The following is a 54,938-nucleotide window of genomic DNA, read 5'->3' as shown; positions in this document are numbered from 1 at the left end:
ACGAGATAAAAAAAGCCTACCGAAAGTTGGCAAAGCAATACCATCCCGATCTCAACCCCGGCGACAAGGACGCCGAGGCGAAGTTTAAGGAAGTCAACGAAGCCTATGAAATCCTCTCTGATAAGGAGAAGAAAGCCCGCTACGACCAGTTCGGCTTTGCTGGGGTGGACCCCAGCTATGGCGGAGGGCAGGGCGCTTACGGCGCCGGCGGCTTCGGGTTTGACGACCTGGGGGATATTTTCGAATCCTTCTTTGGGGGAGCCGGCGGCTTTGGCGGCTTCGGCGGGTCTACGCGGGCCCGCAACCCCAATGCCCCGTTGCGGGGGAACGATGTCAACATCAGCCTGCCCCTCTCCTTTATGGAGGCGGCTTTGGGCTGTAAAAAAGAAATCAGTGTCACCCGGTTGGAGGGCTGTGCCACCTGCGGCGGCACCGGGGCCAAACCCGGCACCTCCCCGGAGACCTGCCCGGACTGCCGGGGCACCGGCCAAGTGCGGGTACAGCAGCGCACCCCCTTTGGGGTGATTCAGACCAGCAAGACCTGTCCCAAATGCGGCGGCACAGGCAAGGTGATCAAAGACCCTTGCCCGGACTGCAAAGGCCAGGGGCGGATCCGCCGGACCAAAAAGCTGGAGGTCAGCGTGCCAGCCGGCATCGACGACGGCCAGACCTTTGTCCTGCGGGGCCAAGGCGACCAGGGGATCAACGGCGGCCCGGCCGGCGATGTGAACATCACCGTATCGGTGCGGCCCGACCCGCTGTTTGAACGGGATGGCTACGATGTGTGGTGCGACATCCCCATCACCTTCACCCAAGCGGCGCTGGGGGATGAGATCGTCGTCCCCACCATCGACGGCAAGGTGAAGTACAACATCCCCGAGGGCACACAGCCCGGCACGGTGTTCCGCCTGAGGAACAAAGGCATCAGCTATGTCAACGGCCGGGGCCGGGGCGACCAGTATGTCCGGGTCAACTTGGAGGTGCCACGCAACCTGAGCGGCAAACAGAAGGATGCCCTCAAAGAGTTTGAAAAACTCTCGGGGGATAAAAACTATGAGAAGCGCAAAAGCTTCTTCGAGCGGCTCAAAGACGCGGTAAAAGGCGACGAGTAAACGGTATAAAGCAATATAGCAGCGGGGGTTCTGTTTAGAGCCCCCGCTGTTTTTTAGCCCCCAAATGAAAGAGGAGACCAAGGGCGGCCCCCTTGTTTCCCGCGGGCTTTTCCCGTATAATAGCGATAGAGCCTGCATGGGCTGGGGAGGACAGTATGGAACAGATCAAAGTTTGGACCAAACAGCATAAAAACGTGTTGGAAGAGCTGAAGAAGACCGGGCGCTACACCGCCAAACGGCAGTACATCGCCATGGATATGCAGGAGCATGCGGATCTGGTTCTGGAGGCTTACGACTGGCTGGTCAAGCATGGGCCGGACGCGGGCAACCGCCCGCCAGATGCGGATTACCCAGTGTGGGTCTCTTTTCAAAGCGAGGCGACCATGCTCCCCAGTGAAGGGACGGTCATCCTGGAGCTGGAGCTGGATCCTGCCATCATCACCCCTGTCAACATCGAAAAATGGGGGACCATCCTCAATTATTCGTATATCCCCAAGGACCCCCAGGACGCCAAGCGCCATCGGGCGCTCCTGGAGGAGTACGGGGTCAGCGACGCCAAAGCTTACATGTCCCAGTTTTACCCGGAGATCAAGCGGGAGATTGTGGACAGTTGGGACCGGCTGTTTGACGACAGCATCATTTTGGGGAATAAAGCAAAATATGGGACTATCTGGGAGGTGAAATGGGAATGGGTGACCAGCGTGGCACAATACGGCTCTACACCTGTCAAACCGACGCGGTGCTAGAGGCCATCCGGCGGGATGGCGTCTGCTTCTCCAAAGAGGAGTATGTCCGCCGCAAATACGAGGAAAGCGCCCCCATTTTTTTAACCGCCTACCGTTGGTTTGTAGGGGAGGCCCAGCGGTTTGTCCCCAAACCCCCAGGGGCCCAGTTCCCCTATTGGGCGTTTCAGGATTTGTACAGCATGGATCAAAGCGGCGGCCATGTCCTAGCCTTGGATGTCCCCCGGGAAGAGGCGGTCCTCTTTGACTTATATGACTGGAATAAGATCGTCTGCCTCAAGTACCTGGGGGAGACAGAGAAGGAAGAAAAGGCATTCCACCAGATGTTGGCCCAGTGCGGCGCCAATGAAAACCAGGTGATGCTCACCGCCTTTTACCCCCAGTGGAAGCAGGAGATCTTAGAGAGTTGGGGGCGGCTTTTCCGCCACCACGAAAGGATCAAGGCTGGGGACAACACCGGTGTGGGAAGCGTCCAGGCCGGGCTGTGGCAGATCAAAGCGGAGTGGATCGCCCAGCGGTGATCCTATTTGCAAAACAAGGACCGGCGGCTGCAGCCGCCGCAAGATAGAGGAGGCATCCCTATGGATTGGACCGAAGTAAAAATCAACATCCCCACCCGTTGGGTGGATGGGGCGTCTGCCATCGCTCAGATGGTGGTCCCCTACGGCATTTACATCGAGGATTATTCCGATTTGGTCACCGAGGCGCCCAAAATCGCCCACATCGACCTGATCGATGAAGAGCTGCTCCAAAAGGATCGGGAGCATGCGGTGATCCACATCTATATCAGCCCGGAGGAGAACCCCGCGGAAGCGGTCTCCTTCCTCCACGAGCGGCTGCAAAGCGAGGGAATCCCCCACGAGATCGACACCGAGAGCGTCCAAGAGGAAGCCTGGGCCACCGCCTGGAAAAAGTATTACCACCCCATCAAGCTGGGCCAGCACCTGGTCATCTGCCCTTCTTGGGAGGAGGTGGACTGCGCCCCCGACGAGGTGAAGATCACCCTGGACCCGGGCATGGCCTTCGGCACCGGCACCCACCATACCACCCAGCTCTGTTTGGAACAGCTGGAGGAAAACATCAAGCCTGGCTGCTCCATCCTGGACATGGGGTGCGGCAGCGGCATCCTCTCCATCGGGGGGATTCTGCTGGGCGCAGCCAATGCCACAGCCGTGGACATCGACCCGGTGGCAGTGCGCACCTGCCAGGAGAATGCGGCGGTAAATGGGGTCCATGCTGACCGGTACCGGGCCCTTTCCGGCGACCTGGTGCGGGACAAAAAGCTGCGGGAGGAGATCGGCTCTGGCTACGACATTATCACCGCCAACATTGTGGCGGATATCATCATCGCCCTGGCCCCCACCTTTGACGGCTTTTTAAAGGACGACGGGGTGCTGATCACCTCCGGCATCATCGCCGAGCGCCACCAGGATGTGGTGGAAGCCCTGGCAAAGGAGGGGTTCTACCCAGTGGAGACGGTGGAGCGCAAAGGCTGGGTGGCCATCACCTTAAAAAAAGCCGGGAAGGAGTAGGCCTATGCCCCGTTTTTTCAGCGAGGAAATTGAGGGGGATCGGGTGTTCCTCCGGGGGGAGGACGCCCGCCACATCCAAAAATCCCTGCGGATGCAGCTGGGAGACCCCCTCACCGTCTGCGATCTGGGGGGGACTGACCTCTCCTGCCGCATCGAGGAGTTTTCCCCTGACCTGGTGACGGCCGCCATTTTGGAGCGCCGCCCCAGCGAGGCAGAGCCCACCGTCCAGGTCCGGCTGTACCAGGCCCTCCCCAAGGGGGATAAGCTGGACTTGATTGTCCAGAAGGCGGTGGAGCTGGGGGTCCATGAGATCATCCCGGTGCTGACCAGCCGCTGTATCTCCCGCCCCGACGGCAAGAGCATGGAGAAAAAAATCCAGCGCCTTTCCCGCATCGCCCTGGAGGCCGCCAAACAATGCGGCCGGGGCATCGTCCCAAAGGTGGGGGCGCTGCGCAGCTGGGAAGCGGCTTTGTCCGAGATGGGGGAGGCTCCCCTTGCTATTCTCTTTTATGAGGAAGCCACCGCTCCCCTGCGGGAGATGCTGCAGGGGGCGCCGGAGCAGGTTTCCATCCTCATCGGGGCGGAAGGGGGCTTTTCCCGGGAGGAGGTGGAGGAGGCCAAAGCCAAGGGCCTGCTGGCCGCCAGTTTGGGCAAGCGGATTCTCCGGTGTGAGACCGCGCCTTTGGCCGCCCTTTCGGTGCTGATGTATGAAACAGGAAATCTATAGCCCCCCCAACGAGGGGGAACGGTACCAAAACCCCTGGTGGCTCCCCATTCTGGCGGTGTTTTTAGCGGCCAGCGCCCTGCTGCTGGGGCGGTTTCTGGCCGACCATTATGGAAAACCGGCCCTCCCCAAGGAGAGTGTCTTGGCGGCTCAGCTCCAATCGGAGGAGGGGCAAGACCTGTTGCAGCTGGCCTCCGATCGAAACACTTATACCTTGCTCCTCCACTTTGTCAGCGGGGAGATCCAGGCCGCCTTTGACAAGGGTTATATCCCCGGCCCGGAAGATCTGCGGGTCTTCGTCGCCTCCGCAGGCCTCGCCCACCAAAATGGGGTTTCCATAGAGGCGGTAGAAGTGGGGGAGGAGGGGATTGCCCTCACGGGGACGGCGCCCGGCTCAGAAGAGGCTGACGCCTTTCTGCTGGGGCTGCAAAGCCAGGGCTTTTTGGCCTCCTATCAGTCCACCGATCCGGGGGAGGCGTTCCGGTTCACCGTTTTTCTCTCCCTGCCCCAGCTGGAGGAAGCCCATCTTTTTGTCCGGTGAGGGAGAAGGGGGCTTTTTTGGATAGGACCCTATGGAATACGGCCGCGCGGGCGGCGGAATCGAGGCGCTAGCAATGGCAAAACTCATCTACATCACAGAGGACGACGACAATATCCGGGAGCTGCTGCGCTGCACCCTGGAATCCTATGGGTACCGGGTCCAGTGCTTTGACGGCGCCGCCGGGATGTTTGACGCCATCCGCGGGGAGCTTCCTGACCTGATCCTCTTGGACATCATGATGCCTGGCATGGACGGAATGGAGGCGCTGCGCATCCTCAAAAACGACCAGAGGACTGGGCCGGTGCCGGTGATCATGCTCACCGCCAAATCCGGGGAGGTAGACAAGGTCACCGGCCTGGACCTGGGGGCGGATGACTACATCACCAAGCCCTTTGGCCTGCTGGAGCTGACTGCCAGGGTGCGGGCCGCCCTGCGCCGCAATCCTTCGGGGGGCGGAAAGGGGGAAAACATTCTCACTGCGGCGGATATCACCTTAAATGTGGACAGCCATGAGGTGTTCCGGGATGGCACTCCCCTGGAGCTGACCCTCAAAGAATTTGAACTGCTTAAGCTCCTCATCCTCAACAGCAACCGGGTGGTCCCCCGGGAGAACCTGCTGGGGGAGATTTGGGGCTACGACTACATGGGGGAGACCCGTACCCTAGACATGCACATCAAAACCTTGCGGGCCAAGTTGGGGGACGATGCGGACAACCCCCGGTACATCAAAACGGTGCGGTCGGTGGGGTATAAATTCATCGCCAAACCCTAGCGGGACAAGGGGAGCCGCTGTGGAAAGCCGCCCTCTTGCCCCACAAGAATGGCCGGAAGCCCGGGAATTTCCTTTGCCAGGGGAGTTCACGCTGTTTTCCAATATTAAAAAGCATCCCTACCAAGGGATGCTTTTTCCGTTCTATGGCTGTTCCTCGCTTTGGGCGGCGGAGAGTTTGGCCCCGGTGAAGTAATGGGTCAAAATCTCGTCAAAGGTGGCCCCTTGGCGGGCCATATAATCTGCCCCGTATTGGGAGAGGCCCACCCCGTGGCCGTACCCTTCCACCTGGAAGGCAAAGGTCCCGTTTTGGAAAGACACGGTGAAATCGGAGGATTTGAGGCCCAGCACCTGGCGGACTTCCTTGCCGTGGAGGATTTGGTCCCCCACCTGGATTTGTGTCACATAGCCGGAGTCGGAGCGTTCCTTCACCACAAACCAATCCTCCTGGCTGGTGGGGAAAGTGAGGCTGGGGTAAGCGGTGGAAAACAGCGCCCGCACCTCCTTGGGGGTAAAGGTTTCGGTGGTGGCAAAATCCGGGGCCAACAGGTCCCCTTCGCTCTCCACCGGAACGAGATAGGGCACTGAGGCGGACCAGACGTTGACGGCGTCCTCTGTCTCCCCGTTGGAGGTGGAGTGGTATGCCGCCAGAATGGGCTGGCCGTCGTAGGTGAGGACATACCCCAGGGTGGAATCCGCCGCTTCACAGATCTTGGACCAATAGAGCTCAAATTGATCGCCGTACCGTTCCCGGGCCATCTCCTCGGTCATATAGCCCTTGCCGTGGTCAGGGTCGGCGGAGAAGTCCGCATTTTGAATCACCGGATCGGGGGAGAGGCGGGAGAGGTTCTGCCGGTAGAGGGCATAGGTGTGGGCGGCCACCGCCTGGGCTTTGAGGGCCTCCAGGTGAAAGGAAGGGGGCATCTCCGCCGCAACTGCCCCCCGGACATAATCCTGCACCGACACCGTCTCCACCTTGCTGGTGGCGGTGTTGTAGATGGCAAAGCTCTCGGCGTCGGCCACTGGGCGGGTGGTGGTAACCGGGGCGCTGGAGGCCTCCCCCTGTACTTCCTGGGTGATATGGGAGGGGGACTCCACCGGTCGGCTAACCGGTGGAGAGCGCAGCACCGAAAGGGGGATGAGCACCACAAGCAGGATAAAGGCCAGAAGAAAGGCGAGTCCGATGCGCATCGGCAAAACCTCCTTATCTCAAAATTGACTTTTTACATAATTTGGAGTAAAATTGCGTTACTAATTGGGGTTTTATGTCCGCTTTGTCGTGGGAAAGGGGGAAAAAAGATGCTGTTTTATGGGGTTATCACCTTTTTATGTGCGGTGCTCTGCATCCCTTTGCGGATTTACATGGAGCTCCAGTGCATCGACCCCTTTACCGGGTTTTATGAAGGGGGCACGGCCCTGCGGTGGTTGTATGTCCTCCTGGTGGGGGCGGCCATCCTCTGTCTGCTGCTTCCCAAAAGGGAGAGCCGCCGAAATGTAAAGCCTGTATCGGGCCGTATCTGCCTGCTGCCCGCTGGAATATTGTTGGCCCTCTCGGCTGCGGCCAGCGCCTGGAGTACTTTGGGCCAGCTTCTGGTTCAGGTATGGAACAAAACAGGGGCCAGCCTGTTGATAGGTACCGTGGTGTGCCTGGTGGCTGCGGCAGTGAGTTCCTTGGTTTTTGGAGGCTTGTTTTTCTTCGGCAGAAGTCGGCAGAACGGATTCCAGCCGCTGCTTCTCCTGGCCCCTGTGCTGTGGATTCTTCAGCTGCTGATCCAGAGGTTTTCCCAGTTTACAGCGCTCTCCTCCATCTCGGATCAAAAGATTTTTGTGGCCTTTTTAGTGTTTTCCTGCCTATTCCTGTTGTTCCACGCCCGGGCTGTGGGCGGGGTGGACCCGGATCGGGGACGGCGCTGGTCGGTCCCCCTGGGCTATGGGGTGTTCCTGCTGGGCGCTCCTCTGGCGGCGGGGATTGCCGCAGTCCGGTTTGCGGGCATTGGGGCATACCCCACCTTGAGCGATGTTGATCTCCTGTTGGTTGCCAGTATGGCCTTGTACGCCCTTGTCTATAGTTATACCGTAAGCCGGGAGCAGTATTTAGTCGAACAGTCGGGGCGGATGCTCCACAGGGAGTAAAAGGGCGCCTTTTTCGCCCTGTAGCTGACGGGCGGCACAACTGTATAAAAAAGGACGGCCCCATAGGGAGCCGTCCTTCTTGATTATTTCGATCAGACTTTGGTTTAGGTTCTGCTGGCCCAGTCCACCATGTCGCCATAAACCGGAGTAGGCAGGCCGAAGCCACCGCTGACCGCCATGATCTGGCCGGTGGTAAAGGCGGATTCGTCCGAGGCAAAGTAAACCACAGCTGCGGCAATCTCCTCTGGTTTGCCCATCCGGGGGATAGGGGTGTGCTTCATAAACATGGCGTTGAACTCGGGGCTCATATTGCCAGAAACCGCTTCGGTGGCAGTCATGCCGGGGAGCACGGCGTTGCAGCGGATACCACTGCGGGCCCCCTGGACGGCCAAGTTCTCGGTGATATAGTTGATGGCGTTTTTGCTGATACCGTAGGCAATGCGGGCCAAATCCGGGTACAGGCCGCCAATGGAGGAGATATTGACGATGCTGCCGCCCCCGTTTTTCTTCATCACTGGGATGACCCTTTGGGTGCTGAGGTAGACACTGGCCAGGTTAGTCCGCAGGATACCCATAAACACTTCAAAGTCGGTGTGTTCCACATCGAAGTCGTGTTTGGGGTCTCCGGTGCCGAAGTTGTTGACCAACACATCCACCCGGCCTTCTTTTTCCACCACTTCATCCACCATGGTGGCATAGCTCTCCTCCCGGTAGGCGTCGTTGAAGACCGCCCGCACCCGGTGGCCTTCCAGGCACAGTTCTTTGGCCTGGGCCTCGGCCTTTTCCAAGTTGCGGGCCGCCATGTAGACGACGGCGCCCTCTTTGGCGCAGGCTTTGACAATCTCCCAGCCGATGCCGCGGGTGGAGGCGGTGACCAATACCACTTTATTTTGCAATCTCATTCGGTTACACTCCTTGTTGATCATTTCGTTACTAAGATGTCCCAAATCCCACCGTTTAGTAGGGCAAAGGGATAAAAATAAGCGGGGCCCTTTGGGGGCAGCGGTATAAAAATTGGCGGGGAGGAACGCGTTCCTTCCCGCCGGTGGGTTGACATTAGAATACAAGCATCATGGGAACATTGTGCTCCATGCAGAAATTGCTCAAGGCATAGTAGACAGAGTAGGCTTGTTTGGCCCGCTCCTCCAGGATGCTGGCATCTTTGTAGGTCTCTTTCCAGGAGAGGATCTCCTCAGGTGTGGCCTTCCAGCGAGCTTCGTTGAGCTCCAGGAGCTGCTCGTGCTGCCGCAGGCTGGATGCCATGGGGATCACCTTGCCGCTGGGGCACTGGGCGGTGAAGGTAAAGGGCACATCCACCGGCAAAGAAAGCTGGGGCCCGGTGATGATGGCCGAATAATGGGGTTTGTAATCTTTTTCGTCCACATACTTGCGGTACACCGGCTCCTTTGTCCAGTCCCAGTCCTCGCCCAGGCGATGCAGGGGGGCTTTGCGGCCCATCTCCACATGGAGGGCCCAGATGATGAGGGCGCCGAAATTCTCCCAGGAGAGGCGGTCGGTGGCGTAGTCGCCATTCAGGTCCTCGGCCCAATCAACCGGGCAGTTGTGGTGGGCCTGGATCTGGCCGGTGATGTACTCTTTCCACTGGAGCACCACTTCGCCAGTCTCCTCGGCGCTGATGGGCAGGTTGCACAGTTCGGTCATCCGCTCGCCCTCGATGCCGGGTTCTTTGCCTTTGGTTTTCTGCTCCTCAATATTGCACCAGTTATGGGCATAATAACGGCCCAAAGAGCCGCAGTAAATATCAAGTGCCATAATAATCCTCCGCTATCTTTTAAAATCATTGACTTTTTTCAAAATTGAGCCATACTAACAGTATAAAGTTTCTCGGGGAAAAAAGCAATCTTTCTGCTACATTTTACAAACCAGACACGAAAATCCGTTTTTCTATAGTTTCGCGCTTTACAATGTTAAATTCATTTGATACAATGGTCGCGGAACAAAATCGCTGGGGAAAAGCCACCCATCGTTAGAAAGAGGTGTTTTGCATGAACCTAACCTTCTCCGACCGGATATCCGGCGTCAAACCATCGGCCATCCGGGAAATCCTAAAGCTTTCCACCGACCCGGGCATCATCGCTTTCTCCGCCGGGAACCCGTCCCCCGACGCCTTCCCAGTGGAGGCCATCGCCCAAATCACCGCCAAGGTGCTGCGGGAGAACCCGGTGGGGGTTCTGCAGTACTCCCTCACCGAAGGGTACCCTCCCCTGCGGGAGGCCCTCAAAACCTGGATGGACACCCGCTGCCACGCCCTGCGGGAGTTTGACGACCTGGTGGTGGTGGCCGGCGCCCAGCAGGGAATCGACCTGATCTGTAAAACCTTCTGCAACGAAGGGGATGTGATTCTCTGTGAGGATCCCTCTTTCATCGGCTCCCTCAACTGCTTCCGCTCCTATGGCGCCAAGCTGAAGGGGATCCCCATGGATGGGGACGGCATCGACCTGGCCCTTTTGGAGGGGGCCCTGAAGACCACCCCAAATGTCAAGCTTTTGTACCTGATCCCCAACTTCCAGAACCCCACCGGCATCACCATGAGTTTGGAGAAGCGAAAGGCGGTCTACGCCCTGGCCAAACAATATGGGGCGCTGATTCTCGAAGACAACCCCTACGGCGACCTGCGGTATGAGGGGGAAGACGTCCCGACCCTTAAATCAATGGATGAGGACGGCATCGTCCTGTACTGCGGCAGCTTTTCCAAGGTGCTGTCCCCCGGCCTGCGGGTGGGGTATGTGCTGGCCCACAAGGATATCATCCCCAAAATCACAGTGGGTAAACAGTGCACCGATGTCCACACCAACATTTTGGCCCAGCACATCTGCGAGCGGTATATGGCTGAATACGACCTGCCCGCCCACATTGAGGACCTGCGGGTGTTATACCGCAAAAAACGGGATTTGATGCTGGATTCCCTAGCCAAATACCTGCACCCCGCAGTGACTTTCACCCATCCCCAAGGCGGCCTGTTTATTTGGTGCACCCTGCCCGACGGGGTGGATATGATGGCCTACGCCGCCGAAGCGATCAAACGGGGGGTGGCGGTGGTGCCGGGAACTGCCTTTTTGGCAGATGAATCCGCTTCCAGCCAGTCCTTCCGGGTCAATTTCTCCACCCCTTCCGAGGAAGCCATCGTCAAGGGCTGCAAAATCCTGGGCGATCTGAGCCGGGAGTGGATTGGCTAATTTTTGATTCCCCTGCCAATGGATGGCGGCAATGAACAATCAACAGGAGGCAACTGCTATGGAACAACAACTCACAGCTCCCCAGCCGGAGCGCAAGAAACGGATTTTTTCTGGAATCCAGCCCACCGGCGTCATGACCTTGGGCAATTATTTGGGGGCGGTGCGCAACTGGGCCCAGCTGCAGGAGGATTACGACTGCACCTACTGCATTGTGAACATGCATGCCATCACCGTCCGGCAAGAGCCGGCAAAGCTGCGCAAAAACACTCTGGACGCCTACGCCTTGATGCTGGCCTGCGGCATTGACCCAGAGAAGAGCATCGCCTTTATCCAAAGCCATGTGCGCACCCATGCGGAACTGGCCTGGGTGCTGAACTGCTACACCCAGTTTGGCGAACTGAGCCGGATGACCCAATTTAAGGATAAATCCGCCAAGCACGCCGACAACATCAACGCCGGCTTGTTTGACTACCCGGTGCTGATGGCCGCCGACATCCTGGCCTACCAGGCCGACCTGGTCCCGGTGGGCATCGACCAGAAACAGCATTTGGAGCTGGCCCGGGATATTGCCATCCGGTTCAACAACCTCCACGGCAATGTGTTCACCGTGCCGGAGCCTTACATCCCCGAGGCGGGGGCCAAGATCATGAGCTTGCAGGAACCCACCAAGAAGATGAGCAAATCGGATGAGAATGTCAACGCCTTCATCACCATCCTGGATGATGAGGACACCATTATCCGCAAGTTTAAACGGGCTATCACCGACTCGGAGGCGGAGGTGGTCTACCGGGAGGGGAAGGATGGCATCAACAACCTGATGAATATCTACTCGGTGATCACCGGCAAGAGCTACGATGATATCGCCAAAGAGTTTGAAGGCAAAGGCTACGGCGACTTCAAGCTGGCCGTTGGGGAGACGGTGGCTGACGCCCTCAAGCCGGTACGGGAGCGGTTTGCCGCCCTTCAGGCGGATAAATCCTACCTGGAATCCTGTTACCGCCACGGCGCGGAGCAGGCCCTTGCCATCAGCGCCCGCACCTTGGACAAAGTGTATAAGAAGATTGGATTTTTGCAGTAGTCTATAGAAGAAAGAATTCCGCCGGGACAGGGTTCCGGCGGAATTCTTTCATCCTAAGGGAATCTGCGTTTTTTGCTTCCCATCCTGTAAAGAGTTGCCTTTTCTGGCGATTTCCATTAGAATGAGGAAAAAGGCAGGAAATTGGAAAGGGTGTGAAAAGATGAAGAAAGCATTGGCGGTTTGTCTGGCACTGTTCCTGTTGGCGGGGTGCAGCGGCACAGGAAGATCCTCCTCCCAGGAGAGCAGCGCTTCCGCCGGATCCCAGGGGGAAATCCTTTCCCGGGAGGAGCCCCGCGAAGAGCTGCCTTCCATGGATGAGCGGCAGCAGGAGTACGCGGAGAAGTACCTCTCCCCCCTCGCCTATTCCGGTTTCTTCTGGCGGGAATATACCGGCGACCCCGCCCAGCTGGGGAAGAAGCTGGACGAGGAGGGGAATGTGGCGGGAAGCGACCTCCTCTTTATGCTGTTTGAGGACTCCTTCTCCCAGGAGGAGCGGGAGGAGTTGTATGCCCAGTATCCCGATGGCATTTATCCCCAAGAGGTGGTGGAGGAACCGCTGATTTCCCACTTCGGCTGGACGGCGGAACAGATCCGCTCCCAATTGTCGGAGAGCTACGACCCCCAGGCCGGGACTTATCGTTACCTGGGCGGCCGGGGCGGAGGGCCAATCTACTATATTGTCACCGGCAGTTCGGCCCAAGGGGATATCCTCACCCTGGACTACGAGGTATATGGGCTGGGCGGCAGTGAGGAGCTGGAGGATTATCTTCTTGACCTCCAGGCCCAGCTGACCATCCAGGTGGATGGAGAGGATTTTACCTACCAGGCCAACCATATCCAATGGGCGAGGCCTACCCCCACTGCCAGGGATAACTAGCACGATAAAAAAGGCCCCGAAAGCAAGATGCTTTCGGGGCCTTTTTGTGTCTTTTTTACTTGGTGAGCTGTTCAATGCCCTTGTGGATGCGGGCCAGGGATTCCTCTTTGCCCAGCATGGCGCAGATTTCAATGCCGCCGCCGGGGGTGAACTGTTTGCCGCTGACGGCGACCCGCACCGGCCATAGCATGTAGCCGTTCTTCACGCCCAATTTAGCGATCAGGTCGAAGAGGGCGGCGTGAATGTGCTCTACGTCAAATTCCGCTTCGGGGATGGCTTCCAGCACAGGGAGGGCAGCTTTGAGGGCCTCCAGAGAGGTCTCCTCATTGGTCTTCATCTTTTTGCTGATGTACAGCTCGTTGGAGTACACAGGCAGGGTGTCGATGAAGTCCAGCTGCTCGGGAATGTCCTCCAACACCTCGCACCGGGCTTGCAGCACCTGGGCGATGAGATGGGTGTCCACATCCGCCTTGGAAACCCCTTTGCGGATCCAGGGAAGGGCCTTTTCATGGAACTCCTCGGGGGTGAGCTTGCGGATGTACTCGCCGTTGATGTACCGCAGCTTCTGGGGGTCGAAGATGGCGGGGGATTTGCTGATCCCCTCGATGTGGAAGTTCTCGATCATCTCCTGGAGGGTGAAGATCTCCTGGTCGCCCTTGGGGCTCCAGCCCAGAAGGAGGATGTAGTTGAGGATGGCCTCTTTCAGGTAACCCTTTTCAATCAGATCTTGGTAGGAGGCGTCGCCGTTGCGCTTGGAGAGCTTGTGGGTGGCGTCCTTCATGACCGGAGGGGTGTGGATGTATTTGGGGATCTCCCAGCCAAAGGCCTCATACAGCAGGTTGTACTTGGGGGCGCTGGAGAGGTACTCGTTGCCGCGGATGACATGGGTGATCTCCATCAGGTGGTCATCCACCACATTGGCAAAGTTGTAGGTGGGCATGCCGTCAGTCTTGATGAGCACCTGGTCATCAAGGGTGTTGTTCTCCACCGTGATGTCCCCGAAGATCTCATCGTGGAAGGTGGTGGTGCCGGTGGTGGGAATGTTCTGCCGGATGACATAGGGGATGCCGGCGTCCAGCTTAGCCTGGATCTCCTCTTTGGAGAGGTGCAGGCAGTGCTTGTCATATTTGGGGGCTTGTCCCGACGCCTTCTGCAGCACCCGCAGTTCCTCCAGCCGGTCCTTGTCGCAGAAGCAGTAGTAGGCGTGGCCGGATTCGATCAGCTTCAGGGCATACTCCTTGTAAATGCTCATCCGCTCGCTCTGGACATAGGGGCCGTAAGGGCCGCCGATGTCGGGGCCTTCGTCCCAGGTGAGGCCGGTGTCTTTTAAGGTGTTGTATATAATATCAAGAGCGCCTTCGACAAAGCGTTCCTGGTCGGTATCCTCAATTCTCAGGATCATTTTTCCGCCAGTGCTTCTCGCAGTCAGATAGCCGTACAGTGCGGTGCGCAGGTTGCCCACATGCATGTAACCAGTGGGGCTGGGCGCAAATCTGGTGCGTACGCAGTCATAGTTCATTCTTGTTGCCGCCTTTCTTTCATAGAGTCGGCGGATGGCAGACATCCACCGCAGTACCTATTATAGTACCGCTTTGGCTGCGGCCTTGTCAAGAAAAACCCGGGATTTTGGGGGAATTTCCTCCCCGTGGGGAAAACGGGGGGAAAACGGTTGGCGCCAGGGGTCAAATGCGGGGGAGTTCTCCGAAAAAATCCCCAAAACCAATGGGGAAAAGTGGAAAAACCGACAGATTCCGCATTTGGGAGTGACTATAATGGATTATACAAATTGTAATAAATACAACTGATTATTCTATGCCAGCAATTTTGGATGTATGCGGCGGTGCCCGCTGCATGGAAAAAAGGAGGAAGCAGCGTGAACAACAGAACCGATGTGGTGGGTATTTCCCTTTGGGATCGCCTGCGCCAGGAGCTGAAAACCTACCGTTTCGCGGTGGAGATGCTGGTGACGGCGGCCGTGGCCTTTTTAATGGCCAACGCCTTTCTATTTGGGGATATCGCCCCCTTTGGGGTAGCGGTCACCGCCAGCAGCAAACAGAAGAATGTGCCGGCGGCTGCCTTGGGGGCTATTTTGGGCTACTGCTTCTCCAGCAACCCGGCGGGGAATATGAAATACGTCGGCGCAGTGGTGCTGGCCTTTGCCATCCGGTGGCTGGTGGCCACCACGCCGGCCCTGCGGTGGAACGCCATGCTGGCGCCGGTTGCCGCCCTAGTTGCCATGGGAATCCCCTCGGTGGCGGTGACGGCGGTCAGCGGGTTCTACCTCTCCGATGCGCTGGTCACCCTGTCGGAAAGTGTGATCGCTGCAGGAGCCGCCTATTTTTTCACCCGCAGCCAAGGGGCGTTGGACCTGGGCCTCGCCAATGCGGACAAGAATGACATCACCTGCTTGGTAATTACATTTGGGATATTGGTGATCGCTTTATCTGGATTGGAAATATTTGACGTGTCGGTGGGCCGGATGCTGGCCTTGGTGGTGCTGCTGGTGGCTGCCTACACCGGCGGTGAGACGGCGGGCTCCATCGCGGGGATCACCGCGGGCATAGCCGTGGGGATGATGGGTGGCTCCTACGGTTACCTGATGGGGGCGTATTGCCTCAGCGGTTTGGTGGCCGGGCTCTTTTCCCCTACTGGGCGGCTGGGGACAGCGGCTTCGGTGACCATCGTCTGCGCCATTGCCACAGCGGTCTCTCAAGGGGGGAGCCCCAGCGCCGTGGTGGAAGCCGCAGCTGCTTCGGTGGTATTTGTACTGCTCCCCGCCCGGTGGCTGGCCCGGGTGAGCCCGGAGGCACGCAAAGGCCCTGGGGTGGATGAAGCGCTGTTCCAAGCCCTGCTGGAGCAAAGACTCCAATCGGCCAGCCAGGCCCTGCGGGAGATCGCTGAGACCACCCACCAGGTCTCCGACCGGCTGGAGTCAATGCAGGCCAGCGACATCTCCACCGTCTATTCCAAGGTGGCAGACCGGGTCTGCAAGCGGTGCGGCATGAAAAACAAGTGCTGGCAGATCGCCTACAACGACACCATGAACTGCCTCAACGACGGCCTTGCCATCCTCAAGAAAAACGGGGTGATCCTGCGGGAGGAGCTGGCGGAGCCCCTGGCTCAGCGATGCTGCAAGCCGGATGAGTTCCTCGCCTCCCTCAACTACGAATACGGGGAGTATATCAAGAAAATCGGCACCCAGCGCAAGGTCTCCCAGGTGCGCTCGGTGGTCACCGATCAGTTTGAGGGGATGGCCTTATTGATGGAGTCGGTCTCCCGGGAATTGGGGGAGATCGCCGGCCAGGACCGCAAACTGGGGGCAAAGGTGCTGGAGTATTTTACAGGGAAAGGGGTGGAGCCTACTATGGCCTCCTGTTACCTGGACCGCTCCGACCGGATGACTGTTCAGGTGCTTCTCTCCCCTTATAAATTGGCCCGGATTGACAACCAGACCACCGCCTTGGACCTCTCTGACCTGTGCAACCGGGAATTTGACCTGCCTCAATTGGAATCCGCTGGCAAGCAGGTGGCCCTCACCTTTACCGAGAAGGCAGCCTATACCCTGGCTTGGGGCGGGGCACAGCGGTCTTGCGGCCAAAGCCGCCTGTGCGGCGATTGTTATGAGCAGTTGACCGACGGCCGGGGCAATGGGTACATCGTCCTCTCCGATGGGATGGGGAGCGGAGGCGCGGCCGCGGTGGATTCCGCTATGACAACCGGACTCCTCTGCCGGTTGATCCAGGCGGGGGTGGGGTTTGACGCCGCCCTCAAGATGGTGAACTCCGCGCTGCTGGTCAAATCCGGGGAGGAATCTTTGGCCACCATCGACGTGACTCAAATCGACCTATACACCGGCCGGGCCGACTTCTACAAGGCGGGGGCAGCCCCCACCTTTGTGGTCAAATCCGGCAGGACTGGGTATGTGGAGTCCACCTCCCTGCCCGCGGGCATCCTGCGGGGGGTCAGCTTCGAGAAAAGCACCATCGGCCTTAGGGAAGGGGATATGGTGGTGATGGTCTCTGACGGGGTGACCGCCACCGGGGTAGACTGGATTCCCTCGGTCATCGACCAGTACCGGGCTGCCGGGGTGGAGGAAGTTTGCCGGCAGCTGGTGCAGACTGCCTTCGACCGCCGGATGGACGGGCGGGAAGACGACATATCCGCTGCCGGCTTCCTGTTGGAGAAGGGGGTTTGAAGATGCTGTATGCCATCTATTATTGGGTTGCCCATAGCATCCTGCTGGAAGGGGGATCGATTTCCATTCTTGTTATAGGGCCGGTGAAATTCACCGGCTGGGCAGGGAAAAGGATAAGACCCATAGAAAAAGAGCCGCAATCGCGGCTCTTTTTGAAAAAACATCCAGAAATTCTACATATAGTTATAGATTTTTCCGCCGGCGCACAGGTTTGTACCGCCGTTTCCCCTTCTGCTGCAAAAACATCAGCCCCACATAGCAGAGGGTGGAAAGGACTGCAAAGACCACCACAAACTTAAACCAATAGGCCCGCAGCATGGTGGAGAGAAGGTCTACATAAAAGAGGAAGATGTTCCGGTCTACATTTTCCATCGAGACCAATTCCACCTGGCCCAGCTCTTCCCCAGCCAGTGAGAAGTGGAGGTACCCCACAAAATCCCCCTTTTTAATAGGGGCTTTGATGTAGTTGGGCAGTTCATATTCGGTGGTTAAGCTGGCCACGTCGATGTCGTCGGGGATCAGCGCCTGGAACCGTTCGCCGCTCATCAGTTTGAGATGGTCCTTGTTCCAGGAGAGCTTGAGGGGGACTTCCACCAGGCTTTCCCCCTGCTCGGTGATGGTTTTGACCCGAAAGGTCGAGAACACCCAGTCGTAGAGCTTCTGGGTCTCCTCCATAGCGATGTTGGTGTCCCCCTCCATGGGGGCGCCCATCACCACCATCAGATACGAGTATCCATCTCGGGAGGCGGTGGTGACAATGCACCGGCCCGCTTCTTCGGTGGTGCCGGTTTTGACCCCGGTGATATAAGGATAGTAATAGCCGCTGCCTTTCACCATCATCTTGTTGGTGGTGTTCCAGTACAGGTTCTGGCCTTTGATGTTGAGGCCGCCATCGTAGAAGGTGGTGGAGACAATCTCCGCAAAGTCCGGGTTCTGCATGGCGTAGCGGGTGATTAAGTACATGTCTTTGGCGGTGGTGTAGTTGTCCGCCTCATGAAGGCCATTGGCGCTGGAAAAATGAGTGCCGGTGCAGCCCAGCTCCTGGGCTTTCTGGTTCATCAGGTCATAAAAGTAATCCAGGGAGCCATCCCCTACATAATCGGCCAAAATCACCGCCGCCTCGTTGGCGGAGGGGAGCATCATCGCATAGAGGAGTTCCCGGGCGGTGAGGGTGTCCCCCCGATACAGGCCACCCAAAGAGATGCCGCCGTACTGGGCGTTTTTCTCGCTCATCATCACTTCCAGATAGGGCTTGAAGGTGATTTCGGTGCCATCCAGGTCGTCGATGTTTTCCAGCACCACGATGGCCGTCATGATCTTGGTCAGCGAAGCGGGATACATCTTCGCATCGGCGTTTTTTTCATAGATCACGTTGCCGGTGTCCAGGTTGACCAAATAGACCGCCTTGGATTGGACGTCGAACAGGGGCTCATACTGGGCATAGGCGGGGATGGAGGAAAAGAGCAGGCAGATGATCAAAAGCAAGGGGAGAAAACGAAATTTTTTCATGGTATGGGAACCTCACTTCCATAAAAGCCGTTTATCGGAAATGGCAGAAAACCAGCTGACGAAAATTCAAATCCAGGCTGGAAACCGTCGCAAATACATGGTACAATAGCCACAGCAAAGCCGTGGCATTCGAAGAATTGTTTGCAGGGCGAAGCACTTTGCGGCAACAGCCGCACCGCAATTCTTAAAGTTTGTGCAGACTTTGTGGTACAATAATCGGGACCCCCGCAGGGGGCGGGTACGATCCTATACCCTTTAGTATACCAGAAAAACCCGGATGGGTAAAGACAAAGGAGCGGTTAGCAGATGATCTATCTGACGGGGGATACCCACGGCGGGATGGAGCGTTTTCAATCCAAAGAGGCAAAACAGCTGAAAAAGGGGGATACCCTCATCATCTGCGGGGATTTCGGCTTTATCTGGGACGGCTCCAAGGGGGAAGAGAAACACCTCAAATGGCTGGGCAAGCGCCGGTATACCATCGCCTTTGTGGAGGGAACCCACGACAACCTGGACCGGCTGGCCGCCTACCCGGAAGAGGAGTGGAACGGCGGAAAAATCCACCGGATTTCCGGCAACCTCATCCATCTGATGCGGGGAGAATGCTACCGGGTGGAGGGTAAAACCATCTTTGCCTTCGGCGGCGGGGAGAGCCCGGACATTGAGCTGCGCCGGGAAGGGGAGAGCTGGTGGCCCCAGGAGATGCCCACCCAGGAGGAGATCGCCCATGGGGAGGAGTCCCTCGCCCAGTTGGGCAACCGGGTGGATTTGATCGTCACCCACGAGTGTTCGGGGCGGCTGTACCGGTTTTTGAATCCCCAAGGGGAGCGGAGCAACCTGCTGGGGGCCTTCTTCGACCGGGTCAGCGAGAGCTGCGAGTACCGGCTTTGGGCCTTTGGAAGCTGCCATCTGGACAAGAGGATCCCGCCCAAAACCCGGGCCCTTTTTCAGGAGATCGTCCCCTTTGAAGGGTAACGGACTATCCCGTTTAGTCTACCCAATTTCCACCAAAAACTCTAGGGGGAAGTTGTAGCCGCAATCGAAATATTTTCTTTCAAAAAACCGCCGGGGGCTAACAGCCCCCGGCGGTTTTGGGTTTATTGGTTATTTGGTGTAGTAGTCCACAGCGCCCTCAAACAGCTTCATATCGTAGTTGCCGGGCACATTGCAGAAGGTGCCGCCGCTGAACCGCTCGGAGTGGGCCATCTTGCCCAGAACGCGGCCGTCGGGGGAGAGAATGCCCTCGATGGCGTCCACCGAACCGTTGGGGTTGTAGCGGGTATCCAGGGTGGGATTGCCGCAGAGATCCACATACTGGGTGGCGATCTGGCCGTTTTGGGCCATCTTCTCCAGCAGCTGGGGGCTGGCGACAAACCGGCCCTCGCCGTGGGAGATCGGGATGGTGTAGACATCCCCCACCTGGGAATGCATCAGCCAGGGGGAATTGTTTGAGGCGATGCGGGTGCGGACCAGCTTGGCCTGGTGGCGGCCGATCCGGTTAAAGGTCAGTGTGGGGCAGGTCTCGTCCATGTCCACGATCTCACCGAAGGGGACAAGGCCCAGTTTAACGAGGGCCTGGAAGCCGTTGCAGATGCCCAGCATCAGGCCGTCCCGGTTTTTGAGCAGGTCGTGGACCGCGTCTTTGATCCGCGGGTTGCGGAAGAAGGCGGTGATGAACTTGCCGGAGCCGTCGGGTTCGTCGCCGCCGGAGAAGCCGCCGGGGATGGCGATGATCTGGGACTGGTGGATCAACTCCTCAAAGGCGGCAACCGATTCCTCGATATCCTGGGAGGAGAGGTTTTTGATCACAAAGGTGGTGGCGCTGCCGCCGGCCCGTTCAAAGGCTTTGGCGGTGTCGTACTCGCTGTTGGTGCCGGGGAATACAGGGATCAGCACCCGGGGTTTGGCGATCTTTGATGCGGCGTGGAATTCCTTATTAGCCGCAAAGGAGTGGGTGGGCACCAGGATCTTGGGGGTGGGGAGCTGGGCGGGGAAGATGGGGGCCAGCTTGTTCTCCCAAACCTCCTGGGCCTTGCAGAGGTCCACGGTGGCGCCGTTGACCTTTACGGTGAAGTCCTCGGTGGTATGGCCCAGGAGAGGCAGGCCGTCGATCTCCTCTGCAGTTTCCAGCACAAAGCCGCCATAGGAGGTCTTAAAGAGGGTGTTTTCGTCCTGCTTCTCTGCGAAGGCAAAGCCGATGGAGTTGCCGAAGGCCATCTTGCTGACGGCGGCCGCCACGCCGCCGATGCCCAGGGTGTAGGCGGAGAGGACCTTCTTCTCAGAGATCAGCTTTTCGACGGTGTCAAACACCTTTTTAACCGAGTCGAAGCAGGGCAGGCCGTTTTTGTCAAACTCCGGCTGGAGCAGGTAGACCGGGCTACCGGATTTTTTGAATTCGCCGGAGACCACCTTGTCTACCTGGGCGGTGGAAACGGCGAAGGAGATCAGGGTGGAGGGGACGTCGATGTCCTCAAAGGTGCCGGACATGGAATCCTTACCGCCGATGGCCCCAATGCCCAGCTCCAGCTGTGCCTTCAAAGCGCCCAACAAGGCGGCGAAGGGCTTGCCCCAGCGGGCGGGGTCATCCTTGACCTTGCCAAAGTACTCTTGGAAGCTCATCCAGCAGTGGCGGTAGCTGCCGCCGGCGGCTACAATTTTAGCCACCGACTCCACCACGGCCAGCATGGCGGAATGATAGGGGGACACCTCGCCGATGTAGGGGTTGAAGCCCCAGGCCATCAGGGAGGCGGTGTTGGTCTCGCCGGTGAGGACGGGGATCTTGGCTGCCATGGCCTGGGCGGGGGTCAGCTGGTGCTTGCCGCCAAAGGGAGCCAGCACAGTGGCCGCGCCCACCGAGGAGTCAAACCGCTCCACCAGGCCCTTCTGGGAGCAGACGTTCAGGTGACCCAAAACCTTGGGCCATTTTTCCTCCATAGGCAGGGAAGCGCCGTGGGCTTTCTCGGAGAACTGAGGGGCAGGAACCGCAACGGTGGTGTGTTTCACCGCGCCGTTGGAGTTGAGGAACTCCCGGGAGAGGTCCACGATGGTGTTGCCGTTCCAGGTCATGGAGAGGCGGCCCGTGTCAGTGACCACCGCAACAGGGGTGGCCATCAGGTTTTCCTTGGAAGCCTCGGCGATGAACTTGTCCACATCGCCGGCGGCGACCACGACGGCCATCCGCTCCTGGCTTTCGCTGATGGCAAGCTCGGTGCCGTCCAGGCCGTCGTATTTCTTGGGGACGGCGTCCAGGTTGATGGAGAGGCCGTCGGCCAGCTCGCCTACGGCCACCGACACGCCGCCTGCGCCGAAGTCGTTGCAGCGCTTGATCATCCGGGTGACCTCACCATTGCGGAACAGCCGCTGGATCTTGCGCTCCTCGGGGGCATTGCCCTTCTGGACTTCGGCTCCGCAGCTCTCCAGGGATTCTACCGTGTGGCTCTTGGAGGAGCCGGTTGCGCCGCCGCAGCCGTCCCGGCCGGTCTTGCCGCCCAGCAGGATGACCACATCCCCGGCTTCGGGGACCATGCGGACTACATTTTCCGCAGGGGCCGCGCCGATGACTGCGCCCACCTCCATCCGCTTGGCCACATAGCCGGGATGGTACAGTTCGGTCACGTGGCCGGTGGCCAGGCCGATCTGGTTGCCGTAGGAGCTGTAGCCCGCCGCGGCAGTGGTGACAATTTTGCGCTGGGAGAGTTTGCCCTGGATGGTATCCTCCACCGGGGCGAGGGGGTCGGCCGCACCGGTGAGGCGCATGGCCTGGTAGACATAGCTCCGGCCGGAGAGGGGGTCGCGGATGGCGCCGCCCAGGCAGGTGGCCGCACCGCCGAAGGGCTCGATCTCAGTGGGGTGGTTGTGGGTCTCGTTCTTAAACATCAGGAGCCAGTCCTCCAAAACCCCGTCGTGGTCCACCTTGATCTTTACCGAGCAGGCGTTGATCTCCTCCGACTGGTCCAGGTCGGTGAGAAGCCCCTGTTTTTTCAGGGCTTTTGCGCCGATGGTGGCCAGGTCCATCAGGGTGATGGGGCGGTCTTTGCCGGCGTACAGGGTCTCCCGCAGGGAGAGATATTCCCGATAGGTGTCCTTGATGTAATCGCAGTCGATGGAAACGTCGTCGATATGGGTGGAGAAGGTGGTGTGGCGGCAGTGGTCGGACCAGTAGGTGTCGATCATCCGAACCTCGGTGATGGTGGGGTCCCGCTTCTCCTCATTTTTGAAATAGTTCTGGCAGCATTTGATGTCGTCCAGATCCATGGCCAGGCCGTACTGGCGGATGAACTGGGAGAGCTCCTCCTCCGAAAGGGCGGTGAATCCGCAGAGGGTTTCCACCGTCTCGGGGATGGCGTAGTTGGTGTCCAAGGTCTCCGGTTTTTCCAGGGAGGCCTCCCGGCTCTCCACCGGGTTGATCAGATAGGCCTTGATGCGGGCAAAGTCGGCGTCGGAGATCTCCCCTTCCAGCAGGTAGACCTTGGCGGAACGGACCACCGGGCGGTCCTTCTGGGTGGAAATCTGGATGCACTGGGCACAGGAATCGGCCCGCTGGTCAAACTGGCCGGGGAGGTATTCCACCGCGAACACCCGGCCATTGCAGGCGGGCAGCTCATCATAGGTGTCATCCACCTGGGGCTCGGAAAAAATGGTGCCCCGGGCGGCGTCAAAATCCTCCTGGGAGATTCCCTGCACGTCGTACCGGTTGACAAGGCGCAGGGAGGTGATGGAGTCGATGGACAGGGCGGAGGTGATGTCGGAAAGGGCACCGGCGGCCTCCACGGCAAATTCGGGGCGCTTTTCCACATAGATTCTGGTAACAGACATTCCAAACTCTCCTTACTACTCATTTATGGTCGGTTGAGGGGATGGGGAACACAGATAAATTCGGCGGATGCCGAAGGGATAACATAGGGTTACAGGATGCGGCCGATGCAGTGGTCAGCCTCGGCCCCGGTGATCTCCACCCGGAGGATGGCGCCGGTGACATCTTCATCCGTCTTTACAAAGACCGGGGTATAGTTTTTGCTGTACCCGTGGGTCAGGCCGCCAGTTTGGGTTTCAAACAGCACCTCCTGGACGGTGCCCACCTGGTTTTGGAGGAACTCCTGCCGGGTCTTGCCGGTGGCGGCGATGAGCCGGGCGCTGCGTTCCTCCTTGACCTGCGGGTCCACCTGGCCGGACATCCGGGCGGCGGCGGTGCCCTCCCGGATGGAGTAGGAGAAGACATGGGCCTTGGCCAGGCCGATCTCCTCTACGAACTGGAGGGTGGAGGCAAATTCCTCCTCGGTCTCGCCGGGGAAGCCCACCATGATGTCGGTGGTGATGGAGGGGTTCTCAAACAGCTCCCGGATTTTGCCCACCATCCGGCGGTATTCGGCGGTGTCGTATTTGCGGTTCATCCGCTTGAGGGTGGCGTCGCACCCGCTTTGCAGCGCCAGGTGGAACTGGGGGCAGAGGCGGGGATAGCGGGCCATCTCCTCCAGGTCTTTGTCGGTGATCATCTCCGGCTCGATGGAGCCCAGGCGGACCCGCTCGATGCCGTCGGTGGTGCAGGCCAGGGCGATGGCGTCGGTCAGATGGCCGCCGAAGTCCTTGCCATAGGCCGACAGGTTGATGCCCACCAGGACGACTTCTTTATAGCCGGCGGCGGCCAGCTCGGTCAGCTCCAGCTTCAGATCCATCAAAGGTTTGGAGCGGACCGGCCCCCGGGCATAGGGGATGATGCAGTAGGCGCAGTAGCGCTCGCACCCGTCCTCAATTTTGATGGAAGCCCGGGTCTTTTCAAAGAACTTTCCGGCCTTCATGTCCTCAAAGGCTTCCCCTTTTTGGTGGGCGGTGATGTTGACCACCCGGCTGCCGGTTGCCAGGCACTCCCGGATGGCGGGCAGCAAGGAGGCCCGGTTGTAGGAACCGGTGATGACGTCCGCCTCAGTAAAAGCCTCTGCCGCGTCGGGGAAGGCCTGGGGGAAACAGCCGGTCAGCGCCACCTTAGCGGCGGGGTTCTGCCGCTTTAGCCGGCGCAGGATCTGGCGGGTTTTTTTGTCCCCGCTGGAGGTAACGGTGCAGGAGTTGACCACGTAGACGTCGGCGATATCGGTGGGCTCCACCAAATCAAAACCGGCGGCGGCAAACTGCTGGCTGAGGACCTGGGTCTCATACTGGTTGACCTTGCAGCCCAGGGTATAAAAAGCGATGCGCATAGCAATCATCCATTCTGCCGCTTCGCGTCGGCGCTCATAATAAAAGGGTTCCTCCCGCCACGCGAAGCAGAGGGCTGGCGAGAGGTTTTTTCCCGCCCCGGCAGGGCTGTAGAGGCCGCAAAACCCCGGGTTTCGCGGTTTTTCACAGCTTGTCCCCGATATAATCAGGTGAGCGGGAGCAAAACAAGCGGCCCCGATGCCGAGACCGCGAATTTCTTACCTTTAAATTATACAAAATCCCCCGTGCAATTACAAGACGCAGCCAGCCGAAATAATCCCCCTGAACGGGGGCGGTTTCTAGGTAAAACGATCAATCCGGCGGGGGAAAAAACGTCGCTTTTGCAAAATTTTCCCCACAATCTGCCGCGGAAGGGAAAGCCGTTCTCGCGGCGGCGGGGCGAGCATACACTGTACCGAGTTTTGAATCGACGAGGTGAGCGTATGAAACGAGCGATCCGGCAATGCACAGCGGCCTTTGTCGCCGCGGCCCTCTTGCTGGCGCAGGCCCTGCCCGTGTGGGCACAGCCGGGCGCGGTGGGGGATATCCCGGCAAAATCGGGCATTTTGGTGGAACAGAACACCGGCAGGGTGCTCTACGAACTGAACGCGGACGAAAAGATGCACCCGGCGTCCATCACCAAGGTGATGACCCTCCTTCTGGTGATGGAGGCCTTGGATGGCGGCAAAATCAGCTTGGAGGACAAAGTGACCTGTTCCCCCAACGCCAACAGCATGGGGGGCTCCCAAATCTGGCTGGAGGTGGGGGAGGAGATGACCGTCCACGAGCTGCTCAAGGCGACGGCCATCTCCAGCGCCAACGACGCGGCCTGCGCTCTGGGGGAACACCTAGCCGGCAGCGAAGACGCCTTTGTGGACCTGATGAACCGCCGGGCCCAGGAACTGGGGATGACAAACACCCATTTTGAAAACACCAATGGCCTGGACGCCGACGGCCACCTGAGCACCGCACGGGATATCTCCATCATGTCCCGGGAGCTCCTAAAACACGAAAAAATTAAAGAGTACACCACCGTCTGGATGGATTCCCTGCGGGACGGCAAAACCCAACTGGTCAACACCAACCGGCTGATCCGCTTTTACAAAGGGGCCACTGGCCTGAAGACCGGAACCACCGACGGCGCGGGAAGCTGCCTTTCCGCCTCCGCCACCCGCGGGAACCTGAGCCTGGTGGCGGTCACCATGGGCTCCAGCACCAGCGACGAGCGGTTTAACGCCGCCCGCACCCTGTTGGATTACGGCTTTGCCAACTATGAAGCGGTACAGCCGCCATCCATCCAAGAACAGCTGACCCCAGTGAAAGTTTTGGGCGGTGTAGAGCGCCAGGTGGAGGTCCAGTTTGTGCCTCCTATGCCAGTTGTGGTGGAGAAGGGCGGCGGCAGTTCCATCACCCAGGAGATCCAGCTGGCCGAGGATGTCCACGCCCCGGTGGAGCAGGGGGAGGTCCTGGGTTCGGTCACCGTTTTGGTGGAGGGCACCCCGGTGAGCCGCTACGACTTGACCGCGGCCAGCGGCGTGGAGCGGATGACTTTCCTCAAGGGCCTAGAAACCCTGTGGGAGGCCGCCAGTCGGATGAATTCTTAAAAATCTGTGAATGATCAACAAAAACAGGAGAATTATCACTTTTAAACTTGAAAAATTTGCTGGAATACGCTAAACTATGGATAAGGCAAAACGAGGAGGAAGTTCTATGGCGACTAAGCTGAAAGAACAGTATCTGAAAGGCTTCCTGAGCCCCGAAGATTTTGACGCAATCGCCGCCCAAGCGGTGGCGGCCCACCAGACGCTCTGCAAGCGCACCGGCCGGGGGAATGATTTTCTCGGGTGGCTGGATCTGCCGGCGGAGTATGACCGGGATGAGTTTTGCCGCATCCAGATGGCTGCCCAAAAAATCCGGCGGGACAGCGACCTGCTTGTCGTCATCGGCATTGGCGGCTCCTACCTGGGGGCGCGGGCGGTGATTGAGCTTTTGGGCTCCCCGCTGTACAACAGCCTTGCCAAGGATTCCCCCCAGATCTATTTTGCCGGCAACAATATGAGTTCCAGCCAGCTGTGCCAGCTCCTCTCCCTCTGCGAGGGGAAACGGGTGTCGGTCAATGTGATCTCCAAATCCGGGACCACTACCGAGCCTGCCATCGCTTTCCGGGTATTCCGGGAGTACCTGGAGCACCGGTACGGCAAACAGGAAGCCCAGAAGCGTATCTACTGCACCACCGACCGCAGCCGGGGCACCCTTCACGACTTAGCGGTTCGGGAGGGGTATGAGCGGTTTGTCATCCCCGACGATGTGGGGGGCCGGTACTCGGTTCTCACCCCGGTGGGGCTTCTGCCCATCGCCGTCAGCGGCGGGGATATTCAGGCGCTGATGGACGGCGCCGCCACTGCCCGGGAGGAGTTGTCCGCCCCGGATTTTGGCGGCAACAGCTGCATCCGTTACGCGGCTATCCGCAACCTTTTCTACCGCAAAGGGCGAAAGGCGGAAATGCTGGTCAGCTACGACCCCAGCTTTTCCATGATGGCGGAGTGGTACAAACAGCTCTTTGGGGAGAGCGAGGGCAAGGAGCACAAGGGACTTCTCCCCACAGCGGCCACCTTCTCCACCGACCTCCATTCCCTGGGCCAGTTCATCCAGGAGGGGAGCCCCATCCTCTTTGAAACCATTGTGGATTTGGGGGAGCCGGCTGAGGAATTCATCCTCCCCAAAGAAGAGGAGAATTTCGACGGTCTCAACTTCCTGGCCGGCTGGAAGCTCTCAGAGGTCAACCGCAAAGCCATGGAGGGCACGGCCTTGGCCCACTGCTCCGGCGGGGTGCCCAGCGCAGTGCTGGAACTGCCCCAGGTCAACGCCTTTGAGACGGGATATTTCATCTACTTTATGGAAATGGCCTGTGCCGTCAGCGGCTATCTTTTGGGGATCAACCCCTTTGACCAGCCGGGTGTGGAGGCATACAAGAAAAACATGTTCGCCCTGCTCGGCAAACCCGGTTACGAGGAACTGCGGCAGCAGCTGGAAGCACAGCTGTAATGCCCACAACAAAACAGGAAGGTACCCGCGCCAGCGGTTACATAATACCACCAAAAAGGGAGGAAAACACCATGATTAAATTGATTGTAGGGAATAAGGGCTCCGGGAAAACAAAAAAACTGGTAGACGGCGTCAACGCAGCGGTCGCAAAGGATCACGGTGCGGTTGTTTGTGTGGAGAAAGGCTTGCAGCTGACCTATGACCTGAGTCATAAGGCCCGCCTTGTGGACATTGAGACCTATGACATCAGTGGATTTGATGCGTTCTATGGCTTCCTGGCCGGCATTTTGGCGGGGAATTATGACATCACTGACATGTATGTGGATGCAACCCTGAAAATCGGCGGAAAAGACCTGGAAGGCCTGGCCAAGATGATCGACAAGCTGAACAAGCTGACCAAAGACAGCGAAGTGGAATTGGTGTTTACCGTATCCTGCGATCCCTCTGAGCTCCCTGAGAGCCTGAAAGGTTATATCGCATAATCTCCCGGTTGAATAAGAAACAAAAAGGACGGTGCAAAAGGGGAATCCCCTGTGCCCCGTCTTTTTTTGCGCCCAAATGGGGCGAGCAAAAAGGAGTTGTTTTTCATGATTAAGACAGCGGTGATCGGCTATGGAAATGTGGGCAAGGCCGCCGTGGAAGCGGTGCTCGCCTCCCCAGATCTCTCGTTGGTCGGGGTAGTACGCCACAGCGGCGGAGGGCTCTCCGGCCTGCCGGGGGTGGCGGTGGCGGATTCGGTGGAGAACCTGCCTCAAAAGCCCCAGGCGGCGATTTTGGCCCTGCCTTCCCGGATGGTGCCGGAGGCGGCGGTGAAGCTGCTGCGCAAGGGCATCGCCACAGCTGACAGTTTTGACATCCACGGGGATATCCCTCAGGTGCGGGCCAGGCTGGATCGGGTGGCTAAGGAGAACGGGGTGGCAGCCATCCTCTCCGCCGGATGGGACCCGGGCCTGGATTCGGCAGTGAGGGCCTTGCTGGAAGCATCCGCCCCCCGGGGCATCACTTACACCGACTTCGGGCCGGGGATGAGCATGGGCCACACGGTTGCGGTCAAAGCGATCACCGGGGTGAAGGATGCCCTCTCCCTGACCGTCCCTTTGGGAACCGGACTTCACCGGAGGATGGTCTATGTGGAGCTGCTGCCGGGCGCGGAACTGGGCCGGGTGGAGGAGGCCATCCGTGCCGACCCCTATTTTATCCACGACGAGACCCACGTCATTCCGGTGGAACGGGTTGCTGACCTGATGGACCGGGGACATGGAGTCCACCTGAGCCGCAAAGGGGTCAGCGGCCAGCGGGACAGCCAGAGGTTCTCCTTTGATATGGCCATCGACAACCCCGCCCTCACTGGCCAGCTGATGGCTTCGGCGGCCCGTGGGGCAGTGCGGCAGCAGCCGGGGTGTTACACGATGATTGAAATTCCGCCTATCGACCTTCTGCCCGGCGGCCGGGAAGACCTGGTGCGGCGGCTGGTTTAAATCCAAAAGGGCTGGAACTGCTCCCCGGCAGGGGCGGTTCCGGCTTTTTTAACGGTGAGACATTGGAATTTGGGGCCGGCTGTACGTGAGTTCAAACGGTTTGGGATTCTGCTGTTCTGACCGGCGGCTCCCCCTACCGGTCTCAAGGAATCCAAACCGGGGATGCACAGGCCCACAGAAAAATTTTGGGCGGTAAGGGAGGTTTTTCCTTGACAAGGAGAGGAGGACATGGTATAGTGAATATGAGGTTAGCAAATGCTAACCCATTGCGGCGGCAAGCAGCCGTTTTCTTTTTCCCATATAGTTAGCTTTAACTAACCACGAGAAAGGAGTCCCCACCATGGCACAATCCTTTGATCAATTGTTGGCGCGCCACTGTGCCCCGGCCTTAGCGGGAATTAAGCCGGCTAATCTGGTCTCCTGTTCCAAAGCGGACTACCCCCATCTGCCGGACCTGCTGGAAGAACAGGGCCCGAAGCTGGAGGAGCGGGGCATCCGCCTGGATGTCCTATGCCAGTGCGACCGGCGGTTCCTGGTGCTTGTCTACCGCCCGGAGGCACTGAAGCGGCACCTGACGAAGAGGGCTGTCGCAAAGCTATTGATTAAAGCGGGCTATGATCCTGGGGCTGGGGTGGACGCCTGTTTGCACCGGCTCCGGCACCGGATGGAGGGCCGGGAATTCCCGCATGAGGTGGGGCTGTTCCTCGGGTATCCGCCGGAGGATGTGGCTGGGTTCTGCCGGTACTGCGGCCAGAAATACAAATACTGTGGCCACTGGAAGGTCTACGGTGACGTAGACCAGGCCAAGGCGTTGTTTGAACAGTATGACCGCTGCCGGGATTCCCTGTGCCGCCGGGTGGGGATGGGGCTTTCCATTGTGCAGATTTTTCCCGTGGTATAAAACGAACATTGAGACAACAGGAGGCTGTATATGAACAAAATAGCAATTGTATATTGGTCCGGTACCGGCAACACCCAGGCCATGGCCAGCGCCATCGAAGAAGGGGCCAAAGGTGCCGGTGCGGAGGTGTCCCTTCTTCCGGTAGGCCAGGCGGACGCCGGCATCCTTCAAGGGTTTAACGTGTTGGCTTTCGGCTGTCCCGCCATGGGCGGCGAAGTCTTGGAGGAAGGGGAGTTCGACCCCTTTTTTACCTCCATTGAAGGCGGCCTCTCCGGCAAAAAGGTGGCCCTCTTCGGCAGCTATGGCTGGGGGGATGGCCAGTGGATGCGGGATTGGCAGGATCGCGTCGTTGCGGCTGGGGCAGTCCTCTACCGCGGGGAAGGGCTGATTGTCAACGAGACCCCCGATGCCTCCGCCTTGGAAAACTGCAGCGCATTCGGGGCTGGTTTGGCAAGCTTTTAATTGTTTTTGTTTCCCCCTATGGATGTTTACCCCTTTGTCTTTTGTGGCTTTTGCAACAAAAGCACTGTCTGCCGGGGCTGAAATTCCCCTGGACAGGATGCAGCGGTTCCGGGAAGCGGCCGATGCGTGAAAATAGCCGGGAACAGATCCCGCCGCCTGGCAGGATTTTCCCGGCTATTTTCCATTTCTTTGCCAATACTAGATACTGCCCTGGCAGAAAGGCCGAGGCGGTTTTTTCTCGGGGAAAGTGCCCCCTTTGGCACTGTTTGGGAAAAAGGGGGCGGATTCATACGAAATTACCAAAACAAACCCGCAAAAAATGCCGGTATTCTCCCAAAAAACGGGGCAATCTCTCTTGACAAACCACGTCTGGCTTACTATAATATTTGAGTAGCATTTGGCTGCAAAGGGTGATTTCTGCCCTTTTTGGCCAGCAGAAAAGTCCGTGGTTCTTGCGATATGGGTATGGCATCCGTCGCTTGGGGTACCAGCCGAAGGGAGCGTCGTATCAAAATGATTGATTTGGGCCGTATTTTTGATATCGAAGGGGAGTCGCTGGCATTTGAACGCCAGCTGGACCTCTCCCAGGTGAGTCAGTGGGGTCAAAGGCCGTTTCAGTCGCCGGTTAAGGTCACGGGCAGTGTGGAAAACAGGGCGGGTATTGTCACCTTGCGGTGCGAAGCCAGCTTTGTGCTCACCACCATCTGCGACCGCTGCCTCACCCAGTCCGATCGGCCCACCGTCTATCGTTTTGAGCATGTACTGGCGCGTGAACTCAACGACGAGGACAACGACGATTTTATCGTGGTAAAAGACGGTTTGCTGGATTTGGACCAGCTTGTCACCTCCGACATCCTCCTTGAGCTACCAATCAAGGCGCTGTGCCGCGAGGATTGCAAGGGTCTGTGCCCCATTTGCGGCGCCAACCTTAACGAGACAACCTGCGGGTGCGGCAAACAGTCCATCGACCCCAGATTGCAGGTCTTGCAAGACCTTTTGAACAACCAAAACTAGAAATAAAATAAAGGAGTGCTGAACATGGCAGTACCGAAGAGAAAAGTATCCAGAACCCGCAGAGACAAAAGACGTTCCAACGTTTGGAAGCTGGAAGCCCCTGCACTGTGCAGATGCACTCAGTGCGGCGAGCTGAAGCTCCCCCATAGAGTTTGTGGAAACTGCGGTTTCTACAAAGGCAGAGAAGTTATCAAAATCGAGGGCTAGTTGCATAGCTTCAAAGGATAGAGGGGGGACGTGTTTCCGCCTCTATTTTTTTGCTTTTGGGCGGGCATAACCTTTTCCACTGCGGCAAAAGCTAAGGAATAGTACGCTTCTTTTTAAACAAGGGGGGATTTCCACTGGCGGTCACCATCCGTGAAATCGACAAACATTCCCACGCCCAACGGGCGGGGATTCAGACAGGGGATACTTTGGTATCCATCAACGGCAACCCCATCGACGACGTGCTGGATTACCGGTTCTATATGACCGACCGCCAGCTGCAAATCGAACTGCTGCGGCAGAACGTCCCCTACATCGTCAAGGTCCACAAAGGGGAGTACGACGACCTGGGGCTGGAGTTTGACACCTATTTGATGGACAAGCAACAGAACTGCAAAAACAAATGCATCTTCTGCTTTGTGGACCAGACCCCCAAAGGCATGCGGGAGAGCTTGTATTTTAAGGACGATGATGCCCGGCTCTCCTTTTTGTTCGGCAACTACATCACCCTGACCAATTTGGAGGACCGGGACATCCAGCGGATCATCCGGATGCGGATCAGCCCCATCAACATCTCGGTCCACACCACCAACCCCCAGCTGCGGGTGGAGATGATGAAAAATCCCCGGGCGGCCAGCAGCTTGCGGTATATTCAAATGTTGACCGAGGGGGGGATTAAGGTCAACACCCAGCTGGTCCTCTGCCCCGGCATCAACGACGGGGAGGAGCTCTCCCGCAGCCTGCGGGATTTGGGCGCTCTGGGGGAAAACCTCCAGAGCATCGCCTGCGTGCCGGTGGGGCTCACCGATTACCGGGAGGGCCTTTACCCCCTGCGGACCTACACGGCGCCGGAGGCCGCAGCGGTGATCGACACCATCGACGCCTTTGCCGATGAAGTCCAAAAAGAGCGGGGCGTCCGGGTGGCCTACCCCTCTGACGAATTCTTTCTGCTGGCCGGGCGGCCCATCCCCCCGGTGGAGTACTACGGGGAGTTCGACCAGTTGGACAACGGCGTGGGCCTGATGGCCCAGTTGGAACAGGAGTTTACGAGCGCCTGTTCCCTGTGCGATCCGTGTCCTCTCACCCGGAAGGTGTCCATTGCCACCGGTGTGCTGGCCTACCCCCTTCTCTGCAAGCTGGCGGGGAAGGCCCAGGAGCTGTTTCCCGGCCTGACCGTGGAGGTCCACCGGATTGTCAACGACTATTTCGGGCACAACATCACCGTGGCGGGCCTTATCACCGGCACCGACCTGATGGCCCAGCTAAAGGGAAAAGACCTGGGTGAGGCGCTTTTGATCCCAAACGTGATGCTGCGCCACGAACAGGATATGTTTTTAGACGACGTGACCCTTGAGGAGGCCCAGGCCGCCTTGGGCACCCCGATACAGGTTGTGGAAAACGACGGCTTTTCGGTGCTGTCCGCCATGACCGGACAGGAGATTTAACCAGCCTGGTTTTCCCCCACCCCCACGGGGAGAAGTGGAAAACCCGCCGGGAAAATCCCGGAAAAAGGAGGCATGACACCATGGCAAAACCCATTATCGCAGTGGTGGGGCGGCCCAACGTGGGCAAATCCACCCTGTTTAACAAATTGATCGGCCAGCGCCTCTCCATTGTGCAGGACACCCCCGGCGTCACCCGGGACCGGATCTACGCCCCCTGCGAGTGGAGGAACAAAGAGGTGATGCTGGTGGACACCGGCGGCATCGAGCCCCGGGCGGACGATGTGATCCTCTCCCAGATGCGGCAGCAGGCCGAACTGGCCATCCACAGCGCCGACGTGATTGTTTTGGTTACCGACCTGCGCTCCGGCGTCACCGCCACCGACCAGGACGTGGCGGGCATGCTGCTTAGAAGCGGCAAACCCCTAGTCCTTGCGGTGAACAAATGCGACACCATCGGCGACCCGCCAGCGGAGTTCTACGAGTTTTACAACCTGGGCCTGGGGGATCCTATTGCAGTCTCTGCCGCCCACGGACATGGCACCGGCGACCTGCTGGACGCCTGCTATGAAAAAATAGACTTTGACAAGGCGGAGGGCTACGACGAAGAGTTCGTCAAGGTGGCGGTGATCGGCAAGCCCAACGTGGGCAAAAGCTCCCTCATCAACCGGGTGGCCGGGGAGGAGCGGGTGATTGTCTCAGATATCGCCGGAACCACCCGGGATGCCACCGACACGGTGGTGGAAAACGAGTTCGGCAAATACGTCTTCATCGACACCGCAGGCATCCGGCGCAAGGCCCGGGTGGAAGAGGAGATCGAGCGCTATAGCGTTCTGCGGGCCTATATGGCGGTGGACCGCTCCGACGTCTGCGTCATCGTCATCGACGCCACTGTCGGCTTTACCGAGCAGGATTCCAAGGTGGCCGGCTATGCCCACGAGCAGGGCAAAGGCTGCGTGGTGGCGGTCAACAAGTGGGACGCCATCGACAAGGACGACAAGACCATGGACGAGTTCCGCAAAAAGCTGGAGGTGGATTTCAGCTTTATGTCCTATGTGCCCTTTGTATTCATCTCTGCCCTCACCGGCCAGCGGGTGAACAAGCTGTTTGAGATGATCAACTACGTCTTTGAGAAAAACGCCATGCGCATCTCCACCGGGCGGCTCAACGACCTGCTGGCCTATGCCACCGCCCGGGTGCAGCCCCCCTCCGACAAGGGCAAGCGGCTGAAAATCTACTACATGACCCAGGCGGCCACCAAGCCCCCAACGTTTGTGGCCTTCTGCAACAACAAGGAGCTGTTCCACTTCTCCTACCAGCGGTATTTGGAGAACCAGATCCGGGAGACCTTCCAGTTGGACGGCACCCCCATCCGCTTCATCGTCCGGGAGCGTGGGGACAACTAAACAAACACCAAAAAAGCGATGGGCTCCTGGGTCCATCGCTTTTTTGATGCCTGCGCCTTTTAAACAGCAAGAAAAAATGATATTCTTTCCATAAGGAGTGGAGGAATGTCATATGCGGTTTACAGCTTTGTTGCTTTCCCTTGGAATCTGGTTGTTATCTCCCCAGGGAAAGCCGGAAAATGGCTGGGTTTCCCCACTGGGGCTGAAGGGGATGGGCCAAGGGAAAGCCCAGGTTCGGGTCTGCACCGAGGAAGAAGCGGCGGAATTTTATATCCAGCATCAATGGATGATGCCGGGCGAGGCCGAAGAAAAAGCCGCCTGCTTATATGAGGACGGCTTCCGCCAGATGGAATACACCGCTGAACATGATTTTGGAGACGGTAATACTGTTGTGGCGGGGACGAGAGTTTTGTGCGGCGTGTCCCAGGGGATTCCCTTCTTTGAAGAGGTGCTGTTGGAGTGGACGGAAGGGGAGAATGAAAAGGGAAGCTTTGATGAGGACTATGTTCTCACAACGATTTCCTCGGATAAACAGTCCCTGCAAATTCAGGCTAGAGGAACGTATGAGGTGGTAGTGGATAATTGTTTAACTGGTTCCGTCGGCCTTGATCTGGAGGTTTTAGGTTTTGAATGTTCCCATACAGCGGGAGGAAAGACCTATTACCATAAAAATGCAGCATGGGGGAAAACTTGGACCAAAAGCTAACTGGTGTTGGTTCCAATAAAAAAGGGGGGCTATGCTAGCCCGCCTTTTTTTGTGGGGGAAAATTCTCCCTCCTCCGAAAGAGGACCCGGCGCACTGGATAGGCGATGGCAGACGCCGCGAGGATTTTCACCCCATCCCCCGGAAGAAAGGGGAGCACCCCGGCCGCCAGCGCTCCAGGCAGGGAGAGGGAGGCTTGCCGGGCAAGCCACCAGGTGCCAATGGCATAACAGAAGAATGTTCCGGCGATCATTGACAAGGGGTAGATGGATTTCCGCTCGGGGAAATGGTCGGTGAGCAGCCCTACCAAAAAGGCCAGGGGCAGGTAGCCGATCAGGTAGCCGCCGGTCGGCCCCACAAGGACTTGAAGGCCTCCGCTGTAGCCTGCAAACACCGGGATACCCACTGCCCCTAGCAGCAGGTACACTGCCACCGATAGGGTGCCCCATCTGACCCCGCCGGCTGCAGCAGCTAAGTAGACGGCGAAGGTCCCGAGAGAGAGGGGGACAGGGGTGAATGGCAGCGGGATGGATAAAGGGGAGAGCACTGCCAAAATGGCGGCGAACAGCGCGGTGACACAGAGGGAATAAACCCGATTCGTCGTTGGTTTCATGCGGACCTCCAGGATGAGAAATGTTTGTAGCACAGTATACCAGCTGCTGTATATTTTTGCAAGATAAATAAATCAATAATTCATAAAATGCTGATATTTTTTCTTATCAAACAGTATTTTGGTGAAATTTCATCTGTTTTCTGTCTCTATCAACAGAGATGTGAAAATCTTTTTATAAAAAGTTGCATACTTGACAGATGTTAAGGCACATCAATAGTTGTGGTAACCCACGGACAGGGGAGTATCCCGGCCTCAAGACGAGTTAAAGTTTACAGATTCCTAGTTGCATAACGGGCAAAAAACTGTTACGCTAAGAGTACTTCAAACAACTGCCCGCCCGGGCGGAAACAAGAGGTGCGGTGTGTTATGGATTTGGATCGAAATTTTCTGTTGGCGGCAGGTTTGGCCGCGCTGGCTGCGTACTTGATGGGCAGCATAAATTTTGCGGTGCTGGTCTCCCGGATCTATGCCAAGGACGATGTGCGCCGCCACGGCAGCGGCAATGCAGGCATGACTAATATGCTGCGGACTTATGGCGTCGGCCCGGCGTTTTTCACCGGAGTCGGGGATTTTAGCAAAGGGGCGCTGGCCGTTCTTGTAGGCCGGATGATCTTCCAGCAGCTGGGGGTCACCGCTATGGACGGTGGCTTTGTGGGGGCGGCATTTGTCCTGTTGGGCCATTTGTACCCGATTTTCTTCCACTTCAAAGGGGGAAAAGGGGTGCTGACCAGCTGTGGCGTTATTTTGCTGCTCAACCCCATTGTGTTTTGTATTTTGATTGGGGTGTATGTGCCTTTGGCGTTCATCACCCGCATTGTCTCCCTGGCCTCTATCCTGGGGGCGATCACCTTCCCCTTCGCCACCTATTTTGTGCTGCGGTTCCAGGGGCGGCCCTATGTCTTTGACACGGTGTTTGCCGCGGCTGCGGCCGCGTTGGTGGTGTATATGCACCGGGGCAACATCAAACGGCTGCTCAACGGCACGGAAGCGCGGTTTGGGGAAAAAAAATAACTGGCAGGACTGGCGCAGTTCCTCAAGGCGCGCCCCTGCGAAAACCACTTTATTGGAGGTAGCAATATGGCACGGTTGATGTTTTTAGGAGCGGGCGGCTTTGGCACCGCCTTGGCGGTGATGGCGCACCGCTATGGCCACCAGGTCACCCTGTGGTCCTATGATCCCCAGCAGGTGGAAGAAATCCGCCAGAACAAAGAAAACGCCTATCTTCTGCCCGGGGTTCCAGTGCCGGAGGAGATCGACGTAACCAACTCTCTGGACGCCCTGGGGGAAGCGGATTTGGTCTTTATCGCAACCCCTTCCTCGGCGGTGCGGGAGGTCGCGGCAAAAATCCGCGGCAAAATGCGCCCCGATGCAGTGGTGGTCTGCGGGGCCAAGGGCCTGGAGCGGGACACTTTGGAAAGCCTGAGCCAGGTGCTGGAGGAATCCCTGCTGGAGAACCCGGTGGTCATGTTCTCCGGCCCCTCTCACGCGGAGGAGGTATCCCGTGGGGCTCCCACCACGGCGGTGGTGGCTTCTACCGATCCAGAGGCGGCCCGCAAGGTGCAGGACATCCTCTCCAACTCCTCCCTGCGGCTCTATGTCAACGACGACGTCATGGGGGTCGAGCTGGGCGGGGCCTTAAAAAATGTCATCGCCTTGGCGGTGGGAATCGCCGACGGCTTAGGCTTGGGGGACAACACCAAAGCGGCCTTGATGACCCGGGGCCTCACCGAGATTGCCCGACTGGGGGTGGCCTGCGGCGCCCGGCCCGAGACTTTCAGCGGCCTATCCGGCGTGGGGGATTTGATTGTCACCTGCACCAGCGTCCACTCCCGGAACCGGAGAGCCGGCATCCTCATCGGGTCCGGTTGGTCCCCCCAAGGGGCGGTGGGCGAGGTGGATATGACGGTGGAGGGCTATTTCAGCACCAAGGCCGCCTATGAGCTCTCCCGCCGGCTGGGGGTGGAGATGCCCATCGTCACTGAAATATACAAGGTGCTGTACGAGGGGAAGGACCCCCAGCAGGCCATCGACGAACTGATGAGCCGTCCCCGCCGCCATGAATCGGAGGGGCAGTGGCTCGGGGTGGAGAAGCGCCCGGAGACAAAGGAAAACTAAGGGGCAGGCTGGGAAGATTCCCAGCCTGTTTTTCTGTAAGACTCTGGGGAAAAGGGCAAAAAAATCCCCCGGGGCGTTTCGCCATTCCCCAAAAGGGGAAATGGGCGGCCTCGGAGGATGTTTTTCCCTAGAATGCGAAAAAAGAACCATCCCAGCGGGGACGATTCTTTTCAAGCGGTTTTAGATGGCGCGGGTCACTTTATTGGAACGCAAGCAACGGGTGCAGGCGTGGATGTGGCACGGTGTGCCGTTGACAATTGCCTTAACGCGCTTTACGTTGGCTTTCCAAGCTCTGTTGGATCTTCTGTGAGAATGGGAAACCTTGATTCCGAAAGAGACGTCCTTACCGCAGATATCGCATTTTGCCATGTGTCTGCACCTCCTTATACAACTTTAAACAAAGTCAACAGCAATATACTATCAGATTCCCAGGGGAAATGCAAGCTTTTTTTTGAGAAAAGCGAAATAAAGTTGTAAATAAACGTTGAATTCCCCTGGGCCCGGCGCCGCTGCCCTTGTTTTTTCCACCGCCGGACGATATAATAATTCCAGTAACTTCCGCTGTGCCATTGCGCCGCGCCGGATATGCGTCCCAAACCTTGGAAAGAAGCCGGTTCCCCCGGCCAGGAGGATAACACGAGTTATGGATCTATTTACCATATTGGCCCGGGCGCTGGTGGTGTTCACCTCTATGCCCATCCACGAGTGTGCCCACGCCTATGCCGCCAGCTGGCTGGGGGACGACACCGCCCAGCGCTCGGGGCGGCTGACCCTTAACCCCTTCAGCCATCTGGACCCGGTGGGGACCCTGCTGATCCTGTTTGCCGGGTTCGGCTGGGCCCGTCCGGTGCCCATCAACCCCAATAACTTTAAAAAACCCAAGCGGGATATGGCCCTGAGCGCCATGGCCGGCCCTGCCTCCAACCTGCTGCTGGCGCTGTTTGTTCTGGTGATTTACCGGGTGGTGCTGGGTTTTGCCGCCTTTGGAACCTTGTGGCAGTACAGCGCCACCGAAACAGTTCTGGACATCCTGTGGATTGTCTACAGCACCAACATCATGTTGGCGGTGTTCAACCTGCTGCCGGTGCCGCCGCTGGATGGCTGGAAGATGATGGGGGCTGTGCTGCCAGGCAGGACCTATTGGAAGATCATAAGCAAAGAGCGGGAGATCGGCATGATCTTTATGCTGCTCATCCTCTTCACCCCGGTGATCGACCTGCCTATCAGCTTTGTGGGCAACGCCATCTCCGACCTGTTTGTAAGCGCCACGGCCTTTGTCCCCCGGCTCATGCAGGCGATCTTATAAAATAGTACGGCAGGAGGAAGGAGGGAGGCCCAGGATGGAACGGCCGTCCTTTACCTTAGATGGATTTGAGGGGCCGCTGGATCTCCTCCTCCATCTCATATCCAAGCACAAGCTCAACATTCTAGACATCCCCATCTCCCAGCTGCTGGACCAATATCTGGAGTATCTGGAAGGCGCGCGCGCCCAGGATTTGGACATTGCCAGCGAGTTTTTGGAGATGGCCGCCCGGCTGGTTTACCTAAAAACCCTGTCTCTCCTGCCCCGGCGGGAGGAGGAAGAACAGCTGAAAACCGAGCTCACTGGCCAACTTTTGGAATACCAGGCCCTAAAAGTGGTGGCTGCGCTGCTTGCGGCCCAAAATCGTGGCCATACTATTTTTGTGCGGGGGCCACAGCTGGTGGAGGTGGACAAGACCTACCAATGCCGCCACCTGCCGAAGGAATTGGCCCGGGCCTATGTGAGCGCCACTGGGAGGGGCAAGCGCAGGCTCCCCCCACCGGTGGAAAGCTTCCAGCCGCTGGTCAGCCGGCCGGTGGTGTCGGTGGAGTCCCGGATGGAGTATTTGACGGCGGCCCTCAGCAGGCCTCAGCGGATCTCCCAACTGTTTTTGAAAAGCCGCAACCGCTCCGAACTGGTGGCCACCTTTTTGGCCCTTTTGGAGATGGTGAAGGACAAGCGGGTGGAGGTCAGCGGGGAGACGGCCGTCCTGTGTGGAGGGAACAGCAATGTCTCTTGAACTGGAACAGAAGATGGAAGCCATCCTCTTTGCCGCCGGGGAACCGGTGGAGCTGGAGCGGTTGGCTGAAGCTTTGGGCATCGACCGGACAGCTGCACGGCAGCAGGCGGAATGCCTCATGGCCCGCCTCACCCAGCAGGGGAGCCCGCTGCAGGTCCTCTCTTTGGATGGCAAATACCAGCTGGCCACCCGGCCGGAATACGCCGGGGTGATCCAAGCGGCCACCGATTGGAAGCGGCAGCAGCCCCTTTCCCAGGCGGCGATGGAGGTGTTGGCGGTGGTGGCCTACAACCAGCCGGTCACCCGGGCCTTTGTGGACCAGGTGCGGGGGGTGGACAGTGCAGGGGTAGTGTCCACCCTGGTGGAAAAGGGGCTGCTGGAGGAGGCCGGAAGGCTGGAACTGCCCGGCAGGCCCATTGCCTACCGCACTGGCGACACCTTTTTGCGCACGTTTGGGCTCCACTCCCTGGATGAGTTGCCCGCCCCGCCCGAGGAGGAAGAACAGCAGACCCTCCTCTAGGGGGAATACGCCATGGAAGGATGAGGAAAGGGGGCGCACCATGGTCGGATGGATTTTTGCAGGCCTTTGCGGCCTCCTGCTGTGCCTTCTCTCCCTGCCGGTGGTTCTCCAGGCGGAGTATAATGGAGAGCTGACCGTTTGGGTCCGGTATTTTTTCCTTCGGTACCAGGTGTTCCCCCGCCCCCCTGGGGAGGAGAAGCCCCCGGAGGAGAAAAAGCCCAAACCTCCCCAAGAGGAGAAACCAAAGAAGCCACAAAAGGAAAAGCCCTCCGCCGGGGAATTGTTTGCCTTGGGCAAGGAGCTTTTGGAAGGGCTGTGGCCCCCGGTCCGGTGGCTGTTAAAAACCGTTGTGTTCTATGACATCTTTTTCGGGATGCGGGTTGCGGAAGATGACGCAGCCCAAACTGCCATCTCCTGCGGCAGGTACAACGCCGCAGCATTTGGAATCTGCAGTTTTCTGGAGAACCTTTTTCAACTAAAACGGGTGAAGATCAGTGTTTTCCCCGACTTTACACAGGAGGAAAGCGCGGTCTGCTTCCGCGGCAAGGTGAGGATGATCCCTTTGGCGGCGCTGGCCGCCGGGCTCGCCATCCTTGCCGCCCTCCTGGTGAAGCTGCTCCCCTTGTTCCTCCGAAAAGAGAAGAAGGAGGAGCCCCACGAGCCCGAAGAATCAACCCAACAAAACAAAGGCGGTGTAACCATATGAGCCATCCTATCAAAGACCTGATGGATTCCTCCATCCAAAACCTCCACCAGCTGGTGGATGTCAACACCATCATCGGCGACCCGGTCACCACACCCGATGGCACCACCATCATCCCGGTGTCCAAAGTCACCTTTGGCTATGCCTCCGGCGGGTCGGAGTTCCCCTCTTCTAAAACCCCGGACCCCTTTGGCGGAGGGGCCGGGGCTGGGGTCACCATCCAGCCTATCGCCTTTTTGGTGATCAAGGCGGGGGGCGGGGTACAGCTCCTCCAGCTGGCGACCAGCAGCAACACTGCCGACAAGGTGGTCAACCTGGTGCCCGAGGTGATCGACAAGATCACCGGCATTGTCCAGAAGAGCAAAGAGGAGAAGGGCGCCGTCCGGGAAGAGCCCCCCATAACCCTGTAAAGGCAGCATGAGCGAGCCCTGCCCCTGCATATACTCCTCACGGGCAGGTGTTGAACAATGCTAAAAAAATGTGTGGCATGGCTGGCGCTGGCCGCGGTTTTGATGGGGGCGGCCCCCCTACCCGCTGTCGCCCAGACCATACCGGATACCAAAGAGTTTTCCATCGCTGCCAAGGGTGCGGTGGTGATTGATGCCGGGAGCGGGCGGGTCTACTTTGCACAGAATGCCAACGGCCGCCTCCCCATGGCGAGCACCACCAAAATCATGACCGCCCTGCTGGCGCTGGAACAGCCGGATCTCGACGAGCCCTTTGTGGTGAATTCCGCCGCCATCCGGGTGGAGGGGACCTCCATGGGGCTCAAAGAGGGGGACACGGTGACCCTGCGGACCTTGGCCCACGGGATGCTGCTCCCCTCTGGAAACGACGCGGCCAATGCAGCGGCGGTGCGGATCGCCGGGAGCAAGGACGCCTTTGCGGAGCTTATGAATGAAAAAGCCCGGGAACTGGGCTTGGAGGATACCCACTACGTCACCCCTTCGGGGCTGGACGCCGACGGGCATTACTCCTCGGCCTACGACCTGGCCATCTTGGCGGCCTACGCGCTGGAAAACCCGGACTTCCGGGAGATCTGCTGCAAGGAGAGCGCTAAGGTGGAATTCGGCAACCCGCCCTATGGCCGGTGGCTGAAAAACCACAACAAACTGCTGAATCTTTACCCCTATGCCATCGGGGTGAAGACCGGCTACACCGACGACGCCAAGCGCTGCCTGGTGACCGCAGCCCAAAAGGATGGGGTGACCCTCATTGCGGTGACCTTGGCCGCCCAGGACGATTTCAACGNTCCTGTTTGCCGGGTTCGGCTGGGCCCGTCCGGTGCCCATCAACCCCAATAACTTTAAAAAACCCAAGCGGGATATGGCCCTGAGCGCCATGGCCGGCCCTGCCTCCAACCTGCTGCTGGCGCTGTTTGTTCTGGTGATTTACCGGGTGGTGCTGGGTTTTGCCGCCTTTGGAACCTTGTGGCAGTACAGCGCCACCGAAACAGTTCTGGACATCCTGTGGATTGTCTACAGCACCAACATCATGTTGGCGGTGTTCAACCTGCTGCCGGTGCCGCCGCTGGATGGCTGGAAGATGATGGGGGCTGTGCTGCCAGGCAGGACCTATTGGAAGATCATAAGCAAAGAGCGGGAGATCGGCATGATCTTTATGCTGCTCATCCTCTTCACCCCGGTGATCGACCTGCCTATCAGCTTTGTGGGCAACGCCATCTCCGACCTGTTTGTAAGCGCCACGGCCTTTGTCCCCCGGCTCATGCAGGCGATCTTATAAAATAGTACGGCAGGAGGAAGGAGGGAGGCCCAGGATGGAACGGCCGTCCTTTACCTTAGATGGATTTGAGGGGCCGCTGGATCTCCTCCTCCATCTCATATCCAAGCACAAGCTCAACATTCTAGACATCCCCATCTCCCAGCTGCTGGACCAATATCTGGAGTATCTGGAAGGCGCGCGCGCCCAGGATTTGGACATTGCCAGCGAGTTTTTGGAGATGGCCGCCCGGCTGGTTTACCTAAAAACCCTGTCTCTCCTGCCCCGGCGGGAGGAGGAAGAACAGCTGAAAACCGAGCTCACTGGCCAACTTTTGGAATACCAGGCCCTAAAAGTGGTGGCTGCGCTGCTTGCGGCCCAAAATCGTGGCCATACTATTTTTGTGCGGGGGCCACAGCTGGTGGAGGTGGACAAGACCTACCAATGCCGCCACCTGCCGAAGGAATTGGCCCGGGCCTATGTGAGCGCCACTGGGAGGGGCAAGCGCAGGCTCCCCCCACCGGTGGAAAGCTTCCAGCCGCTGGTCAGCCGGCCGGTGGTGTCGGTGGAGTCCCGGATGGAGTATTTGACGGCGGCCCTCAGCAGGCCTCAGCGGATCTCCCAACTGTTTTTGAAAAGCCGCAACCGCTCCGAACTGGTGGCCACCTTTTTGGCCCTTTTGGAGATGGTGAAGGACAAGCGGGTGGAGGTCAGCGGGGAGACGGCCGTCCTGTGTGGAGGGAACAGCAATGTCTCTTGAACTGGAACAGAAGATGGAAGCCATCCTCTTTGCCGCCGGGGAACCGGTGGAGCTGGAGCGGTTGGCTGAAGCTTTGGGCATCGACCGGACAGCTGCACGGCAGCAGGCGGAATGCCTCATGGCCCGCCTCACCCAGCAGGGGAGCCCGCTGCAGGTCCTCTCTTTGGATGGCAAATACCAGCTGGCCACCCGGCCGGAATACGCCGGGGTGATCCAAGCGGCCACCGATTGGAAGCGGCAGCAGCCCCTTTCCCAGGCGGCGATGGAGGTGTTGGCGGTGGTGGCCTACAACCAGCCGGTCACCCGGGCCTTTGTGGACCAGGTGCGGGGGGTGGACAGTGCAGGGGTAGTGTCCACCCTGGTGGAAAAGGGGCTGCTGGAGGAGGCCGGAAGGCTGGAACTGCCCGGCAGGCCCATTGCCTACCGCACTGGCGACACCTTTTTGCGCACGTTTGGGCTCCACTCCCTGGATGAGTTGCCCGCCCCGCCCGAGGAGGAAGAACAGCAGACCCTCCTCTAGGGGGAATACGCCATGGAAGGATGAGGAAAGGGGGCGCACCATGGTCGGATGGATTTTTGCAGGCCTTTGCGGCCTCCTGCTGTGCCTTCTCTCCCTGCCGGTGGTTCTCCAGGCGGAGTATAATGGAGAGCTGACCGTTTGGGTCCGGTATTTTTTCCTTCGGTACCAGGTGTTCCCCCGCCCCCCTGGGGAGGAGAAGCCCCCGGAGGAGAAAAAGCCCAAACCTCCCCAAGAGGAGAAACCAAAGAAGCCACAAAAGGAAAAGCCCTCCGCCGGGGAATTGTTTGCCTTGGGCAAGGAGCTTTTGGAAGGGCTGTGGCCCCCGGTCCGGTGGCTGTTAAAAACCGTTGTGTTCTATGACATCTTTTTCGGGATGCGGGTTGCGGAAGATGACGCAGCCCAAACTGCCATCTCCTGCGGCAGGTACAACGCCGCAGCATTTGGAATCTGCAGTTTTCTGGAGAACCTTTTTCAACTAAAACGGGTGAAGATCAGTGTTTTCCCCGACTTTACACAGGAGGAAAGCGCGGTCTGCTTCCGCGGCAAGGTGAGGATGATCCCTTTGGCGGCGCTGGCCGCCGGGCTCGCCATCCTTGCCGCCCTCCTGGTGAAGCTGCTCCCCTTGTTCCTCCGAAAAGAGAAGAAGGAGGAGCCCCACGAGCCCGAAGAATCAACCCAACAAAACAAAGGCGGTGTAACCATATGAGCCATCCTATCAAAGACCTGATGGATTCCTCCATCCAAAACCTCCACCAGCTGGTGGATGTCAACACCATCATCGGCGACCCGGTCACCACACCCGATGGCACCACCATCATCCCGGTGTCCAAAGTCACCTTTGGCTATGCCTCCGGCGGGTCGGAGTTCCCCTCTTCTAAAACCCCGGACCCCTTTGGCGGAGGGGCCGGGGCTGGGGTCACCATCCAGCCTATCGCCTTTTTGGTGATCAAGGCGGGGGGCGGGGTACAGCTCCTCCAGCTGGCGACCAGCAGCAACACTGCCGACAAGGTGGTCAACCTGGTGCCCGAGGTGATCGACAAGATCACCGGCATTGTCCAGAAGAGCAAAGAGGAGAAGGGCGCCGTCCGGGAAGAGCCCCCCATAACCCTGTAAAGGCAGCATGAGCGAGCCCTGCCCCTGCATATACTCCTCACGGGCAGGTGTTGAACAATGCTAAAAAAATGTGTGGCATGGCTGGCGCTGGCCGCGGTTTTGATGGGGGCGGCCCCCCTACCCGCTGTCGCCCAGACCATACCGGATACCAAAGAGTTTTCCATCGCTGCCAAGGGTGCGGTGGTGATTGATGCCGGGAGCGGGCGGGTCTACTTTGCACAGAATGCCAACGGCCGCCTCCCCATGGCGAGCACCACCAAAATCATGACCGCCCTGCTGGCGCTGGAACAGCCGGATCTCGACGAGCCCTTTGTGGTGAATTCCGCCGCCATCCGGGTGGAGGGGACCTCCATGGGGCTCAAAGAGGGGGACACGGTGACCCTGCGGACCTTGGCCCACGGGATGCTGCTCCCCTCTGGAAACGACGCGGCCAATGCAGCGGCGGTGCGGATCGCCGGGAGCAAGGACGCCTTTGCGGAGCTTATGAATGAAAAAGCCCGGGAACTGGGCTTGGAGGATACCCACTACGTCACCCCTTCGGGGCTGGACGCCGACGGGCATTACTCCTCGGCCTACGACCTGGCCATCTTGGCGGCCTACGCGCTGGAAAACCCGGACTTCCGGGAGATCTGCTGCAAGGAGAGCGCTAAGGTGGAATTCGGCAACCCGCCCTATGGCCGGTGGCTGAAAAACCACAACAAACTGCTGAATCTTTACCCCTATGCCATCGGGGTGAAGACCGGCTACACCGACGACGCCAAGCGCTGCCTGGTGACCGCAGCCCAAAAGGATGGGGTGACCCTCATTGCGGTGACCTTGGCCGCCCAGGACGATTTCAACGTCCACAAAAAGCTGTATGAGCGGTATTTTGGGGAACTGACCCAGCAGGACCTCACCCCGGCGCTGCCGGACCTGGAGCTTCCGGTGACCGGCGGCCAGGCGGCCACGGTGGGGCTGGAACCGGTGCGCCCCCCTGTGGCGGCCCTGCGGGCTGGGGAGCGGGACCGGATGCAGTTCCAAGTGGAGGCCCCAAAGTTCGCTTATGCCCCGGTGAAACGGGGGGATGCTTTGGGGGAGATCCGCGGGTACATAAACGGGGACCTGGTTTACCAGAGCCCTTTGGCAGCCGCGGAGGACGTATCCGCTGTACAGCGGCAGACAAACGGGTTGTTCCACTGGATCGGCGGCTTATTTGGCCAGTAGCGGGAAGGTGAGACCACATGCCCCACAGGGGCAGGGAGGATACAGAGTGAAAGAGACAGGAACACGCATTCAAAAAGTACTTTCCGACGGGGGGATTCTCTCCCGCCGCAAAGCGGAGGAATACATCAAGGCTGGGCGGATCACCGTCAACGGCCACCCGGCCCAGATCGGCCATCCGGTCAATCCGGCCCGGGATATCATCGCCATCGATGGACAGCGGGTGCAGTTCGCCCGGAAAAAGAGCAATCTGTACATTATGCTCAACAAGCCCCGGGGCTATGTGACCACCATGTCCGACGAGCTGGGCCGCCGCTGTGTGGCCGAACTGGTGGAAAATGCCCCTCAGCGGGTCTACCCGGTGGGGCGGCTGGACAAGGACAGCGAGGGATTGATCCTTTTGACCAACGACGGCAATTTTGCCAACACCATCATGCACCCCAGCAACCACATCCCCAAGACCTATCGGGTTACCGTCCGCCCCGACCTGACCGACGACCAGGCGGTGAAGCTCTCCACCGGGGTGATGATTGACGGCAAGATGACCGCTCCGGCTCAGGTCCATGTGGTGACCAAGGAGCCCGGCCGGGTGGTGGCGCTGATCACCATTTACGAAGGCCGCAACCGCCAGATCCGCAAGATGTGCGAGGCGGTGGGGTTGGAAGTTGCCCGGCTTCGCCGGGTCTCCATCGGCCCCATCAAGCTGGGGATGCTCCNTCCACCGCCGGACGATATAATAATTCCAGTAACTTCCGCTGTGCCATTGCGCCGCGCCGGATATGCGTCCCAAACCTTGGAAAGAAGCCGGTTCCCCCGGCCAGGAGGATAACACGAGTTATGGATCTATTTACCATATTGGCCCGGGCGCTGGTGGTGTTCACCTCTATGCCCATCCACGAGTGTGCCCACGCCTATGCCGCCAGCTGGCTGGGGGACGACACCGCCCAGCGCTCGGGGCGGCTGACCCTTAACCCCTTCAGCCATCTGGACCCGGTGGGGACCCTGCTGATCCTGTTTGCCGGGTTCGGCTGGGCCCGTCCGGTGCCCATCAACCCCAATAACTTTAAAAAACCCAAGCGGGATATGGCCCTGAGCGCCATGGCCGGCCCTGCCTCCAACCTGCTGCTGGCGCTGTTTGTTCTGGTGATTTACCGGGTGGTGCTGGGTTTTGCCGCCTTTGGAACCTTGTGGCAGTACAGCGCCACCGAAACAGTTCTGGACATCCTGTGGATTGTCTACAGCACCAACATCATGTTGGCGGTGTTCAACCTGCTGCCGGTGCCGCCGCTGGATGGCTGGAAGATGATGGGGGCTGTGCTGCCAGGCAGGACCTATTGGAAGATCATAAGCAAAGAGCGGGAGATCGGCATGATCTTTATGCTGCTCATCCTCTTCACCCCGGTGATCGACCTGCCTATCAGCTTTGTGGGCAACGCCATCTCCGACCTGTTTGTAAGCGCCACGGCCTTTGTCCCCCGGCTCATGCAGGCGATCTTATAAAATAGTACGGCAGGAGGAAGGAGGGAGGCCCAGGATGGAACGGCCGTCCTTTACCTTAGATGGATTTGAGGGGCCGCTGGATCTCCTCCTCCATCTCATATCCAAGCACAAGCTCAACATTCTAGACATCCCCATCTCCCAGCTGCTGGACCAATATCTGGAGTATCTGGAAGGCGCGCGCGCCCAGGATTTGGACATTGCCAGCGAGTTTTTGGAGATGGCCGCCCGGCTGGTTTACCTAAAAACCCTGTCTCTCCTGCCCCGGCGGGAGGAGGAAGAACAGCTGAAAACCGAGCTCACTGGCCAACTTTTGGAATACCAGGCCCTAAAAGTGGTGGCTGCGCTGCTTGCGGCCCAAAATCGTGGCCATACTATTTTTGTGCGGGGGCCACAGCTGGTGGAGGTGGACAAGACCTACCAATGCCGCCACCTGCCGAAGGAATTGGCCCGGGCCTATGTGAGCGCCACTGGGAGGGGCAAGCGCAGGCTCCCCCCACCGGTGGAAAGCTTCCAGCCGCTGGTCAGCCGGCCGGTGGTGTCGGTGGAGTCCCGGATGGAGTATTTGACGGCGGCCCTCAGCAGGCCTCAGCGGATCTCCCAACTGTTTTTGAAAAGCCGCAACCGCTCCGAACTGGTGGCCACCTTTTTGGCCCTTTTGGAGATGGTGAAGGACAAGCGGGTGGAGGTCAGCGGGGAGACGGCCGTCCTGTGTGGAGGGAACAGCAATGTCTCTTGAACTGGAACAGAAGATGGAAGCCATCCTCTTTGCCGCCGGGGAACCGGTGGAGCTGGAGCGGTTGGCTGAAGCTTTGGGCATCGACCGGACAGCTGCACGGCAGCAGGCGGAATGCCTCATGGCCCGCCTCACCCAGCAGGGGAGCCCGCTGCAGGTCCTCTCTTTGGATGGCAAATACCAGCTGGCCACCCGGCCGGAATACGCCGGGGTGATCCAAGCGGCCACCGATTGGAAGCGGCAGCAGCCCCTTTCCCAGGCGGCGATGGAGGTGTTGGCGGTGGTGGCCTACAACCAGCCGGTCACCCGGGCCTTTGTGGACCAGGTGCGGGGGGTGGACAGTGCAGGGGTAGTGTCCACCCTGGTGGAAAAGGGGCTGCTGGAGGAGGCCGGAAGGCTGGAACTGCCCGGCAGGCCCATTGCCTACCGCACTGGCGACACCTTTTTGCGCACGTTTGGGCTCCACTCCCTGGATGAGTTGCCCGCCCCGCCCGAGGAGGAAGAACAGCAGACCCTCCTCTAGGGGGAATACGCCATGGAAGGATGAGGAAAGGGGGCGCACCATGGTCGGATGGATTTTTGCAGGCCTTTGCGGCCTCCTGCTGTGCCTTCTCTCCCTGCCGGTGGTTCTCCAGGCGGAGTATAATGGAGAGCTGACCGTTTGGGTCCGGTATTTTTTCCTTCGGTACCAGGTGTTCCCCCGCCCCCCTGGGGAGGAGAAGCCCCCGGAGGAGAAAAAGCCCAAACCTCCCCAAGAGGAGAAACCAAAGAAGCCACAAAAGGAAAAGCCCTCCGCCGGGGAATTGTTTGCCTTGGGCAAGGAGCTTTTGGAAGGGCTGTGGCCCCCGGTCCGGTGGCTGTTAAAAACCGTTGTGTTCTATGACATCTTTTTCGGGATGCGGGTTGCGGAAGATGACGCAGCCCAAACTGCCATCTCCTGCGGCAGGTACAACGCCGCAGCATTTGGAATCTGCAGTTTTCTGGAGAACCTTTTTCAACTAAAACGGGTGAAGATCAGTGTTTTCCCCGACTTTACACAGGAGGAAAGCGCGGTCTGCTTCCGCGGCAAGGTGAGGATGATCCCTTTGGCGGCGCTGGCCGCCGGGCTCGCCATCCTTGCCGCCCTCCTGGTGAAGCTGCTCCCCTTGTTCCTCCGAAAAGAGAAGAAGGAGGAGCCCCACGAGCCCGAAGAATCAACCCAACAAAACAAAGGCGGTGTAACCATATGAGCCATCCTATCAAAGACCTGATGGATTCCTCCATCCAAAACCTCCACCAGCTGGTGGATGTCAACACCATCATCGGCGACCCGGTCACCACACCCGATGGCACCACCATCATCCCGGTGTCCAAAGTCACCTTTGGCTATGCCTCCGGCGGGTCGGAGTTCCCCTCTTCTAAAACCCCGGACCCCTTTGGCGGAGGGGCCGGGGCTGGGGTCACCATCCAGCCTATCGCCTTTTTGGTGATCAAGGCGGGGGGCGGGGTACAGCTCCTCCAGCTGGCGACCAGCAGCAACACTGCCGACAAGGTGGTCAACCTGGTGCCCGAGGTGATCGACAAGATCACCGGCATTGTCCAGAAGAGCAAAGAGGAGAAGGGCGCCGTCCGGGAAGAGCCCCCCATAACCCTGTAAAGGCAGCATGAGCGAGCCCTGCCCCTGCATATACTCCTCACGGGCAGGTGTTGAACAATGCTAAAAAAATGTGTGGCATGGCTGGCGCTGGCCGCGGTTTTGATGGGGGCGGCCCCCCTACCCGCTGTCGCCCAGACCATACCGGATACCAAAGAGTTTTCCATCGCTGCCAAGGGTGCGGTGGTGATTGATGCCGGGAGCGGGCGGGTCTACTTTGCACAGAATGCCAACGGCCGCCTCCCCATGGCGAGCACCACCAAAATCATGACCGCCCTGCTGGCGCTGGAACAGCCGGATCTCGACGAGCCCTTTGTGGTGAATTCCGCCGCCATCCGGGTGGAGGGGACCTCCATGGGGCTCAAAGAGGGGGACACGGTGACCCTGCGGACCTTGGCCCACGGGATGCTGCTCCCCTCTGGAAACGACGCGGCCAATGCAGCGGCGGTGCGGATCGCCGGGAGCAAGGACGCCTTTGCGGAGCTTATGAATGAAAAAGCCCGGGAACTGGGCTTGGAGGATACCCACTACGTCACCCCTTCGGGGCTGGACGCCGACGGGCATTACTCCTCGGCCTACGACCTGGCCATCTTGGCGGCCTACGCGCTGGAAAACCCGGACTTCCGGGAGATCTGCTGCAAGGAGAGCGCTAAGGTGGAATTCGGCAACCCGCCCTATGGCCGGTGGCTGAAAAACCACAACAAACTGCTGAATCTTTACCCCTATGCCATCGGGGTGAAGACCGGCTACACCGACGACGCCAAGCGCTGCCTGGTGACCGCAGCCCAAAAGGATGGGGTGACCCTCATTGCGGTGACCTTGGCCGCCCAGGACGATTTCAACGTCCACAAAAAGCTGTATGAGCGGTATTTTGGGGAACTGACCCAGCAGGACCTCACCCCGGCGCTGCCGGACCTGGAGCTTCCGGTGACCGGCGGCCAGGCGGCCACGGTGGGGCTGGAACCGGTGCGCCCCCCTGTGGCGGCCCTGCGGGCTGGGGAGCGGGACCGGATGCAGTTCCAAGTGGAGGCCCCAAAGTTCGCTTATGCCCCGGTGAAACGGGGGGATGCTTTGGGGGAGATCCGCGGGTACATAAACGGGGACCTGGTTTACCAGAGCCCTTTGGCAGCCGCGGAGGACGTATCCGCTGTACAGCGGCAGACAAACGGGTTGTTCCACTGGATCGGCGGCTTATTTGGCCAGTAGCGGGAAGGTGAGACCACATGCCCCACAGGGGCAGGGAGGATACAGAGTGAAAGAGACAGGAACACGCATTCAAAAAGTACTTTCCGACGGGGGGATTCTCTCCCGCCGCAAAGCGGAGGAATACATCAAGGCTGGGCGGATCACCGTCAACGGCCACCCGGCCCAGATCGGCCATCCGGTCAATCCGGCCCGGGATATCATCGCCATCGATGGACAGCGGGTGCAGTTCGCCCGGAAAAAGAGCAATCTGTACATTATGCTCAACAAGCCCCGGGGCTATGTGACCACCATGTCCGACGAGCTGGGCCGCCGCTGTGTGGCCGAACTGGTGGAAAATGCCCCTCAGCGGGTCTACCCGGTGGGGCGGCTGGACAAGGACAGCGAGGGATTGATCCTTTTGACCAACGACGGCAATTTTGCCAACACCATCATGCACCCCAGCAACCACATCCCCAAGACCTATCGGGTTACCGTCCGCCCCGACCTGACCGACGACCAGGCGGTGAAGCTCTCCACCGGGGTGATGATTGACGGCAAGATGACCGCTCCGGCTCAGGTCCATGTGGTGACCAAGGAGCCCGGCCGGGTGGTGGCGCTGATCACCATTTACGAAGGCCGCAACCGCCAGATCCGCAAGATGTGCGAGGCGGTGGGGTTGGAAGTTGCCCGGCTTCGCCGGGTCTCCATCGGCCCCATCAAGCTGGGGATGCTCCAGCCCGGCCAGTGGCGGGAGCTGACAACTGCTGAATTGACCGCCATCCGCAATGCAAGCCAGAAGGCGGAAAACCAGGGGCAGCAGGAGCGGATGGAGAAGCGGGCCAAGGAGAATCCCCGCCCCCGCCGCAGCCCTGCCCCGCGGCCCAGGAGACAGAAATCATTCTAAAAGGGGAAATTCCCCTGCAAGGAGGATTGTTATGAAACGTTTTGCCATCCTTTTGTTGGCGGTCCTGGCCCTGTCGCTGACCGCGTGCTCCAGCCGGGACCCCAAGCCTTCCTCTTCCAGCGAGGGCAGCTCTTCCAGCTCCTCCTCTTCCCAGGAAGAAGGGGAGGGCTCCTCCAGTTCCAGCGAACCGGAGGAGGAAGAGCCAGAGGAGGAATCCATCGCCACGGCGCAGGACTTTATTGCCAAGTTTAAAACCGGAGATGGGTTTGAGACGGTGACCTTCGCTCCGACCATGTTCTCCATGCCCATTGAGGCGTCGGGCTATTACTCGGAGGACAGCACCTTGTCTATGTCCATCTATGAGTACGCCTCTGCCCAGGAGGTGGCGGATCAGAAGGCGGCCATCTCTTCCACCGGGTACAGCATCAAAACCGTTGATGGGACTACCACCCAGGTAGAGTGGGTGGCGCCGCCCCATTTCTTCGCCGGGGAGAAGTACATCGTCCTGTACTGCGGCAGCAGCGCGGACGTCCTCTCCTTCTTGGAGGAGCTGCTGGGCCCCCAGTTCGCCGGCGCCGAGGTGTAAGGCCCGGGAAACCAAGCGCCCCAGCGGGGAAATGCAGGGAAGCGGACGCAGCTGCGTCCGCTTTTTTCGCATTTTGAAAGGGAATTTTCCGGTTTGTTCATTTGACAAAACCAGTGGGGAATAGTATGATAATAGAATAGCCAAAGTGTGCGATTTTGGAAGCTTGCGCGAGATATTTTGAGATAGAGAAGAAAAATCCCCCCAGGGGACAAGAGGTTGAAACAATGGTAAAAAGCATGACGGGGTTCGGGCGCGCCCAGAAGATGGTCGGCGGCCGGGACATTTCAGTGGAGATCAAATCGGTCAACCACCGGTATTTTGAATTTTCCTCCCGCATCAGCCGGGCATACGGCTTTTTGGAAGAGAAGATGAAGAGCTACACCCAGGGGTTCATCTCCCGGGGCAAGGTGGATGTGGCAGTTTCCATCCAGACCATCGAGGGCTCGGGCGGCCAGGTGGAGATCAACCGCGAGCTGGCCAAATCCTACATCGCAGCCCTGCGGGGGCTGGGGGAGGAGACCGGCCTCACCGACGATCTGAGCCTCTGTGCCATCGCCCGGTTCTCCGACATCTTCGCGGTGCGCAAAACCGAGGAGGATGAGGAGGAGATCTGGGCCGCGGTCAAAGAGGTGGCCGATGAAGCCATCGCCCGGTTTGTCGCCATGCGGACCAAAGAAGGGGCCAAGCTGGAGGAGGACGTCCTCTCCCGCCTGGTCACCATCGAGGGGCTGGTTGCAAAGGTGGAGGAGCGATCCCCCCAAACGGTGGAGGAATACCGGGCAAGGCTGTATCAAAAACTCTGCGAGGTCCTCAAGGACAACCGGGTGGATGAACAGCGCATCGTCACCGAGGCAGCCATCTTTGCCGACCGGGTGGCGGTGGCGGAGGAAACCGTCCGCCTTCGCAGCCACATTGAACAGTTCCGGCACATCATCAGCCAGGACGAGCCAGTTGGGCGCAAACTGGACTTTTTGGTCCAGGAGTTCAACCGGGAGGCCAACACCATCGGCTCCAAGGCCCAGGATGTGGCCATTGCCCGGGTGGTGGTGGATTTGAAATCAGAAATTGAAAAAATCCGCGAACAGATTCAAAATATGGAATAGTCCGCGAACCATTGGAGGAACAACTGCATGAAACTAATCAACATCGGGTTTGGCAACATGGTTTCGGCCAACCGGCTGGTGGCCATTGTCAGCCCGGAATCCGCCCCCATCAAGCGGATCATACAAGATGCCCGGGACCGGGGCACCCTCATCGACGCCACCTATGGCAGAAGGACCCGGGCAGTGATTATCACCGACTCCGACCATGTCATCCTCTCGGCGGTGCAGCCGGAGACGGTGGCAAACCGCTTGGTGGATGACGACGAGGATGAGGAGGACGTGGACGAGGATGAATAAAAAGGGTTTGCTGCTGGTGGTTTCCGGCCCCTCTGGGGTGGGAAAAGGCACCTTGATGAAGCTCCTTTTAGAGAAAAACCCCAACTTGCGGCTCTCCGTTTCCGCCACCACCCGTTCCCCCCGCCCTGGGGAGGTGGACGGGGAATCCTACTTTTTCTTGACCCGGCCCCAGTTTGACGCCCTCATCGCAGAGGACGGCTTTTTGGAATACGCCATCTATGGGGACAACTGCTATGGAACCCCCAAAAAGATGGTGGAGGATGCCCGGGCGGTAGGCCAGGACGTGATCTTGGAAATCGAGGTCCAGGGGGCGATGCAGATCCGGGAAAAGTGCCCGGATGCGGTGCTCATCTTTATCCTTCCCCCCTCCTACGAGGAGCTGAAAAACCGGCTGATCGGCCGCCACACCGAACCCACCGAAGTGGTGGAGCGGCGGTT

The 54,938-nt window shown here is 58.8% G+C and carries 59 protein-coding genes (1 of these 59 only partly in view); 50 read left to right on the top strand and 9 right to left on the bottom strand.

Translation table 11 applies throughout. From position 1 onward, the window contains the following. The 7 genes from dnaJ to BQ5353_RS04780 form a co-directional block, all read left to right on the top strand. Positions 1-1,112, top strand: the 3' portion of a protein-coding gene (gene dnaJ, locus BQ5353_RS04810; RefSeq protein ID WP_054331974.1) for a molecular chaperone DnaJ. The gene continues 58 nt to the left of window position 1, outside the view; the window shows 1,112 of its 1,170 coding nt (coding positions 59-1,170); the start codon falls outside the window, past its left edge; the stop codon is at positions 1,110-1,112. Between the two features lie 155 nt (positions 1,113-1,267). Beyond that, on the top strand, positions 1,268-1,858 hold the full coding sequence (locus BQ5353_RS04805) for a DUF3841 domain-containing protein (protein ID WP_054331973.1): 591 nt from the start codon (positions 1,268-1,270) through the stop codon (positions 1,856-1,858). Next, on the top strand, positions 1,801-2,376 hold the full coding sequence (locus tag BQ5353_RS04800) for a DUF3841 domain-containing protein (protein WP_071427410.1): 576 nt from the start codon (positions 1,801-1,803) through the stop codon (positions 2,374-2,376). Before BQ5353_RS04805 ends, BQ5353_RS04800 begins: the two co-directional genes overlap by 58 nt. A 60-nt stretch (positions 2,377-2,436) precedes the next feature. Beyond that, on the top strand, positions 2,437-3,387 hold the full coding sequence (prmA, locus tag BQ5353_RS04795) for a 50S ribosomal protein L11 methyltransferase (protein WP_054331972.1): 951 nt from the start codon (positions 2,437-2,439) through the stop codon (positions 3,385-3,387). Between the two features lie 4 nt (positions 3,388-3,391). Further along, a complete protein-coding gene (locus BQ5353_RS04790) occupies positions 3,392-4,114 on the top strand; it encodes a 16S rRNA (uracil(1498)-N(3))-methyltransferase (RefSeq protein ID WP_071427409.1) in 723 nt (240 codons plus the stop codon). Beyond that, positions 4,095-4,652: a hypothetical protein gene (locus BQ5353_RS04785; protein WP_054331971.1), complete on the top strand. Its 558-nt coding sequence runs from the start codon at positions 4,095-4,097 to the stop codon at positions 4,650-4,652. Before BQ5353_RS04790 ends, BQ5353_RS04785 begins: the two co-directional genes overlap by 20 nt. Before the next feature lie 73 nt (positions 4,653-4,725). Next, positions 4,726-5,424, top strand: a complete 699-nt coding sequence (locus BQ5353_RS04780; protein ID WP_071428414.1) for a response regulator transcription factor — start codon at positions 4,726-4,728, stop codon at positions 5,422-5,424. A 141-nt stretch (positions 5,425-5,565) separates the two neighbouring features. Here the strand turns inward: BQ5353_RS04780 and spoIID are convergent, their stop codons facing one another. Next, on the bottom strand, positions 5,566-6,612 hold the full coding sequence (gene spoIID / locus BQ5353_RS04775; protein ID WP_054331970.1) for a stage II sporulation protein D: 1,047 nt from the start codon (positions 6,610-6,612) through the stop codon (positions 5,566-5,568). 108 nt (positions 6,613-6,720) lie between these two features. Between spoIID and BQ5353_RS04770 the strand changes: the two genes are divergently transcribed. Next, positions 6,721-7,554, top strand: coding sequence for a hypothetical protein (locus BQ5353_RS04770; RefSeq protein WP_054331969.1), 834 nt, complete (start codon positions 6,721-6,723; stop codon positions 7,552-7,554). 104 nt (positions 7,555-7,658) lie between these two features. Here BQ5353_RS04770 and hdhA read toward each other — a convergent pair whose 3' ends face one another. Both hdhA and BQ5353_RS04760 read right to left on the bottom strand, forming a co-directional pair. Continuing rightward, positions 7,659-8,456 carry a 7alpha-hydroxysteroid dehydrogenase gene (hdhA, locus tag BQ5353_RS04765; protein ID WP_054331968.1) on the bottom strand — a complete coding sequence of 266 codons (798 nt, stop codon included), beginning with the start codon at positions 8,454-8,456 and terminating at the stop codon, positions 7,659-7,661. A gap of 154 nt (positions 8,457-8,610) precedes the next feature. Further along, on the bottom strand, positions 8,611-9,327 hold the full coding sequence (locus BQ5353_RS04760) for a hypothetical protein (protein ID WP_054331967.1): 717 nt from the start codon (positions 9,325-9,327) through the stop codon (positions 8,611-8,613). 233 nt (positions 9,328-9,560) lie between these two features. On the opposite strand from BQ5353_RS04760, the gene BQ5353_RS04755 reads away from it, so the two are divergent. The 3 genes from BQ5353_RS04755 (at position 9,561) to BQ5353_RS04745 (ending at position 12,706) form a co-directional block, all read left to right on the top strand. After that, positions 9,561-10,751 (top strand): aminotransferase-like domain-containing protein, encoded by a 1,191-nt coding sequence (locus BQ5353_RS04755; RefSeq protein ID WP_071427408.1) that lies wholly within the window; start codon positions 9,561-9,563, stop codon positions 10,749-10,751. A 58-nt stretch (positions 10,752-10,809) separates the two neighbouring features. After that, positions 10,810-11,829, top strand: a complete 1,020-nt coding sequence (trpS, locus tag BQ5353_RS04750; RefSeq protein WP_054331966.1) for a tryptophan--tRNA ligase — start codon at positions 10,810-10,812, stop codon at positions 11,827-11,829. Between the two features lie 160 nt (positions 11,830-11,989). Further along, positions 11,990-12,706, top strand: coding sequence for a hypothetical protein (locus BQ5353_RS04745; RefSeq protein WP_054331965.1), 717 nt, complete (start codon positions 11,990-11,992; stop codon positions 12,704-12,706). A 55-nt stretch (positions 12,707-12,761) separates the two neighbouring features. On the opposite strand, the gene gltX is transcribed toward BQ5353_RS04745, so the two are convergent. Further along, positions 12,762-14,225, bottom strand: a complete 1,464-nt coding sequence (gene gltX, locus BQ5353_RS04740; RefSeq protein ID WP_071427407.1) for a glutamate--tRNA ligase — start codon at positions 14,223-14,225, stop codon at positions 12,762-12,764. A gap of 354 nt (positions 14,226-14,579) precedes the next feature. Here gltX and BQ5353_RS04735 point away from each other — a divergent pair, with 354 nt between their 5' ends. Beyond that, positions 14,580-16,901: a SpoIIE family protein phosphatase gene (locus BQ5353_RS04735; protein WP_054331963.1), complete on the top strand. Its 2,322-nt coding sequence runs from the start codon at positions 14,580-14,582 to the stop codon at positions 16,899-16,901. 183 nt (positions 16,902-17,084) lie between these two features. Here BQ5353_RS04735 and BQ5353_RS04730 read toward each other — a convergent pair whose 3' ends face one another. Further along, a complete protein-coding gene (locus BQ5353_RS04730) occupies positions 17,085-18,410 on the bottom strand; it encodes a D-alanyl-D-alanine carboxypeptidase family protein (RefSeq protein ID WP_054331962.1) in 1,326 nt (441 codons plus the stop codon). Between the two features lie 306 nt (positions 18,411-18,716). Between BQ5353_RS04730 and BQ5353_RS04725 the strand changes: the two genes are divergently transcribed. Then, the gene (locus BQ5353_RS04725) at positions 18,717-19,385 is read left to right on the top strand and encodes a metallophosphoesterase (RefSeq protein ID WP_054331961.1); all 669 of its coding nucleotides are present in this window, start codon (positions 18,717-18,719) and stop codon (positions 19,383-19,385) included. A gap of 129 nt (positions 19,386-19,514) precedes the next feature. On the opposite strand, the gene BQ5353_RS04720 is transcribed toward BQ5353_RS04725, so the two are convergent. After that, positions 19,515-23,225 (bottom strand): phosphoribosylformylglycinamidine synthase, encoded by a 3,711-nt coding sequence (locus BQ5353_RS04720; protein ID WP_071427406.1) that lies wholly within the window; start codon positions 23,223-23,225, stop codon positions 19,515-19,517. A gap of 89 nt (positions 23,226-23,314) precedes the next feature. After that, positions 23,315-24,610, bottom strand: coding sequence for a tRNA (N(6)-L-threonylcarbamoyladenosine(37)-C(2))-methylthiotransferase MtaB (gene mtaB, locus BQ5353_RS04715; protein ID WP_231358713.1), 1,296 nt, complete (start codon positions 24,608-24,610; stop codon positions 23,315-23,317). Between the two features lie 432 nt (positions 24,611-25,042). Between mtaB and BQ5353_RS04710 the strand changes: the two genes are divergently transcribed. The 11 genes from BQ5353_RS04710 (at position 25,043) to BQ5353_RS04665 (ending at position 35,257) form a co-directional block, all read left to right on the top strand. Then, entirely contained in the window at positions 25,043-26,203 is a 1,161-nt protein-coding gene (locus BQ5353_RS04710) for a D-alanyl-D-alanine carboxypeptidase family protein (RefSeq protein WP_054331960.1), read from the top strand. Between the two features lie 106 nt (positions 26,204-26,309). Beyond that, positions 26,310-27,644, top strand: coding sequence for a glucose-6-phosphate isomerase (locus BQ5353_RS04705; protein ID WP_071427405.1), 1,335 nt, complete (start codon positions 26,310-26,312; stop codon positions 27,642-27,644). 71 nt (positions 27,645-27,715) lie between these two features. Continuing rightward, positions 27,716-28,126 (top strand): hypothetical protein, encoded by a 411-nt coding sequence (locus BQ5353_RS04700; RefSeq protein WP_054331959.1) that lies wholly within the window; start codon positions 27,716-27,718, stop codon positions 28,124-28,126. 105 nt (positions 28,127-28,231) lie between these two features. Further along, positions 28,232-29,122 carry a diaminopimelate dehydrogenase gene (locus BQ5353_RS04695; RefSeq protein WP_054332058.1) on the top strand — a complete coding sequence of 297 codons (891 nt, stop codon included), beginning with the start codon at positions 28,232-28,234 and terminating at the stop codon, positions 29,120-29,122. Between the two features lie 340 nt (positions 29,123-29,462). Next, the gene (locus BQ5353_RS04690; RefSeq protein WP_054331958.1) at positions 29,463-30,023 is read left to right on the top strand and encodes a DUF3793 family protein; all 561 of its coding nucleotides are present in this window, start codon (positions 29,463-29,465) and stop codon (positions 30,021-30,023) included. A 30-nt stretch (positions 30,024-30,053) separates the two neighbouring features. Further along, positions 30,054-30,485: a flavodoxin gene (locus BQ5353_RS04685; protein ID WP_054331957.1), complete on the top strand. Its 432-nt coding sequence runs from the start codon at positions 30,054-30,056 to the stop codon at positions 30,483-30,485. Positions 30,486-30,998: 513 nt separating this feature from the next. Further along, positions 30,999-31,499 (top strand): YceD family protein, encoded by a 501-nt coding sequence (locus tag BQ5353_RS04680; RefSeq protein ID WP_054331956.1) that lies wholly within the window; start codon positions 30,999-31,001, stop codon positions 31,497-31,499. A 24-nt stretch (positions 31,500-31,523) separates the two neighbouring features. After that, on the top strand, positions 31,524-31,706 hold the full coding sequence (rpmF, locus tag BQ5353_RS12385) for a 50S ribosomal protein L32 (protein WP_074026312.1): 183 nt from the start codon (positions 31,524-31,526) through the stop codon (positions 31,704-31,706). Positions 31,707-31,804: 98 nt separating this feature from the next. After that, positions 31,805-33,148, top strand: coding sequence for a DUF512 domain-containing protein (locus BQ5353_RS04675; RefSeq protein ID WP_321164302.1), 1,344 nt, complete (start codon positions 31,805-31,807; stop codon positions 33,146-33,148). A gap of 80 nt (positions 33,149-33,228) precedes the next feature. After that, the gene (der, locus tag BQ5353_RS04670) at positions 33,229-34,551 is read left to right on the top strand and encodes a ribosome biogenesis GTPase Der (RefSeq protein ID WP_071427404.1); all 1,323 of its coding nucleotides are present in this window, start codon (positions 33,229-33,231) and stop codon (positions 34,549-34,551) included. A gap of 112 nt (positions 34,552-34,663) precedes the next feature. Beyond that, on the top strand, positions 34,664-35,257 hold the full coding sequence (locus tag BQ5353_RS04665) for a hypothetical protein (protein ID WP_054331954.1): 594 nt from the start codon (positions 34,664-34,666) through the stop codon (positions 35,255-35,257). 34 nt (positions 35,258-35,291) lie between these two features. Here the strand turns inward: BQ5353_RS04665 and BQ5353_RS04660 are convergent, their stop codons facing one another. Then, positions 35,292-35,867 (bottom strand): biotin transporter BioY, encoded by a 576-nt coding sequence (locus BQ5353_RS04660; RefSeq protein ID WP_054331953.1) that lies wholly within the window; start codon positions 35,865-35,867, stop codon positions 35,292-35,294. Between the two features lie 366 nt (positions 35,868-36,233). Here BQ5353_RS04660 and plsY point away from each other — a divergent pair, with 366 nt between their 5' ends. Beyond that, a complete protein-coding gene (gene plsY / locus BQ5353_RS04655; RefSeq protein ID WP_071427403.1) occupies positions 36,234-36,878 on the top strand; it encodes a glycerol-3-phosphate 1-O-acyltransferase PlsY in 645 nt (214 codons plus the stop codon). 66 nt (positions 36,879-36,944) lie between these two features. After that, positions 36,945-37,982 carry an NAD(P)H-dependent glycerol-3-phosphate dehydrogenase gene (locus tag BQ5353_RS04650; protein ID WP_054331951.1) on the top strand — a complete coding sequence of 346 codons (1,038 nt, stop codon included), beginning with the start codon at positions 36,945-36,947 and terminating at the stop codon, positions 37,980-37,982. Positions 37,983-38,162: 180 nt separating this feature from the next. Here the strand turns inward: BQ5353_RS04650 and rpmB are convergent, their stop codons facing one another. Beyond that, positions 38,163-38,351, bottom strand: a complete 189-nt coding sequence (rpmB, locus tag BQ5353_RS12380; protein WP_074026311.1) for a 50S ribosomal protein L28 — start codon at positions 38,349-38,351, stop codon at positions 38,163-38,165. A 274-nt stretch (positions 38,352-38,625) separates the two neighbouring features. Here rpmB and BQ5353_RS04645 point away from each other — a divergent pair, with 274 nt between their 5' ends. From BQ5353_RS04645 to gmk, 24 genes are all read left to right on the top strand, one after another. After that, entirely contained in the window at positions 38,626-39,288 is a 663-nt protein-coding gene (locus BQ5353_RS04645) for a site-2 protease family protein (RefSeq protein WP_054332143.1), read from the top strand. A 34-nt stretch (positions 39,289-39,322) separates the two neighbouring features. Beyond that, on the top strand, positions 39,323-40,024 hold the full coding sequence (locus tag BQ5353_RS04640; RefSeq protein WP_071427399.1) for a segregation and condensation protein A: 702 nt from the start codon (positions 39,323-39,325) through the stop codon (positions 40,022-40,024). Next, positions 40,014-40,544 carry an SMC-Scp complex subunit ScpB gene (gene scpB, locus BQ5353_RS04635; RefSeq protein ID WP_054332141.1) on the top strand — a complete coding sequence of 177 codons (531 nt, stop codon included), beginning with the start codon at positions 40,014-40,016 and terminating at the stop codon, positions 40,542-40,544. The genes BQ5353_RS04640 and scpB (BQ5353_RS04635) overlap by 11 nt, the downstream gene beginning before the upstream one ends. Before the next feature lie 40 nt (positions 40,545-40,584). Continuing rightward, the gene (locus BQ5353_RS04630; protein ID WP_054332140.1) at positions 40,585-41,250 is read left to right on the top strand and encodes a DUF2953 domain-containing protein; all 666 of its coding nucleotides are present in this window, start codon (positions 40,585-40,587) and stop codon (positions 41,248-41,250) included. Beyond that, entirely contained in the window at positions 41,247-41,657 is a 411-nt protein-coding gene (gene ytfJ, locus BQ5353_RS04625) for a GerW family sporulation protein (RefSeq protein ID WP_071427398.1), read from the top strand. Before BQ5353_RS04630 ends, ytfJ (BQ5353_RS04625) begins: the two co-directional genes overlap by 4 nt. Positions 41,658-41,714: 57 nt before the next feature. Next, positions 41,715-42,551 (top strand): D-alanyl-D-alanine carboxypeptidase family protein, encoded by an 837-nt coding sequence (locus BQ5353_RS04620; protein WP_071427402.1) that lies wholly within the window; start codon positions 41,715-41,717, stop codon positions 42,549-42,551. Continuing rightward, positions 42,532-42,990 carry a site-2 protease family protein gene (locus BQ5353_RS04615; protein ID WP_071427401.1) on the top strand — a complete coding sequence of 153 codons (459 nt, stop codon included), beginning with the start codon at positions 42,532-42,534 and terminating at the stop codon, positions 42,988-42,990. Before BQ5353_RS04620 ends, BQ5353_RS04615 begins: the two co-directional genes overlap by 20 nt. Positions 42,991-43,024: 34 nt before the next feature. Beyond that, positions 43,025-43,726, top strand: a complete 702-nt coding sequence (locus BQ5353_RS04610) for a segregation and condensation protein A (protein WP_071427399.1) — start codon at positions 43,025-43,027, stop codon at positions 43,724-43,726. Then, complete coding sequence (scpB, locus tag BQ5353_RS04605) at positions 43,716-44,246, top strand: SMC-Scp complex subunit ScpB (RefSeq protein ID WP_054332141.1); 531 nt, start codon at positions 43,716-43,718, stop codon at positions 44,244-44,246. The genes BQ5353_RS04610 and scpB (BQ5353_RS04605) overlap by 11 nt, the downstream gene beginning before the upstream one ends. Before the next feature lie 40 nt (positions 44,247-44,286). Then, positions 44,287-44,952 carry a DUF2953 domain-containing protein gene (locus BQ5353_RS04600; RefSeq protein WP_054332140.1) on the top strand — a complete coding sequence of 222 codons (666 nt, stop codon included), beginning with the start codon at positions 44,287-44,289 and terminating at the stop codon, positions 44,950-44,952. After that, entirely contained in the window at positions 44,949-45,359 is a 411-nt protein-coding gene (gene ytfJ / locus BQ5353_RS04595) for a GerW family sporulation protein (protein WP_071427398.1), read from the top strand. Before BQ5353_RS04600 ends, ytfJ (BQ5353_RS04595) begins: the two co-directional genes overlap by 4 nt. A 57-nt stretch (positions 45,360-45,416) precedes the next feature. Then, positions 45,417-46,562 (top strand): D-alanyl-D-alanine carboxypeptidase family protein, encoded by a 1,146-nt coding sequence (locus tag BQ5353_RS04590; RefSeq protein WP_071427397.1) that lies wholly within the window; start codon positions 45,417-45,419, stop codon positions 46,560-46,562. Between the two features lie 46 nt (positions 46,563-46,608). Next, complete coding sequence (locus tag BQ5353_RS04585; RefSeq protein WP_071427400.1) at positions 46,609-47,388, top strand: pseudouridine synthase; 780 nt, start codon at positions 46,609-46,611, stop codon at positions 47,386-47,388. A gap of 8 nt (positions 47,389-47,396) precedes the next feature. Continuing rightward, entirely contained in the window at positions 47,397-48,059 is a 663-nt protein-coding gene (locus BQ5353_RS04580; RefSeq protein ID WP_054332143.1) for a site-2 protease family protein, read from the top strand. A 34-nt stretch (positions 48,060-48,093) separates the two neighbouring features. Further along, a complete protein-coding gene (locus tag BQ5353_RS04575; protein WP_071427399.1) occupies positions 48,094-48,795 on the top strand; it encodes a segregation and condensation protein A in 702 nt (233 codons plus the stop codon). After that, on the top strand, positions 48,785-49,315 hold the full coding sequence (gene scpB, locus BQ5353_RS04570) for an SMC-Scp complex subunit ScpB (RefSeq protein WP_054332141.1): 531 nt from the start codon (positions 48,785-48,787) through the stop codon (positions 49,313-49,315). The genes BQ5353_RS04575 and scpB (BQ5353_RS04570) overlap by 11 nt, the downstream gene beginning before the upstream one ends. 40 nt (positions 49,316-49,355) lie before the next feature. Continuing rightward, positions 49,356-50,021 carry a DUF2953 domain-containing protein gene (locus BQ5353_RS04565; protein WP_054332140.1) on the top strand — a complete coding sequence of 222 codons (666 nt, stop codon included), beginning with the start codon at positions 49,356-49,358 and terminating at the stop codon, positions 50,019-50,021. Next, positions 50,018-50,428, top strand: a complete 411-nt coding sequence (ytfJ, locus tag BQ5353_RS04560) for a GerW family sporulation protein (RefSeq protein ID WP_071427398.1) — start codon at positions 50,018-50,020, stop codon at positions 50,426-50,428. The genes BQ5353_RS04565 and ytfJ (BQ5353_RS04560) overlap by 4 nt, the downstream gene beginning before the upstream one ends. A 57-nt stretch (positions 50,429-50,485) precedes the next feature. After that, complete coding sequence (locus BQ5353_RS04555; RefSeq protein ID WP_071427397.1) at positions 50,486-51,631, top strand: D-alanyl-D-alanine carboxypeptidase family protein; 1,146 nt, start codon at positions 50,486-50,488, stop codon at positions 51,629-51,631. A gap of 46 nt (positions 51,632-51,677) precedes the next feature. After that, positions 51,678-52,514, top strand: a complete 837-nt coding sequence (locus BQ5353_RS04550) for a pseudouridine synthase (RefSeq protein ID WP_054332137.1) — start codon at positions 51,678-51,680, stop codon at positions 52,512-52,514. A 31-nt stretch (positions 52,515-52,545) separates the two neighbouring features. Next, the gene (locus BQ5353_RS04545) at positions 52,546-53,100 is read left to right on the top strand and encodes a hypothetical protein (protein WP_071427395.1); all 555 of its coding nucleotides are present in this window, start codon (positions 52,546-52,548) and stop codon (positions 53,098-53,100) included. Positions 53,101-53,324: 224 nt separating this feature from the next. Then, positions 53,325-54,203: a YicC/YloC family endoribonuclease gene (locus tag BQ5353_RS04540; protein ID WP_054332135.1), complete on the top strand. Its 879-nt coding sequence runs from the start codon at positions 53,325-53,327 to the stop codon at positions 54,201-54,203. A gap of 27 nt (positions 54,204-54,230) precedes the next feature. Further along, the gene (gene remA / locus BQ5353_RS04535) at positions 54,231-54,500 is read left to right on the top strand and encodes an extracellular matrix/biofilm regulator RemA (RefSeq protein WP_054332134.1); all 270 of its coding nucleotides are present in this window, start codon (positions 54,231-54,233) and stop codon (positions 54,498-54,500) included. After that, positions 54,493-54,938 (top strand): guanylate kinase (gene gmk / locus BQ5353_RS04530; protein ID WP_071427396.1); only part of this gene is annotated, 446 nt, incomplete at its 3' end. The genes remA and gmk, both read left to right, overlap by 8 nt.

It is taken from the genome of Merdimmobilis hominis, assembly GCF_900104615.1.
Classification (GTDB): domain Bacteria; phylum Bacillota; class Clostridia; order Oscillospirales; family Ruminococcaceae; genus Merdimmobilis; species Merdimmobilis hominis.
Note: the sequence above shows the minus strand (reverse complement) of the source record. Positions and strands in the feature narration are given on the sequence as shown.

What these genes read in the sequence shown, in the direction of transcription:
- BQ5353_RS04805 (WP_054331973.1), top strand. Translation starts at nt 1,268, where the DNA reads ATGGAACAGATCAAAGTTTGGACCAAACAGCATAAAAACGTGTTGGAA.
- trpS (WP_054331966.1), top strand. Translation starts at nt 10,810, where the DNA reads ATGGAACAACAACTCACAGCTCCCCAGCCGGAGCGCAAGAAACGGATT.
- plsY (WP_071427403.1), top strand. Translation starts at nt 36,234, where the DNA reads ATGGATTTGGATCGAAATTTTCTGTTGGCGGCAGGTTTGGCCGCGCTG.
- BQ5353_RS04785 (WP_054331971.1), top strand. Translation starts at nt 4,095, where the DNA reads ATGAAACAGGAAATCTATAGCCCCCCCAACGAGGGGGAACGGTACCAA.
- scpB (WP_054332141.1), top strand. Translation starts at nt 48,785, where the DNA reads ATGTCTCTTGAACTGGAACAGAAGATGGAAGCCATCCTCTTTGCCGCC.
- BQ5353_RS04575 (WP_071427399.1), top strand. Translation starts at nt 48,094, where the DNA reads ATGGAACGGCCGTCCTTTACCTTAGATGGATTTGAGGGGCCGCTGGAT.
- BQ5353_RS04725 (WP_054331961.1), top strand. Translation starts at nt 18,717, where the DNA reads ATGATCTATCTGACGGGGGATACCCACGGCGGGATGGAGCGTTTTCAA.
- BQ5353_RS04770 (WP_054331969.1), top strand. Translation starts at nt 6,721, where the DNA reads ATGCTGTTTTATGGGGTTATCACCTTTTTATGTGCGGTGCTCTGCATC.
- mtaB (WP_231358713.1), bottom strand. Translation starts at nt 24,610, where the DNA reads ATGATTGCTATGCGCATCGCTTTTTATACCCTGGGCTGCAAGGTCAAC.
- rpmB (WP_074026311.1), bottom strand. Translation starts at nt 38,351, where the DNA reads ATGGCAAAATGCGATATCTGCGGTAAGGACGTCTCTTTCGGAATCAAG.
- BQ5353_RS04660 (WP_054331953.1), bottom strand. Translation starts at nt 35,867, where the DNA reads ATGAAACCAACGACGAATCGGGTTTATTCCCTCTGTGTCACCGCGCTG.
- rpmF (WP_074026312.1), top strand. Translation starts at nt 31,524, where the DNA reads ATGGCAGTACCGAAGAGAAAAGTATCCAGAACCCGCAGAGACAAAAGA.
- BQ5353_RS04590 (WP_071427397.1), top strand. Translation starts at nt 45,417, where the DNA reads ATGCTAAAAAAATGTGTGGCATGGCTGGCGCTGGCCGCGGTTTTGATG.
- BQ5353_RS04680 (WP_054331956.1), top strand. Translation starts at nt 30,999, where the DNA reads ATGATTGATTTGGGCCGTATTTTTGATATCGAAGGGGAGTCGCTGGCA.
- BQ5353_RS04760 (WP_054331967.1), bottom strand. Translation starts at nt 9,327, where the DNA reads ATGGCACTTGATATTTACTGCGGCTCTTTGGGCCGTTATTATGCCCAT.
- BQ5353_RS04555 (WP_071427397.1), top strand. Translation starts at nt 50,486, where the DNA reads ATGCTAAAAAAATGTGTGGCATGGCTGGCGCTGGCCGCGGTTTTGATG.
- BQ5353_RS04700 (WP_054331959.1), top strand. Translation starts at nt 27,716, where the DNA reads ATGATTAAATTGATTGTAGGGAATAAGGGCTCCGGGAAAACAAAAAAA.
- BQ5353_RS04730 (WP_054331962.1), bottom strand. Translation starts at nt 18,410, where the DNA reads ATGAAAAAATTTCGTTTTCTCCCCTTGCTTTTGATCATCTGCCTGCTC.
- ytfJ (WP_071427398.1), top strand. Translation starts at nt 50,018, where the DNA reads ATGAGCCATCCTATCAAAGACCTGATGGATTCCTCCATCCAAAACCTC.
- prmA (WP_054331972.1), top strand. Translation starts at nt 2,437, where the DNA reads ATGGATTGGACCGAAGTAAAAATCAACATCCCCACCCGTTGGGTGGAT.
- BQ5353_RS04695 (WP_054332058.1), top strand. Translation starts at nt 28,232, where the DNA reads ATGATTAAGACAGCGGTGATCGGCTATGGAAATGTGGGCAAGGCCGCC.
- BQ5353_RS04685 (WP_054331957.1), top strand. Translation starts at nt 30,054, where the DNA reads ATGAACAAAATAGCAATTGTATATTGGTCCGGTACCGGCAACACCCAG.
- BQ5353_RS04720 (WP_071427406.1), bottom strand. Translation starts at nt 23,225, where the DNA reads ATGTCTGTTACCAGAATCTATGTGGAAAAGCGCCCCGAATTTGCCGTG.
- BQ5353_RS04610 (WP_071427399.1), top strand. Translation starts at nt 43,025, where the DNA reads ATGGAACGGCCGTCCTTTACCTTAGATGGATTTGAGGGGCCGCTGGAT.
- spoIID (WP_054331970.1), bottom strand. Translation starts at nt 6,612, where the DNA reads ATGCGCATCGGACTCGCCTTTCTTCTGGCCTTTATCCTGCTTGTGGTG.
- BQ5353_RS04540 (WP_054332135.1), top strand. Translation starts at nt 53,325, where the DNA reads ATGGTAAAAAGCATGACGGGGTTCGGGCGCGCCCAGAAGATGGTCGGC.
- BQ5353_RS04580 (WP_054332143.1), top strand. Translation starts at nt 47,397, where the DNA reads ATGGATCTATTTACCATATTGGCCCGGGCGCTGGTGGTGTTCACCTCT.
- BQ5353_RS04745 (WP_054331965.1), top strand. Translation starts at nt 11,990, where the DNA reads ATGAAGAAAGCATTGGCGGTTTGTCTGGCACTGTTCCTGTTGGCGGGG.
- BQ5353_RS04800 (WP_071427410.1), top strand. Translation starts at nt 1,801, where the DNA reads ATGGGTGACCAGCGTGGCACAATACGGCTCTACACCTGTCAAACCGAC.
- hdhA (WP_054331968.1), bottom strand. Translation starts at nt 8,456, where the DNA reads ATGAGATTGCAAAATAAAGTGGTATTGGTCACCGCCTCCACCCGCGGC.
- BQ5353_RS04600 (WP_054332140.1), top strand. Translation starts at nt 44,287, where the DNA reads ATGGTCGGATGGATTTTTGCAGGCCTTTGCGGCCTCCTGCTGTGCCTT.
- BQ5353_RS04780 (WP_071428414.1), top strand. Translation starts at nt 4,726, where the DNA reads ATGGCAAAACTCATCTACATCACAGAGGACGACGACAATATCCGGGAG.
- ytfJ (WP_071427398.1), top strand. Translation starts at nt 44,949, where the DNA reads ATGAGCCATCCTATCAAAGACCTGATGGATTCCTCCATCCAAAACCTC.
- BQ5353_RS04630 (WP_054332140.1), top strand. Translation starts at nt 40,585, where the DNA reads ATGGTCGGATGGATTTTTGCAGGCCTTTGCGGCCTCCTGCTGTGCCTT.
- BQ5353_RS04790 (WP_071427409.1), top strand. Translation starts at nt 3,392, where the DNA reads ATGCCCCGTTTTTTCAGCGAGGAAATTGAGGGGGATCGGGTGTTCCTC.
- BQ5353_RS04640 (WP_071427399.1), top strand. Translation starts at nt 39,323, where the DNA reads ATGGAACGGCCGTCCTTTACCTTAGATGGATTTGAGGGGCCGCTGGAT.
- BQ5353_RS04665 (WP_054331954.1), top strand. Translation starts at nt 34,664, where the DNA reads ATGCGGTTTACAGCTTTGTTGCTTTCCCTTGGAATCTGGTTGTTATCT.
- gltX (WP_071427407.1), bottom strand. Translation starts at nt 14,225, where the DNA reads ATGAACTATGACTGCGTACGCACCAGATTTGCGCCCAGCCCCACTGGT.
- ytfJ (WP_071427398.1), top strand. Translation starts at nt 41,247, where the DNA reads ATGAGCCATCCTATCAAAGACCTGATGGATTCCTCCATCCAAAACCTC.
- BQ5353_RS04545 (WP_071427395.1), top strand. Translation starts at nt 52,546, where the DNA reads ATGAAACGTTTTGCCATCCTTTTGTTGGCGGTCCTGGCCCTGTCGCTG.
- BQ5353_RS04645 (WP_054332143.1), top strand. Translation starts at nt 38,626, where the DNA reads ATGGATCTATTTACCATATTGGCCCGGGCGCTGGTGGTGTTCACCTCT.
- BQ5353_RS04710 (WP_054331960.1), top strand. Translation starts at nt 25,043, where the DNA reads ATGAAACGAGCGATCCGGCAATGCACAGCGGCCTTTGTCGCCGCGGCC.
- BQ5353_RS04565 (WP_054332140.1), top strand. Translation starts at nt 49,356, where the DNA reads ATGGTCGGATGGATTTTTGCAGGCCTTTGCGGCCTCCTGCTGTGCCTT.
- der (WP_071427404.1), top strand. Translation starts at nt 33,229, where the DNA reads ATGGCAAAACCCATTATCGCAGTGGTGGGGCGGCCCAACGTGGGCAAA.
- BQ5353_RS04755 (WP_071427408.1), top strand. Translation starts at nt 9,561, where the DNA reads ATGAACCTAACCTTCTCCGACCGGATATCCGGCGTCAAACCATCGGCC.
- scpB (WP_054332141.1), top strand. Translation starts at nt 40,014, where the DNA reads ATGTCTCTTGAACTGGAACAGAAGATGGAAGCCATCCTCTTTGCCGCC.
- BQ5353_RS04690 (WP_054331958.1), top strand. Translation starts at nt 29,463, where the DNA reads ATGGCACAATCCTTTGATCAATTGTTGGCGCGCCACTGTGCCCCGGCC.
- BQ5353_RS04705 (WP_071427405.1), top strand. Translation starts at nt 26,310, where the DNA reads ATGGCGACTAAGCTGAAAGAACAGTATCTGAAAGGCTTCCTGAGCCCC.
- BQ5353_RS04650 (WP_054331951.1), top strand. Translation starts at nt 36,945, where the DNA reads ATGGCACGGTTGATGTTTTTAGGAGCGGGCGGCTTTGGCACCGCCTTG.
- remA (WP_054332134.1), top strand. Translation starts at nt 54,231, where the DNA reads ATGAAACTAATCAACATCGGGTTTGGCAACATGGTTTCGGCCAACCGG.
- scpB (WP_054332141.1), top strand. Translation starts at nt 43,716, where the DNA reads ATGTCTCTTGAACTGGAACAGAAGATGGAAGCCATCCTCTTTGCCGCC.